Annotated in this window: 57 protein-coding genes (1 of these 57 only partly in view); 26 read left to right on the top strand and 31 right to left on the bottom strand. The window is 62.6% G+C overall.

The features are described 5' to 3' along the window. Positions 1–137 precede the first annotated feature (137 nt). From M1D89_RS22090 to hutU, 3 genes are all read right to left on the bottom strand, one after another. Positions 138–386, bottom strand: coding sequence for a hypothetical protein (locus M1D89_RS22090; RefSeq protein ID WP_498646987.1), 249 nt, complete (start codon positions 384–386; stop codon positions 138–140). 200 nt (positions 387–586) lie between these two features. Further along, positions 587–2,179: a histidine ammonia-lyase gene (gene hutH, locus M1D89_RS22095; protein ID WP_498646989.1), complete on the bottom strand. Its 1,593-nt coding sequence runs from the start codon at positions 2,177–2,179 to the stop codon at positions 587–589. A 4-nt stretch (positions 2,180–2,183) separates the two neighbouring features. Further along, positions 2,184–3,965: a urocanate hydratase gene (gene hutU / locus M1D89_RS22100; protein WP_498646991.1), complete on the bottom strand. Its 1,782-nt coding sequence runs from the start codon at positions 3,963–3,965 to the stop codon at positions 2,184–2,186. 161 nt (positions 3,966–4,126) lie between these two features. Between hutU and M1D89_RS22105 the strand changes: the two genes are divergently transcribed. Then, positions 4,127–4,564 (top strand): SRPBCC family protein, encoded by a 438-nt coding sequence (locus M1D89_RS22105; RefSeq protein WP_498646993.1) that lies wholly within the window; start codon positions 4,127–4,129, stop codon positions 4,562–4,564. On the opposite strand, the gene M1D89_RS22110 is transcribed toward M1D89_RS22105, so the two are convergent. Further along, a complete protein-coding gene (locus M1D89_RS22110) occupies positions 4,561–5,367 on the bottom strand; it encodes an IclR family transcriptional regulator (protein WP_309076427.1) in 807 nt (268 codons plus the stop codon). The genes M1D89_RS22105 and M1D89_RS22110 overlap by 4 nt on opposite strands. A gap of 271 nt (positions 5,368–5,638) precedes the next feature. On the opposite strand from M1D89_RS22110, the gene M1D89_RS22115 reads away from it, so the two are divergent. Continuing rightward, positions 5,639–7,099: an amino acid permease gene (locus M1D89_RS22115; protein ID WP_498646994.1), complete on the top strand. Its 1,461-nt coding sequence runs from the start codon at positions 5,639–5,641 to the stop codon at positions 7,097–7,099. Positions 7,100–7,179: 80 nt separating this feature from the next. Here the strand turns inward: M1D89_RS22115 and M1D89_RS22120 are convergent, their stop codons facing one another. Next, complete coding sequence (locus M1D89_RS22120) at positions 7,180–7,929, bottom strand: 3-hydroxybutyrate dehydrogenase (RefSeq protein WP_091464813.1); 750 nt, start codon at positions 7,927–7,929, stop codon at positions 7,180–7,182. 5 nt (positions 7,930–7,934) lie between these two features. Further along, positions 7,935–9,317 (bottom strand): MFS transporter, encoded by a 1,383-nt coding sequence (locus tag M1D89_RS22125; protein ID WP_498646998.1) that lies wholly within the window; start codon positions 9,315–9,317, stop codon positions 7,935–7,937. Between the two features lie 137 nt (positions 9,318–9,454). Here M1D89_RS22125 and M1D89_RS22130 point away from each other — a divergent pair, with 137 nt between their 5' ends. The 3 genes from M1D89_RS22130 (at position 9,455) to M1D89_RS22140 (ending at position 14,013) form a co-directional block, all read left to right on the top strand. Continuing rightward, a complete protein-coding gene (locus tag M1D89_RS22130) occupies positions 9,455–10,351 on the top strand; it encodes a LysR family transcriptional regulator (RefSeq protein WP_498647000.1) in 897 nt (298 codons plus the stop codon). 141 nt (positions 10,352–10,492) lie between these two features. Beyond that, the gene (locus tag M1D89_RS22135; protein WP_498647002.1) at positions 10,493–12,262 is read left to right on the top strand and encodes an ABC transporter ATP-binding protein; all 1,770 of its coding nucleotides are present in this window, start codon (positions 10,493–10,495) and stop codon (positions 12,260–12,262) included. After that, the gene (locus M1D89_RS22140; RefSeq protein WP_498647004.1) at positions 12,259–14,013 is read left to right on the top strand and encodes an ABC transporter ATP-binding protein; all 1,755 of its coding nucleotides are present in this window, start codon (positions 12,259–12,261) and stop codon (positions 14,011–14,013) included. Before M1D89_RS22135 ends, M1D89_RS22140 begins: the two co-directional genes overlap by 4 nt. On the opposite strand, the gene M1D89_RS22145 is transcribed toward M1D89_RS22140, so the two are convergent. Next, entirely contained in the window at positions 13,996–14,916 is a 921-nt protein-coding gene (locus M1D89_RS22145) for a spermidine synthase (RefSeq protein ID WP_498647007.1), read from the bottom strand. The genes M1D89_RS22140 and M1D89_RS22145 overlap by 18 nt on opposite strands. 118 nt (positions 14,917–15,034) lie before the next feature. Between M1D89_RS22145 and M1D89_RS22150 the strand changes: the two genes are divergently transcribed. Further along, a complete protein-coding gene (locus tag M1D89_RS22150) occupies positions 15,035–15,205 on the top strand; it encodes a hypothetical protein (protein WP_498647009.1) in 171 nt (56 codons plus the stop codon). A gap of 30 nt (positions 15,206–15,235) precedes the next feature. Here M1D89_RS22150 and M1D89_RS22155 read toward each other — a convergent pair whose 3' ends face one another. The 6 genes from M1D89_RS22155 to M1D89_RS22180 all read right to left on the bottom strand — a co-directional run bounded on the left by M1D89_RS22155 (position 15,236) and on the right by M1D89_RS22180 (position 19,442). Beyond that, positions 15,236–16,090 (bottom strand): sucrase ferredoxin, encoded by an 855-nt coding sequence (locus M1D89_RS22155; protein ID WP_498651014.1) that lies wholly within the window; start codon positions 16,088–16,090, stop codon positions 15,236–15,238. A 132-nt stretch (positions 16,091–16,222) separates the two neighbouring features. Continuing rightward, the gene (locus M1D89_RS22160) at positions 16,223–17,428 is read right to left on the bottom strand and encodes a cupin domain-containing protein (protein ID WP_498647011.1); all 1,206 of its coding nucleotides are present in this window, start codon (positions 17,426–17,428) and stop codon (positions 16,223–16,225) included. A gap of 2 nt (positions 17,429–17,430) precedes the next feature. Next, a complete protein-coding gene (locus tag M1D89_RS22165; protein WP_498647013.1) occupies positions 17,431–17,748 on the bottom strand; it encodes a BatC protein in 318 nt (105 codons plus the stop codon). 145 nt (positions 17,749–17,893) lie between these two features. Further along, positions 17,894–18,397, bottom strand: a complete 504-nt coding sequence (locus M1D89_RS22170) for a GNAT family N-acetyltransferase (RefSeq protein WP_498647015.1) — start codon at positions 18,395–18,397, stop codon at positions 17,894–17,896. Continuing rightward, on the bottom strand, positions 18,398–19,069 hold the full coding sequence (locus tag M1D89_RS22175; RefSeq protein ID WP_498647017.1) for an O-methyltransferase: 672 nt from the start codon (positions 19,067–19,069) through the stop codon (positions 18,398–18,400). It abuts the gene before it with no gap. Between the two features lie 40 nt (positions 19,070–19,109). Beyond that, positions 19,110–19,442 carry a thiamine-binding protein gene (locus M1D89_RS22180; protein WP_498647019.1) on the bottom strand — a complete coding sequence of 111 codons (333 nt, stop codon included), beginning with the start codon at positions 19,440–19,442 and terminating at the stop codon, positions 19,110–19,112. 92 nt (positions 19,443–19,534) lie between these two features. Here M1D89_RS22180 and M1D89_RS22185 point away from each other — a divergent pair, with 92 nt between their 5' ends. After that, positions 19,535–20,164 carry a TetR/AcrR family transcriptional regulator gene (locus tag M1D89_RS22185; protein WP_498647021.1) on the top strand — a complete coding sequence of 210 codons (630 nt, stop codon included), beginning with the start codon at positions 19,535–19,537 and terminating at the stop codon, positions 20,162–20,164. Here M1D89_RS22185 and M1D89_RS22190 read toward each other — a convergent pair. The 4 genes from M1D89_RS22190 to M1D89_RS22205 form a co-directional block, all read right to left on the bottom strand. Further along, on the bottom strand, positions 20,161–20,472 hold the full coding sequence (locus tag M1D89_RS22190) for an AzlD domain-containing protein (protein WP_498647023.1): 312 nt from the start codon (positions 20,470–20,472) through the stop codon (positions 20,161–20,163). The genes M1D89_RS22185 and M1D89_RS22190 overlap by 4 nt on opposite strands. Beyond that, on the bottom strand, positions 20,469–21,206 hold the full coding sequence (locus M1D89_RS22195; RefSeq protein ID WP_498651015.1) for an AzlC family ABC transporter permease: 738 nt from the start codon (positions 21,204–21,206) through the stop codon (positions 20,469–20,471). The genes M1D89_RS22190 and M1D89_RS22195 overlap by 4 nt, the downstream gene beginning before the upstream one ends. A 17-nt stretch (positions 21,207–21,223) precedes the next feature. Then, positions 21,224–21,652: a DoxX family protein gene (locus tag M1D89_RS22200; RefSeq protein ID WP_498647025.1), complete on the bottom strand. Its 429-nt coding sequence runs from the start codon at positions 21,650–21,652 to the stop codon at positions 21,224–21,226. Between the two features lie 98 nt (positions 21,653–21,750). Further along, positions 21,751–22,638 (bottom strand): glycerophosphodiester phosphodiesterase family protein, encoded by an 888-nt coding sequence (locus tag M1D89_RS22205; RefSeq protein WP_498647027.1) that lies wholly within the window; start codon positions 22,636–22,638, stop codon positions 21,751–21,753. Between the two features lie 50 nt (positions 22,639–22,688). Between M1D89_RS22205 and M1D89_RS22210 the strand changes: the two genes are divergently transcribed. The 3 genes from M1D89_RS22210 to M1D89_RS22220 are packed head-to-tail and all read left to right on the top strand — an operon-like array spanning position 22,689 to position 25,331. Continuing rightward, a complete protein-coding gene (locus M1D89_RS22210) occupies positions 22,689–24,035 on the top strand; it encodes a DUF445 domain-containing protein (RefSeq protein WP_498647029.1) in 1,347 nt (448 codons plus the stop codon). Positions 24,036–24,080: 45 nt separating this feature from the next. Next, positions 24,081–24,509, top strand: a complete 429-nt coding sequence (locus tag M1D89_RS22215) for a VOC family protein (RefSeq protein ID WP_178992970.1) — start codon at positions 24,081–24,083, stop codon at positions 24,507–24,509. 12 nt (positions 24,510–24,521) lie between these two features. Then, complete coding sequence (locus tag M1D89_RS22220) at positions 24,522–25,331, top strand: MBL fold metallo-hydrolase (protein ID WP_498647031.1); 810 nt, start codon at positions 24,522–24,524, stop codon at positions 25,329–25,331. A 1-nt stretch (position 25,332) separates the two neighbouring features. Here M1D89_RS22220 and M1D89_RS22225 read toward each other — a convergent pair whose 3' ends face one another. From M1D89_RS22225 to M1D89_RS22240, 4 genes are read right to left on the bottom strand one after another with little or no spacing between them, the layout of a single operon-like run. Next, positions 25,333–25,767, bottom strand: a complete 435-nt coding sequence (locus tag M1D89_RS22225) for a hypothetical protein (RefSeq protein WP_498647033.1) — start codon at positions 25,765–25,767, stop codon at positions 25,333–25,335. A 53-nt stretch (positions 25,768–25,820) separates the two neighbouring features. Further along, complete coding sequence (locus M1D89_RS22230) at positions 25,821–26,615, bottom strand: 5-oxoprolinase subunit C family protein (protein WP_498647035.1); 795 nt, start codon at positions 26,613–26,615, stop codon at positions 25,821–25,823. Positions 26,616–26,636: 21 nt separating this feature from the next. Next, a complete protein-coding gene (locus M1D89_RS22235; RefSeq protein WP_498647037.1) occupies positions 26,637–27,386 on the bottom strand; it encodes a LamB/YcsF family protein in 750 nt (249 codons plus the stop codon). Next, complete coding sequence (locus tag M1D89_RS22240; protein ID WP_498647039.1) at positions 27,370–28,188, bottom strand: hypothetical protein; 819 nt, start codon at positions 28,186–28,188, stop codon at positions 27,370–27,372. Before M1D89_RS22240 ends, M1D89_RS22235 begins: the two co-directional genes overlap by 17 nt. A gap of 199 nt (positions 28,189–28,387) precedes the next feature. On the opposite strand from M1D89_RS22240, the gene M1D89_RS22245 reads away from it, so the two are divergent. Together M1D89_RS22245 and M1D89_RS22250 are read left to right on the top strand one after the other, a co-directional pair. Beyond that, positions 28,388–28,552: a hypothetical protein gene (locus M1D89_RS22245; RefSeq protein WP_402936927.1), complete on the top strand. Its 165-nt coding sequence runs from the start codon at positions 28,388–28,390 to the stop codon at positions 28,550–28,552. A gap of 112 nt (positions 28,553–28,664) precedes the next feature. Continuing rightward, positions 28,665–29,969 carry an MFS transporter gene (locus M1D89_RS22250; RefSeq protein WP_498647041.1) on the top strand — a complete coding sequence of 435 codons (1,305 nt, stop codon included), beginning with the start codon at positions 28,665–28,667 and terminating at the stop codon, positions 29,967–29,969. Positions 29,970–30,042: 73 nt separating this feature from the next. On the opposite strand, the gene M1D89_RS22255 is transcribed toward M1D89_RS22250, so the two are convergent. Further along, positions 30,043–30,423: an META domain-containing protein gene (locus M1D89_RS22255; RefSeq protein WP_498647043.1), complete on the bottom strand. Its 381-nt coding sequence runs from the start codon at positions 30,421–30,423 to the stop codon at positions 30,043–30,045. 411 nt (positions 30,424–30,834) lie between these two features. After that, positions 30,835–31,572 (bottom strand): GAF and ANTAR domain-containing protein, encoded by a 738-nt coding sequence (locus tag M1D89_RS22260; RefSeq protein WP_498647045.1) that lies wholly within the window; start codon positions 31,570–31,572, stop codon positions 30,835–30,837. Positions 31,573–31,706: 134 nt separating this feature from the next. Here M1D89_RS22260 and M1D89_RS22265 point away from each other — a divergent pair, with 134 nt between their 5' ends. The 3 genes from M1D89_RS22265 to M1D89_RS22275 all read left to right on the top strand — a co-directional run bounded on the left by M1D89_RS22265 (position 31,707) and on the right by M1D89_RS22275 (position 34,390). Then, positions 31,707–31,916 (top strand): hypothetical protein, encoded by a 210-nt coding sequence (locus tag M1D89_RS22265; RefSeq protein WP_498647047.1) that lies wholly within the window; start codon positions 31,707–31,709, stop codon positions 31,914–31,916. 71 nt (positions 31,917–31,987) lie between these two features. Next, entirely contained in the window at positions 31,988–32,485 is a 498-nt protein-coding gene (locus M1D89_RS22270; RefSeq protein ID WP_498647049.1) for a hypothetical protein, read from the top strand. 87 nt (positions 32,486–32,572) lie between these two features. After that, entirely contained in the window at positions 32,573–34,390 is a 1,818-nt protein-coding gene (locus M1D89_RS22275) for a thiamine pyrophosphate-requiring protein (RefSeq protein WP_498647051.1), read from the top strand. On the opposite strand, the gene ilvD is transcribed toward M1D89_RS22275, so the two are convergent. Continuing rightward, positions 34,387–36,249 (bottom strand): dihydroxy-acid dehydratase, encoded by a 1,863-nt coding sequence (gene ilvD / locus M1D89_RS22280; protein WP_498647052.1) that lies wholly within the window; start codon positions 36,247–36,249, stop codon positions 34,387–34,389. The genes M1D89_RS22275 and ilvD overlap by 4 nt on opposite strands. A gap of 86 nt (positions 36,250–36,335) precedes the next feature. On the opposite strand from ilvD, the gene M1D89_RS22285 reads away from it, so the two are divergent. Beyond that, positions 36,336–37,163 carry a helix-turn-helix transcriptional regulator gene (locus M1D89_RS22285; protein ID WP_498647054.1) on the top strand — a complete coding sequence of 276 codons (828 nt, stop codon included), beginning with the start codon at positions 36,336–36,338 and terminating at the stop codon, positions 37,161–37,163. A 31-nt stretch (positions 37,164–37,194) separates the two neighbouring features. Here the strand turns inward: M1D89_RS22285 and M1D89_RS22290 are convergent, their stop codons facing one another. Then, entirely contained in the window at positions 37,195–38,304 is a 1,110-nt protein-coding gene (locus M1D89_RS22290; protein WP_498647056.1) for a DNA alkylation repair protein, read from the bottom strand. 84 nt (positions 38,305–38,388) lie between these two features. Then, positions 38,389–39,657 carry an MFS transporter gene (locus tag M1D89_RS22295; RefSeq protein WP_498647058.1) on the bottom strand — a complete coding sequence of 423 codons (1,269 nt, stop codon included), beginning with the start codon at positions 39,655–39,657 and terminating at the stop codon, positions 38,389–38,391. A gap of 219 nt (positions 39,658–39,876) precedes the next feature. Here M1D89_RS22295 and M1D89_RS22300 point away from each other — a divergent pair, with 219 nt between their 5' ends. Then, complete coding sequence (locus tag M1D89_RS22300; protein WP_498647060.1) at positions 39,877–40,764, top strand: GDSL-type esterase/lipase family protein; 888 nt, start codon at positions 39,877–39,879, stop codon at positions 40,762–40,764. Positions 40,765–40,938: 174 nt separating this feature from the next. Continuing rightward, positions 40,939–42,537, top strand: a complete 1,599-nt coding sequence (gene mptB, locus M1D89_RS22305; RefSeq protein WP_498647062.1) for a polyprenol phosphomannose-dependent alpha 1,6 mannosyltransferase MptB — start codon at positions 40,939–40,941, stop codon at positions 42,535–42,537. A 35-nt stretch (positions 42,538–42,572) separates the two neighbouring features. Here the strand turns inward: mptB and M1D89_RS22310 are convergent, their stop codons facing one another. The 3 genes from M1D89_RS22310 to M1D89_RS22320 form a co-directional block, all read right to left on the bottom strand. Next, positions 42,573–43,760 carry a glycosyltransferase 87 family protein gene (locus M1D89_RS22310; protein WP_498647064.1) on the bottom strand — a complete coding sequence of 396 codons (1,188 nt, stop codon included), beginning with the start codon at positions 43,758–43,760 and terminating at the stop codon, positions 42,573–42,575. Between the two features lie 109 nt (positions 43,761–43,869). After that, positions 43,870–45,174 (bottom strand): glycosyltransferase 87 family protein, encoded by a 1,305-nt coding sequence (locus M1D89_RS22315; protein WP_498647066.1) that lies wholly within the window; start codon positions 45,172–45,174, stop codon positions 43,870–43,872. 115 nt (positions 45,175–45,289) lie between these two features. Further along, the gene (locus tag M1D89_RS22320) at positions 45,290–46,408 is read right to left on the bottom strand and encodes an EAL domain-containing protein (protein WP_498647068.1); all 1,119 of its coding nucleotides are present in this window, start codon (positions 46,406–46,408) and stop codon (positions 45,290–45,292) included. A gap of 175 nt (positions 46,409–46,583) precedes the next feature. Between M1D89_RS22320 and M1D89_RS22325 the strand changes: the two genes are divergently transcribed. Next, complete coding sequence (locus tag M1D89_RS22325; RefSeq protein ID WP_498647070.1) at positions 46,584–47,402, top strand: CPBP family intramembrane glutamic endopeptidase; 819 nt, start codon at positions 46,584–46,586, stop codon at positions 47,400–47,402. Positions 47,403–47,428: 26 nt separating this feature from the next. Here M1D89_RS22325 and M1D89_RS22330 read toward each other — a convergent pair whose 3' ends face one another. Beyond that, entirely contained in the window at positions 47,429–48,016 is a 588-nt protein-coding gene (locus M1D89_RS22330; RefSeq protein ID WP_498647072.1) for a MarR family winged helix-turn-helix transcriptional regulator, read from the bottom strand. A 103-nt stretch (positions 48,017–48,119) separates the two neighbouring features. Between M1D89_RS22330 and idi the strand changes: the two genes are divergently transcribed. From idi to M1D89_RS22360, 6 genes are read left to right on the top strand one after another with little or no spacing between them, the layout of a single operon-like run. Beyond that, complete coding sequence (gene idi, locus M1D89_RS22335) at positions 48,120–48,674, top strand: isopentenyl-diphosphate Delta-isomerase (RefSeq protein WP_498647074.1); 555 nt, start codon at positions 48,120–48,122, stop codon at positions 48,672–48,674. Then, positions 48,671–49,837, top strand: coding sequence for a polyprenyl synthetase family protein (locus M1D89_RS22340; RefSeq protein WP_498647076.1), 1,167 nt, complete (start codon positions 48,671–48,673; stop codon positions 49,835–49,837). Before idi ends, M1D89_RS22340 begins: the two co-directional genes overlap by 4 nt. After that, positions 49,834–50,757 (top strand): phytoene/squalene synthase family protein, encoded by a 924-nt coding sequence (locus M1D89_RS22345; RefSeq protein ID WP_498647079.1) that lies wholly within the window; start codon positions 49,834–49,836, stop codon positions 50,755–50,757. Before M1D89_RS22340 ends, M1D89_RS22345 begins: the two co-directional genes overlap by 4 nt. Further along, positions 50,754–52,406 (top strand): phytoene desaturase family protein, encoded by a 1,653-nt coding sequence (crtI, locus tag M1D89_RS22350; RefSeq protein WP_498647081.1) that lies wholly within the window; start codon positions 50,754–50,756, stop codon positions 52,404–52,406. Before M1D89_RS22345 ends, crtI begins: the two co-directional genes overlap by 4 nt. Further along, positions 52,406–52,756 (top strand): lycopene cyclase domain-containing protein, encoded by a 351-nt coding sequence (locus M1D89_RS22355; RefSeq protein WP_498647082.1) that lies wholly within the window; start codon positions 52,406–52,408, stop codon positions 52,754–52,756. The genes crtI and M1D89_RS22355 overlap by 1 nt, the downstream gene beginning before the upstream one ends. Then, entirely contained in the window at positions 52,753–53,958 is a 1,206-nt protein-coding gene (locus tag M1D89_RS22360) for a prenyltransferase (protein ID WP_498647084.1), read from the top strand. Before M1D89_RS22355 ends, M1D89_RS22360 begins: the two co-directional genes overlap by 4 nt. On the opposite strand, the gene M1D89_RS22365 is transcribed toward M1D89_RS22360, so the two are convergent. Continuing rightward, complete coding sequence (locus tag M1D89_RS22365; protein WP_498647087.1) at positions 53,953–54,492, bottom strand: MarR family winged helix-turn-helix transcriptional regulator; 540 nt, start codon at positions 54,490–54,492, stop codon at positions 53,953–53,955. The two genes, M1D89_RS22360 and M1D89_RS22365, sit on opposite strands and share 6 nt — an antisense overlap. 111 nt (positions 54,493–54,603) lie before the next feature. On the opposite strand from M1D89_RS22365, the gene M1D89_RS22370 reads away from it, so the two are divergent. Beyond that, positions 54,604–55,280, top strand: partial view of a TspO-related membrane protein gene (locus M1D89_RS22370; protein WP_498647089.1) — the 5' portion only. It continues 115 nt past the right edge of the window; only the first 677 of its 792 coding nucleotides appear in the window; it begins with the start codon at positions 54,604–54,606; its stop codon lies off the right edge, out of view.

Consider the following 55,280-nt stretch of genomic DNA (forward strand, 5'->3'; position numbering starts at 1 on the left):
TCCCTTTCCGCATCTACTACCCGCGGAAAGGGAACGAGCCCCGGTTTCTGTTTTAACAACTATCCCCGCCCAAGTAGGTCGCAGTTAAGGGCGTTTTGAGCGTTCAAAACGCCCTTAAATGCGACTCAGTTGGGTGCCTACGCCCGGCGGAGAGTCACGCCGTCGGATTTCATGAACAGTTCCTTGCCCTCTTCGGTAACGCCCGACCCCAAGTGCTCAAGCCATACGACGTTGCCGCTTCCGGAAACTTCCTCGACCCGGCCGGCGGCGATCACGTGGGCGTATTTGACCACTTCCACCCGCTCGCCAACTTTCAGCGTCTTCCAGTCGGTAACCGTAGCCGTGTGAGCGCTTCGCCTGGACAGGACTGCTCCGCGTGCCTTCATTGAACTTCTACCCCTTTGTGGATGTTCTCTGTTGTGTATTGAGTTGTGTGAAACGGTTGACCGTCAGGCCCACGACATCGTTGGCGTGGACGTGACGTACACCATAAGTTTTACTACATTTGCCACGCCCCGGTGCTTGCGTTGCGAACAAAGACCGGGGCGTGACAAATATGCCCATCAAATGAGCGTTTTATTCGACGTCAGGCCAAAATCCCGACGGCGGATTCGGCGGCCGCGCGGACCGCGCCGGAGCCAACCAAACGGTCAGCTGCTTCCAGTTCCGGCGACAGGAACCTGTCGGTGCCCGGGCCTTGGACCACTTCACGAAGCACCGCAAGCACGGCCGTGCCGGCGGGACCCGGGGTGAGTTCGCCGTCGGACATTTGCGTCCGCATGTCAATAGCGCGGGCGCTGGTGACAAGCTCGACGGCGAGCACGCGGCGGAGGTTCTCCACCGCCTTGCGCAGCTTCCGGGCAGCGTGCCAGCCCATGGACACGTGGTCTTCCTGCATTGCGGAGCTCGGGATGGAGTCCACGGATGCCGGAACGGCGAGGCGCTTGTTGTCCGAAACCAGGCCTGCCTGCGTGTACTGGGCGATCATCAAGCCGGAATCGACGCCGGGGTCTCCGGCAAGGAAAGCCGGAAGTCCGTGCGAGCGGGCCGGATCAAGCATGCGGTCCGTGCGGCGTTCGGCAATGGAGCTGAGGTCCGCCACAGCGATGGCCAGGAAGTCCAGGACGTAGGCCACGGGAGCGCCGTGGAAGTTGCCATTGGACGTGACGCGGCCGTCGGGCAGGACTACCGGGTTGTCGATCGCTGCCGCGAGTTCGCGGGAAGCCACCAGCGCGGCGTGGTCCACGGTGTCGCGGACAGCCCCGGCAACCTGAGGGGCACAACGCAGGGAGTAGGCGTCCTGGACCTTGGTGTCGTTGATCCGGTGGGACGCGACGATGGGCGAGTTGGACAGCACACGCAGCATGTTGTCGGCGCTGGCAGCCTGGCCAGGGTGCGGACGCAGGGCCGCGTGGAGCTCCGGCAGGAACACCTGGTCTGTGCCCAGCAGCGCCTCGACGCTCAACGCCGCAGTGACATCCGCCGTCGCGAGCAGCAAACGGATGTCGGCGATGGCCATCAGCAGCATGCCGAGCATGCCTTCGGTGCCGTTGACGAGGGCCAGGCCCTCCTTCTCTGCCAGCGTGACCGGCTCGATGCCGTGCTGCGCGAGCAGCTCAGCAACTGCAGGCTTGCCAGCGGTTCCGTACAGCTCGCCGTCGGGCCCCGTTGCTTCACCTTCGCCCATGAGGACCAGCGCGCAGTGAGACAGCGGCGCGAGGTCGCCGGAGCAACCCAGCGAACCGAATTCGCGGACCAGCGGTGTGATGCCTGCGTTGAGAACGTCCACCATGGTCTGCAGGACCACGAGTCGAACGCCTGTGCGGCCTGATGCCAGGGTTTTGGCGCGGAGGAACATGATGCCGCGGACCACTTCGCGTTCAACGGCCGGACCCATGCCTGCCGCGTGGCTGCGGATGAGCGACTTCTGCAGCTGCGTGCGGAGGTCCCTGGGGATGTGGCGGTTGGCCAGCGCGCCGAAGCCCGTGGAAATCCCGTATGCAGGGACGTCGCTGGTGGCGAGATCGTCAATGTGGGCGCGGACCTTGGCCACGTTATCCAGGGCGTCCTGGGAAATGGTCACCTTGGCATCATGGCGGGCGACGGCGACGACGTCTTCCGGGGTTACGCCGCTGGAGCCGAGGGTAACGGTGAGCTGTTCGTTGGATGTAATAGTCATGTTCTTACTTCTCTGGGGCCACGCGAGCAGGGTTCCCTGACCGAGCTTGCGAGGTTAGGGTGCTCGGGGGGATGGGGATGCGGACGCCGCGTTCGTTGGCGACCTCGACGGCGCGGGGGTAGCCGGCGTCGACGTGGCGGATGACCCCCATGCCGGGGTCGTTGGTCAGGAGCCGTTCGAGCTTTTCCGCGGCCAAATCGGTGCCGTCAGCGACGGAGACCTGCCCGGCATGCAGGGACCGGCCAATACCGACACCGCCGCCGTGGTGGATCGACACCCAGGTAGCACCCGAAGAGGTATTGAGCAGGGCGTTCAGCAACGGCCAGTCAGCAACAGCGTCGGACCCGTCAGCCATGGACTCGGTCTCCCGGTACGGAGACGCAACCGAGCCGGAGTCCAGGTGGTCACGGCCGATCACGATCGGGGCCTTGACCTTACCCTCTTTCACGAGCTGGTTGAACAACAACCCGGCCTTGGCCCGTTCACCGTACCCGAGCCAGCAAATACGTGCCGGCAGGCCCTCGAACTCCACCCGCTCCGCAGCAGCATCCAACCACTTGTGCAGGTGCTTGTTCTCCGGGAACAACTCCTTGATCGCCTTATCGGTCACGGCGATGTCTTCCGGATCCCCGGAAAGGGCGACCCACCGGAACGGGCCAAGGCCCTCACAGAACAACGGACGAATATACGCCGGAACGAAGCCGGGGAACTCAAACGCCCGCTCGTACCCGCCCGTGCGCGCCTCGTCACGGATCGAGTTACCGTAATCGAACACCTCAGCACCGGCGTCCTGGAGCTCCACCATCGCCTGCACCTGCCGGGCCATGGACGCCTGGGCCTTCTTCGTGAACCCTTCCGGATCCGCCTCGGCCTCGGCGTGCCACTCCGCCACCGTGATGCCCTCCGGCAGGTAGGACAGGGGGTCATGCGCGGAGGTCTGGTCCGTGACCACATCAAAAGTCACTTCGCCGGCCTTATGCCGGGCCAGCAGCTCCGGGAACACCTCCGCGGCGTTACCCACATACCCCACGGACCAGCCGCGGCGCTCAGCTTTGGCCTTCTGGACCTTCGCGATCGCGGCGTCCAGATCGGTTTCAACCTCGTCCAGGTACCGCTTCCCGGCACGACGACGCAGGCGGGACTCGTCGACGTCGACAATCAGGCACGCACCATCATTCAACGTCACCGCCAACGGCTGCGCACCACCCATGCCACCACACCCACCCGTCAGGGTCAGAGTCCCGGCAAGAGGGCCCTCCGTGGAACCCTCAACTGCCGGGGCCGGGTGACGGCCCTCGGCAGCGAGCTTATTCCCCACCGCAGCGAACGTCTCATACGTGCCCTGCAGGATGCCCTGGGTACCGATGTAAATCCAGGACCCGGCCGTCATCTGCCCGTACATCATCAAACCCTCAGCCTCGAGCCGACGGAACTCGGGCCACGTCGCCCAATCCCCCACCAAATTCGAGTTGGCCAGCAGCACCCGGGGAGCCCACTCGTGCGTACGGAACACACCCACCGGCTTACCGGACTGCACCAGGAGCGTCTCGTCCTTCTCCATCGACTCCAAGGTCCGGGTGATCGCATCAAACGCAGCCCACGACCGGACAGCACGGCCCGTGCCGCCGTAGACCACCAAGTCATCCGGACGCTCAGCAACCTCCGGATCCAGGTTATTCATCAACATGCGCAACGGCGCCTCGGTCTGCCATGACTTGGCAGTGAGCTCAGTACCCCGCGCGGCCTTGACCGGGCGGGCTCCTGTAGTGAAATCGGCGGGTGCCATGGTGGCTCCTTCGTCTGTGGGAAGTATGTGCTGGAAAGATCTTCTGCTTCTACTAAAGCCCCTTTATCAAGCGGCCGGAACGGCTTTTGGAGTGGTGCTGTCCGGGATTACAGACCCGCTCAACCCTCGCATTCGCGCGACAAAAAGAGCATGCTGGACCCATGGCAACGCACCGAGTCACCACGCTCGTCGCCGCACCGCCCGAGCGCGTCTTCGCTGCTTGGACGGACCTGGACCGGTTCCCGGAATGGATCGGCGGAGTCACCCGCGTGACCGACCGCGTGGGTTCAATCGACCAAGCAGGTAGCCGTTACACGGTCTGGTTCGGGCGGATGGCAAGCCCCACGGAAATCATCGCCGTCGAGCCCCCCTGGCACATCCGGACGCGGTTCGGCAATGCAATCCTGAAGGGCGAGTCCGATGTGAGATTCGCTGCCGAGAACGGAGGCACGCGCATTCGGCAGGAGTTCGTGACCCGCGGCTTCATCTCAGCGATCTTCGGGCGCCTCTTCGCCATGGGGTCGTACCGCGGTAGCTTCCAGGGCGAGCTGGAGACCTTCCGCAAACTCGTCGAGCGGGATGCCCTAGGGCCGGCTTAGCCGGCCGGACGCCCGTGGATCCGCACGGAAAGTTCGTCCGCTGCCTTACGGATGCGCGCAGCCAGTACCGGCCATTGCTCAGCGGGCACCTTGTCCTCCAAGAAGGTGACGGCGACTGCCGCCGTCGGCCATCCCACATGGTCTGTCACAGCGGCGGCGATGGAACCGAATCCCGGCGTGATTTCGCCGTTTTCCGTGGCGTAGCCGCGTTGCCGAACCTGGTCCAGATGGGATGACAACGCGGAGTACTTCATGATGGGGAACTCCACCTCGTGCCGGGAGGTGAAGGCGGCGGCATTCGGGTAAAGAGCGCGCACTTGGGACTTTGGCAGGGCGGCCAGGATCGCCCGGCCGGAGGCAGTGAGGTGGCTGGGAAGGCGGACCCCGACGTCGGTCACCAGGCTCGGGCGGTTCTTGGCACGTTCCTCCACGATGTAGAGAACGTCGCGCCCGTGCAGCACCGCCAGGTGTGCACTCTCACCGATGACGTCAACCAACGACGCGAGCATCGGCCGGCCTAGGCGCGACAACGGCTCCTGCCGTGAGTACGCCGAGCTGAGCTCGAAGGCGCTGATGCCAAGCCCGTAACGCTGTTCCTCGTGCAGGTGGAGGACAAAGCCGTTCGCCTCCATCACGCCGAGCAGGTGGTACACACTGGATCGCGGCAGGCCGAGCGCGGTTGCAATGTTCGACGCCGCCATAGGCCCGCGGCGCGACGCCAGCAGCTTCAGGATGCGCAGCGTATTTTCGGCGGCCGGGACTTTGGACGTGGCTTTGCCTGGGGCGGTCGGCGTCGTTGTCATGGGTCCTCGCTGCTCGGATTTCGGGATCGTCGAACCTTTGCTGTCCGGTATCCCGTACTCTAGCGTGCACCCTTTGCCGGGCAATGACCACCACGGAGTAGTCATCAGCGTCCGGGATACCGGACACGCGCGGATGATGCTCCCGATGAATGTCCACCGTTGGCCCACTGTCTGCGATCAAAGACACCAAAGCCTCGTGAGTCCGATCACAAGGCGCCCAAAAGAGATCTGCTGGATAGCGATCCCCTCCCAAAGACGAGAAGGTTTTACTATGCAACAAACCAAGCTGGCTGCGGAGAGCTCTGTCCTCCAAGTCGCAGGTACGGCGCTCAGCCGAGGCCTCAACGTCCGTCACATTCGCTTTATGGCGCTCGGATCTGCCATCGGTACCGGCCTTTTCTACGGCTCCGCCTCCGCCATCCAGAAAGCCGGTCCTGCCGTCCTGCTTGCCTACATCATCGGCGGTGCAGCCGTGTTCATGGTGATGCGTGCCCTGGGTGAGATGGCTGTCCGCCACCCTGTTTCCGGCTCGTTCGGCCAGTACGCAAGCAAGTATCTGGGACCGTTCGCCGGGTTCGTGACCGGGTGGACGTACGTGTTCGAGATGGCGATCGTGGCCATAGCCGACGTCACCGCCTTCAGTATCTATATGGGATTCTGGTTCCCACAGGTGGACCGATGGATCTGGGTGCTCGCCATCATCCTGTTCCTGGGCGCCATGAACCTGCTCAGCGTGAAGGTGTTTGGCGAACTCGAGTTCTGGTTCTCGCTCATCAAGGTGGTGGCGATCATCGCCATGATCGTGGGCGGTGCAGCGATCGTTGTGTTCGGCTTCCAAACGGGCGACGGCGGTGGCGTGGCACCGGGGCTTGGGAACCTCGTGAACCACGGCGGTTTGTTCCCCAACGGTTTCGAGGGGCTCCTGGCCGCGTTCGCCGTCGTGATGTTTGCTTTTGGCGGGATCGAAACGATCGGTATCACGGCGGGCGAAGCCACCAACCCCAAGAAGGTCATCCCGCAGGCAGTTAATACTGTGCCCGTCCGCGTTTTGTTGTTCTACGTCCTGACGCTGGGCGTGCTGATGAGCATTTTCCCGTGGAACGAAATTGGAAGCAGCGGCAGTCCGTTTGTGCAGATCTTCGCTGGCCTGGGCATTCCTGCCGCGCCTCACATCCTCAACGCGGTGGTCATTACGGCCGCTCTCTCGGCGATCAACAGCGACATTTTCGGGGCCGGACGGATTCTCTTCGGCCTCGCCCAGCAAGGCCATGCGCCCAAGAGTTTCAGCAAGATTTCCCGGCACGGTGTCCCGTGGATGACCGTGGTGATGATGGGCGGCATCCTGCTGGTGGGCGTCATCCTGAACGCCGTCATACCTGAAGACGTATTCGTGCTCATCGCCTCCATCGCCACCTTCGCCACGGTGTGGGTCTGGGTGATGATCCTCGCTTCGCACGTCGCCATGAAACGGGAGATCAAGCGCAAGGGGCTGCCGGCGTCGGAATTCGCTTCGCCGTTGTGGCCCGTCGCATCCATCCTGACCATGGCGTTCATGGCCATGGTGATCGTGATACTGGGCGTCTTCGAGGACACTCGGGTTGCGCTCTACGTTGGCGGTTCCTGGCTCGTGCTGCTCTTCGTGGCCTATAAACTGTGGGTCCGTGGAGGTGGCCTGCGCCGGGCAGAGTTGGTGGACGAGACGTCGTCGATGCCTGTGGTGAAGGCGCCGTAGTTCCGCGCCGAGACGGCAGATAACCCCCATGTTTTTCGGAAACATGGGGGTCATCTGCCAACTCGCGGGGGCGGGGCCGGTTACCGGGCGGACCACCCACCGTCCATGGTGTAGCTCGCGCCGGTGACCATGCCGGCGTCGTCGGATGCCATCCAAGCCGCCAGCGAAGCAACTTCCTCCACCTCCACGAGCCGCTTCACCGCCGACTCCGTCAGCATCACTTTTGCCAGGACTTCGGCTTCGGGGATGCCGTGGAGCCGGGCTTGGTCGGCAATCTGCTTCTCCACCAAGGGTGTCCGCACGTAACCGGGGTTGATGCAGTTGGACGTGACACCGTGCTCGCCGCCCTCCAAGGCAGTGACCTTGCTCAGCCCTTCGAGCCCATGCTTCGCGGATACGTAAGCGCTCTTGTAAGCGGAGGCACGGAGCCCGTGGACCGACGAGATATTAATGATTCGGCCGAACCCGTTGGCGTACATGTGCGGGAGGGCCGCCCTGATGAGGAGGAACGGCGCCTCCAGCATCAGGGCCAGGATCCGCCGGAACTCCGCGGGTTCGAACTCCTCGATCGGCGCAACTTTTTGGATGCCGGCGTTGTTGACCAGGATGTCGCAGTCGAGGCTGAGGGCGGCCAGGGCGTCGACGTCCAGGAGATCCACTGTCCAGGCTGTGCCGCCCAACTCATCGGCGAGGGCCGCAGCTCCGGAGGCATCGACGTCGGCCACTACTACTTTCGCTCCACGAGCGGCGAGCGCCCGCGCGCAGGCTGCACCGATTCCGCTCGCCCCGCCCGTAACCAGTGCCTTGCGTCCGTTCAGGGAGTTATCCATCAGATTCAGCCTTTCGGGGCAGTGGTCAGACCGTGCCTGATCGCGTCGGCCTGGTCCACTTCTTGGAGCGCGATGCCCTTGGTCTCCTTCAGCGAAACAACTGCGACGACGGTGATGGCGCAAGCAACCACGAGGTAGATCGCCGTCGGAACCCAGGAGCCGGTGTCCTTGAGCCACTGGGTAGCCAGCAACGGTGCGAGCGAGCCGGCGAAAATCGACGTGACCTGCGAGCCGAGCGAAACACCGGAGTAGCGCATCCGGGTGGGGAAGAGCTCGGACATGATGGCCGGCTGGCCTGCGTACATGAACGCGTGCAGGCAGAGGCCGATGGTGACGGCGAGGACGATGATCACGGCGTTCCTGGTGTCGAACATGGGGAAGGCGAAGAACGGCCAGGTTGCGCCGGTGATCGCGCCCACCAGGTACACGGGCTTGCGTCCCCACGAGTCCACCAGGCGCCCGATCTGCGGGATGACCAGGAAGTGGATGACGTGGGCGATCAGGAGTGCCAGGAGGAGCGAGGACGTGTCGTACTTATGGACGCTCTTGAGGTAGACGATCGCGAAGCTCACCACGAGGTAGTACATGATGTTCTCTGCGAAGCGGAGACCCATGGCCTGGAGGATGCCCTTGGGGTACTTCCGGATGACTTCGCCAACGCCGTAGCTGATGGCCTTGGACTCTTCCACCTGCGCCTTGGCTTCGAGGAAGATGGGGGCTTCGGTGACATGGGTGCGGATGTAGTATCCGACGAACACGATCACTGCGGAGAGCCAGAACGCTACGCGCCAGCCCCAGCCGAGGAAGGCTTCGCTGCTGAGCACTGTGGACATGGTGAACAGGACGGCAGTGGCCAGGAGGTTACCCACCGGCACTGCTGCTTGGGGCCACGAGGACCAGAAACCGCGGGATTTGTTGGGGCTATGCTCAGCCACCAGCAGCACAGCACCTCCCCATTCGCCGCCGAGCGCGAAGCCCTGGATGAAGCGGAGCGCCACCAGCATGGCCGGTGCCCAGTAGCCGATCTCCATAAAGCCCGGGAGGCAGCCCATCAGGAAGGTGGAAACGCCCACAATCACGATGGTCAGCTGCAGGGTGGGCTTGCGGCCCAACTTGTCGCCGATCTGGCCGAACACGATGCCGCCGAGCGGACGGGCCACGAAGCCTACCGCGTAGGTGATAAAGGCCTGGATGATGCCGTCCAGCTCGTTGCCGGTACTCGGGAAGAAGTACTTGCCGAAAACCAACGTGGCGGCGGTGGCGTACAGGAAGAACTCGTACCACTCCACCACGGTGCCCACCATCGACGCCGCGACGATCTTCTTGAGCCCGGAACCTTCGCCGGCGCCTTTCCCTGCTCTTGATGCGGAGCGCTGCTCTACGCTCATATCCATCTCCTCAGTGTCCTCTTTGACCCATGTGAACGTGATGTGATCCACAGCACGAAATGCTCCACTGAGTATTGCTGCAGATTCGTTATGCCTCAATGACCAATAAGGCACCCTAGGTGTGCAGAATTGCAGATATGAATCCGAACCCCGACGACCTCCTCATCTTCCTCGCGGTCTCACGTTCAGGAAAATTTACGACGGCGGCCCAAGCCTTGGGGCTCAACCACACCACGGTTTCGCGCAGGATAGCGGCGTTGGAGAAGGCGCTGGGCGGCAGGGTCCTGGCGCGTGCGGCCGGAGGCTGGGAAGTGACGGAGCTGGGCACCGAAGCCGTACTTGTCGCTGAGCGGATTGAAGCTGCGGTAAGTGCCCTGGGACCGAGCGACCGCGCCCCCGACCCCATTACCGGCGTGGTACGCATGACCGCGACTGATGGCTTCAGCGCTTATATCGCTGCACCAGCAGTGGCCCGCTTGCGACGGGAACATCCCGGACTCAGCGTTGAGATCGTGACCGTGACGCGAAGGGCGTTGCAACAGCGCTCGGGGCTGGACATCGAGGTGGTGGTGGGGACGCCGCAGGTTCACCGGGCCGAGGCGATCCAACTGGGCGAGTACCGGCTGGGGATGTATGCTTCGCGCGCTTACCTGGCAGACAACGGGACGCCTTCCAGTATTGAGGAACTGACGCAGCACCAACTGGTCTATTTTGTTGACTCCATGCTGCAAGTGGATGACCTGGATGCTCCCCGCAGACTGGTCCCGACCATGCGTGACGGGCTGAGTTCCACCAACGTTTTCGTGCATGTGGAGGCTACCCGGGCCGGCGCCGGCGTGGGCTTCCTCCCCTGCTTCATGGCCGACAGGCACGCCGACCTGGTGCGCCTCCTACCATCGGACTTCGCGGAGCTTCTCCCCTACTGGATGGTCCTCCGCCCGGACTCCATGCGCCGCCCCGCGGTAGCCGCCGTCGTGCAGGCCTTGCGGGAGGAGACGGAGCAGCGGCGGGAGGAGCTGCTCGGCTCGGAGTAGCGCGCCCAGAGTGACAGGCCCCGCCGAGGTGGCACTTAATGCCGATGTTTGCCGAAAACATGGGCATTATCTGCCATCTCGGCGGGCGGACCAAGGGTCATATGGCCTTCTTGAAGTTAGGCGAGCCTTACTATGGTAAGCATGCCCTCCAGTTCTGCCCTTCCGCCCAGCCCGCCCGGGCGCAAAAAGCAAGCACCATGGAAGGTCTCCCGACTCTTCAGTTTCACGTTGTTCGCCAATGGCCGCTGGAAGCTGCTGTTGGCGGGCTGCGCCGGACTCGCCCTGCATCAGGTCAGCGAGGCTTTGGTGCCGGCTACCATCGGCGCCGCGGTGGACAACGCCATTGAACCGAACGACGCCGGCGCTCTCCTGGGGTGGCTCGGCGCCTTGGCTGTGGTGTTCGTTGTGCTGGCTCTCTCTTGGCGCTTCGGCACCCTGGCCACCGAGCGCTCCTTTAACTACGGCTCGCACGATCTCCGCCAACTGGTGGTGGAACGAACACTTCATCCCCGCGGTATGGCCGCCCAACGAGCACCGGGCGAAATCGTGGCCATCGCTTCTTCCGACGCCGACAGGGTCGCCGGGCTGTCCTGGCTTATCAGCGGGGGCCTTGCTGCAGCCGCCGGTGTCATCACATCGGCCGTCACCCTCCTGCTCATCTCAGTGCCTCTGGGTCTTGCCGTTCTCCTGGCAACACCGGTCATGCTGCTGGTGATGCACCGGCTCACCAAACCGCTTGAAAACCGCAGCGACGTGGAGCAGTCCACGGCCGCCCGCGCCGGCGCTTTGGCCACGGATTTCGTCACCGGTTCCCGCCCGCTCAAAGGGCTCGGTGCAGAGGACGCTGCCATCGCGCGCTATCGCGCCGAAAGCCGGGCGTCACTGACATCCGCCCTGAAGGCCATCCGGGCCAAGTCCGCTTACACCGGTGCGAGCACGGCCCTGTCCGCAGCGTTCCTGGCCGGCATCGCCTTCTTCGCAGCCTGGTTCGCGCTCCAAGGCAGCATCACTGTGGGGCAGCTGGTGGCCGTTGTTGGAGTGGCGCAGTTTGTTCAGGGACCCATGACCGGGCTCGGTTTCGTCAGCGTCGAACTTGCCCGCAAACGCGCCTCAGCCGCCCGCATCGCAGTCCTGCTTGAAGAACCCGAGGCAGTGCCCGCACCCCAGGCAGCGGAACGTTCGACGACGGCAATGGGCTCAGTTTCGACCCCCACTTCACCGGGCGAGCCAGCACCGCTGCTGGAGCTCCGGTCGGGTGCTTGGGGCGTTTCCTTGCCGCCCTTCACGGCATCCGCCGGGGAAATTGTGGGCGTGGTCCTTCCGGACAGCACACAAGCACGGCAGTTGGTGGACACTTTGGGCTTCCGCACCCCCGCACCCCGCGGCCTCGTGTCCATCGATGGCCACGACGCCGCAGACCTCGACCCCCTACACGTACGCTCAAGGGTCTTCGCCGACAACCACGACGGGGTCCTCTTCAGCGGCAGCATCCGCGACAACATGGCAGTATCCGACGCTGAACTGACGGAACGGGCCATGGCGGCTGCCGCCGTCGAGGATTTCGTGTCACAACTGCCCGAAGGCACCGAGACCGTCCTGACCGGGTATGGCCAGAGCCTTTCAGGTGGCCAGCGCCAGCGGCTGGTTCTCGGCCGATCGCTGCACCAGCAGCAACCGGTACTGGTCCTGCACGACCCCACCACCGCCGTCGACACCGCCACCGAAGCCGTCATCGCGGACGGTCTAAGGAACTTCCCGGACAAGGCTCTGGTTCTCGTGACAACAAGTCCCACGCTGCTGGCCATCTGCGATCGGGTGGTGGTGGCCGGCGCCGAGGGGCCACCGGAAACAGGTACGCACCGGGAGCTACTCGCCGCGTCGGCTGGCTACCGTGAGGCGGTGGGCTCATGAGCTCGGAAATCCTGCCTATTGCCACTCCTCGCGAGACCCGAAAAGCCATGTGGCGCCTGTTGGCGCAACGCCCCGGCAGGCTCACCCTGACCATCCTGGTGTTACTGGCGGCATCCTGCTGCGGCCTGGCGGCCCCGGCGATTCTGGGCCTCATGGTCAACATCGCGGCATCCGGAGGGGATGTCATGTCCCTGCTGTGGCTGGCGCTGGGGCTATTGGCGGCCGGTGGACTGGGTGCCCTGCTGGGCATCCTGGGACAGAACCTGCTGGCCCGGATCTGCGAGGAAGCGCTCGCCGGGTTGCGCGAGGAAGTGTTTGCGGCAGCCGTCAGGAAACCGCTGGCACAACTGGAAAAGGCGGGCATCGGGGACGTCGTGGCCCGCGTGTCCGGCGATGTTGAAGCAGTCAGTGAGGCAATCTCCGGCGTGCTGCCCGCGTTCACGAGCGCAGCTTTCACCATCGGCGTGACGTTGTTGGGCTTGGGCGTGATCGACTGGCGCTTCGCGGTGGCGGTGCTGATTGCTGCCCCGTTGCAGATCTTCACCCTGCGCTGGTTCCTCAAACGAACAGCCCCCATCTACCGGACGGTCAGGATCACCGAGGCCAGCCGAACCGAGCAGATCATCGAGACCGTCCATGGCTCCCCGTCTGTTGTGGCCTTGGGCCTCGGGTCACGCCATGCCGATCTTGTGGCCGCGGCCTCGCACGAGAACATCGGCCATTCGCTGCGCGGGGTGGGCTACCTGACCCGGTTCTACAACCGCCTCAACCTTGCGGAACTGATCGGCCTGTCCGCGGTTCTGCTGGTGGGATTCTGGCTGCATGCCGAGGGTGCGGTCACCATCGGCGCAGCGACGGCAGCAGCACTTTACTTCTACCGGCTGTTCGATCCGATCGGGCTGGTTCTGGGGCAGTTCGATGAACTTCAGAAAGCCGCAGCCGGATTGGGCCGCATGTTCGGGCTGACGATGTCCGCGGGGCAAACCCCTGTCCCGGCCTCGCCAGCTGCCTCTGATGCCGGCATCGTTCTGAACGATGTCACCTTTGCTTACCCGGGCCAGCGGCCAGCCCTTAAGGGAGTCTCCCTCACGGTCGGCTCGGGCGAGAGAGTGGCGATTGTCGGTACTTCCGGCGCGGGCAAAACCACCTTGGCCAAAATCATCATGGGCTTGGAGCATCCCGGCAGCGGGACAGCCTGGGTCGGTGGGCTGGACTCAGCCGCCACTGCCCCGGCGGACCTGCATCAGCGCATAGCCATGGTCAGCCAGGAGGTGCACGTTTTCTCGGGCACGCTCGCCGAAGACCTCAGGCTGGCCAAGCCCGGCGCTTCTACAGAGGAACTCACACGTGCCCTGCAGGCTGTTGGGGCTGCTTGGGTTGGAACGCTCGACGACGGCTTGGAGACTTCCGTAGGCGCTGGCGGGCATCAGCTCACACCTGAGCAGGCGCAACAGCTGGCGTTGGCTCGGCTGATGCTTAAGGACCCGCCCATTGCAGTGCTCGACGAAGCCACTGCAGAAGCGGGAACCGGGTCTGCCGCCATGCTGGATCAGGCCGCGGAAGCTGCCTTGGCCGGCCGAACGTCCGTGGTGATCGCGCACCGATTGTCCCAGGCAGCGTCGGCGGACACCGTGGTGGTCATGGAGCAGGGGCGGATTGTCGAGTCGGGTTCGCACCAGGAACTGCTTTCGGGCGGCGGCCGCTACGCCCACCTGTGGGAGGCGTGGAACAGCTCACTCAGCCGGAACTGAGGCTTCAACCAAGGGCTCGGCCGGCGGGTCATGCCGCACCGGAATTCCCTTGGCGAATGCGCGCACTTTGGCGTCATCCCAAATGTGCGCGGGGACACCTCCACCCAGCAGTTTGCGGGCCAACGAGGGGTCATCGCCGAATGGCGCATGGCTGCCCGCCATGATCATGTTGCCGTAACGGCGCCCCTTCAGCATGGCCGGATCGGCGATGATCATGGTGTGCTCGAACGTGTCCGCGATGGTGGCAGCGTCAGCCCGGGCGTTCTTGAGGTCCGGAGCATCGCCCGAATTCACCACGTACAGTCCATCCGGGGCGAGAACCGAGTCCGCGTGCGCTGTGAACTCCCGGGTGGTCAGGGCGCGGGGCGTGAAAGCTCCAGCGAAGACGTCGCGAATGATGAGGTCGCGGCTGTCCGGGCTCAGGGACTCAGTGACTTGCCGGGCTTCGCCCACGCGGATCCGTAGCAAGGGCGCCTTGGGTAAATCGAACCAGCCCCGCACGTAGTCAGCCAGCTTGCCGTCGAGTTCAACAACTACTTGCCGCGCTTCAGGGTAGGCCGCGTGGAAATAGCGGGCCATGGAGCAAGCTCCCCCACCGAGATGAAGGCCACGTAGCTTAGGCTTCTGCTCTGGCGGCCAGCGCGATTCGACCAGGGCAGCGATCCAGCGCATGTACTCAAAATCCAGGAACAGCGGGTCAGCCAGGTCAATGTGCGAGCTCATGACGCCGTTGATTCTCAGAAGCCAGCCATTGGAGTTGTCTTGGTCCTGCAGCAACTCGCAGTCGCCGGTATCGATGTAGTAGACCCCCGCGACCGGACCGTCAGGGCGGGTGCCGGATGGCACCTCGACGACCCCCGCCGTCGACCTCTGGGACCTGTTGGCCTTGCCGCGTTTTGCCACTACTTCCGCCCTGCCTGAGTCATGCCTCAAGCCTAGTGGAGCGCCACATTACCCCGAACGGTCACATCAAAAGTAAGGCTACTTACCGTTTTGCCTTCAGGAGCCCTATGATCTCTACATGGAACTCGGAGCATCGGTGTGGGCGGAGGTTTTGACGGTCGCAGTCGCCTGGCTGACGGTGGTCTGCCTGCTACTCGCTCGCGTCCCCAAGCCACCGAGTCTCCTCGATTCACCGCTGGAGGGTTCGCCGCTGGATATGGACCAGCCTGAAGATCCAGAGTCCCGCTAAAGCCTGGTAACCCGTGCCACGGTCCACGTCTCAGGTTCTGCGGACGGAAGTGGGTTCGTACACTATCACCGAGCCCTCCGTAGGCGCCCGGCAGGTGAGCTGACGCAGTGGGGTGCCGCGGGCCTGCAATTCCACATCGATATGCGCCGGGTGGGGCGGTCTGCCGGTGATGTGGATGCGCCAGTGCTCGCCCTCGCGCAGGGTTTCCGTGACCACATAATCATGCCGGCGGGCAGGTCCGAAACGTTCGAGCACGGCCGCGACGGCGGCCTGCTGTGGTGGGAGGAGGTCCGTATATCCACGCAAGTACTCTGCTCCGATACGGTCGGCGAGGTGGTCCTCAACAGTGGCGACGGAGGACCCGGCGTCGAGTCCTCCGTAATACACGCCGTCGGGGACGATGACAGCGTTGGCCGCGAACCTGTCACCGCCTATGTGGGAGCACTCCCACACCAACTCCGGCCATCGTTCACTGAGCGCACGCCCCACGGGCCGGCCCCGCACTGCGCAGCACGTGTCATGCTGACCATGGGCGCAAACCAGGATGACCGGTGGAAAGCCCTGCTCTCCGGGAGATGCCAACGCTGAAGCAATCTCTGCAAGGTCCTCCTCCCTCTCCCACATTCCCCATAACTGTTGATAGGTGCCGGAGCTGTCATGACGAAGTATGGCCCACCTGGCCGGACCATGGCGCTGACGAGCACCGAGCCGCCGGGGGCCAGGACGCCGCACCAGGAGGATCCGTGCATTCGCAGTCCGCGCGGCAGAGATGACCAGGGCCTTGGTCCCGGCGTCAAGATCAAGGCCCTCGAAACCATTGGGCGGCCAGGCGCCCGGATACTCTATGAGAACCCAAACCAGGCCCGGTGACGCCGTGCCGGCCATCGAGTCGCCACGCAGCCGAGCACTTTCCGCGCAGAAGAAACGGCCCGTCGCGGCCACGGGGGATGTCACCATCTGGTGTCACTGTTCACGCCGGGATCCCCGTTCACACCGATATCACTGTTCACGCCGACATCACTGCTCAACGGGGACGAGAACTCCTGCGCGTAACAGCCTTTCCACAAGTTCAACGCCGAGATCGGCCGCGAGGTGCGCCTCGCCGTCCAGCAGGCGCCGCACGGACGGCAGATCCACCTCCGGGAAGTCGAGCCAGCCGACGCGGGTGGTCAAACGTGAACCCTCAAACCGGGCTTCAAGTGCATCCCGAAGCCGCACCAGTGATTCCGGGCCAAGGTTCTCGACGGCCGCGAGCTGGGCCACCGGGCCAAGCGGGGCCGGGCGTCCCTGTCCCCGCCGTGCGCGCTGGAAGAGGGAAGTGGTGTCAGCTTCCAGGACGGCGGCGGCGAGGCGTTCACGAACCGCGGCAATCTCCCCTTCGGGGCCATCCACGCCCATGGGCAAGGACCGGCGCATCCCGGGATCGTCGCAGAGTGCTTCAAGTGCGGCCTGCGCCAGGTGCTCGGCCAGCGCGTGGCGGGTCCAGCTGTGTATTCCCAGAGTGAGATGGATCGAGACCTTCCCCTGCGCCTGGGCGGCATGCAACCAACCGCGCGGCAGGTAGAGGACATCGCCAGGCTCCAGGACGGTGTCAATATAAGCCTCACCTTGGGCGGCCTCGGCGACGGCGGAGCGGCGATCGGTCCAAGGCTGGGTACGCAGCGGGTCCACGTGGACCGGCTCATGGATGATCCAGCGTTTGGTCCCCTCGATCTGGAGGACGAAGACGTCGTGGACGTCGTAGTGATCGTCGAAACCACGGTTCTGAGGCGGGGTGACGTAAGCATTGGCCTGCACAGGATGTCCCAGCTCGGTGCTCAGCTTGGTGCTGAAGCTCGCCACAGGCTCCCACGTGCGATGTAACGCCTGCAGGACCAGGGTGGCTCCGTCGCCGAACTTGCGCCAAAGCTGAGTATCGTCCAGCTGGTCAGAGATAGTGGCACCAACGCCTGCCGGAGAGGTGTAGGAGGATTCGGGAAGAGTGGAGCCACCCTTGGCCACGCGCAGGAAGGGTGTCCGCAGACCCCGGCGCGAAACCAGCTCGTCAACTGCATTGGCCGAGAACAAATCAGAGAAGTCGCTGACACCACGCGTGAGTAGCGCGGTGCGGCCCCAGACCTCGCTGGCGAACCTCTCCTGGCCGATGTCGATCAGGCGTCTTTCCAGGACCCCGGCCTCCTTCACAGCGCCGGGGTCCTGGAAATCAGTACTGGTAGAGCTCAAACTTAGCTGCCTTGTTGCCCGGCGCCGCCGTCAGCACCGCCATCGGCACCGCCATCAGCGCCGCCGTCGTGGGTGCCTGGGACGCCACCCGCGCCACCGTCGGCAGGGCCTTCGGCACCACCGTCGGCACCACCATCAGCACCGCCGTCGTGGGTGCCTGGGACACCAGCCGCGCCACCGTCGGCAGGGCCTTCGGCGCCGCTGTCGGCACCGCCGTCAGCTCCCCCGTCGGCACCGCCGTCGTGCGTTCCCGGGACACCGGCCGCGCCACCGTCTGCCGGGCCTTCCTGCTCGCTTGGATCCTGCTCTGGAATGGTCATGCTTCCTCCCGAGAATCGAATGGCGTACTCAGGCTCCGGTTATCGACGCCTGATTCCAAACCGGACGATCGTCACCGACACCGCCCGTGATCACCATATCGACATGAGTCAGCTGTGGGAACAGCTCGCGGGCGTTGGGATTTCGCTAAGGCCCGACGGCGGGGCGCACCATACGGTGCTCCGGCAGCGAGTACCAGGATGGGTCGCAGAGCTGACGTTTCCCGTCCGGCACAAAACCGTTGCGACGATAGAAAGCCTGCGCACGGGGATTGTCGTCCAGCACCCACAAGTACGCCGGCCCATCGCCGATCAGTGCTTCCACCAAGGCCTGGCCCACTCCCCTGCCATGGATGCGTTCCAGGGTGTAAAGCATGTAGAGCTCCCGTTCGCAGGGACCGTCCTCGTCCTGTCCGGGACCAGCTGCACCGAGGCCAACCAGGTGACCATCCGGATCGTGGGCCAACATCCGGGTGTTACCTGCAGCAATGAGCGCCCGGTACCGTTCGATGCGGTCGGGTAGCGCCGCTTCCTGTTTCCCGAAGAACTCCGGAGGCAGCAGATGCCCGTAACTCTCCCTCCACGACTGAACATGCATGAGTGCCATGGCCTCGGCATCATCCACCGTTGCGGGGCGAATCGTGAAATCCACTTACCGCACCCTCGCTATCGCAAAACCGTCCCAACCCTTGCTACCCACAGTTTGGATGGCTGTGGCATCGAGTCGCGGATCCTGCCCCATTCTTTCCAGCATGGCCACAATGCCTGGTGCGTTGACCTCGTCCCGCTCGGGCTCCAGAATGGCCCCATCCCAAATCACGTTATCCACCACGATCACCGTTCCCGGGTGACCGAGGCGGATGGCCCAGTCGAGGTAGTTGGCGTCGTTTTCCTTGTCGGCATCAATGAACACGAAGTCGAACGATTCCTGGCCTGCCAAGGTCGGCAGGGTGTCCAACGCAGCACCAACGCGAATATCCACCTTGTGTCCCACGCCGGCAGCATCCAAATTGGCGCGTGCCACGTCGGCATGCTTTTGGAGGAATTCGCACGTAACTATCCGGCCGTCGTCGGGCAGTCCTTGGGCCATCCACATGCTGCTGAACCCCGCAAGGGTTCCGATCTCGAGGACCCGCCTGGCCCCCGACATTTGAACCAGCATTCGCAACAACTTGCCGGCGTTGGGCGCTACTTCAATGGCAGGCATCCCTGCCTCAGCAGCAGAAGTCACGGCGCGCTTATGGGCCGGATCAGGACGCACGACGACGTCAGTCAGGTACTGCTCGACGTCAACCCAACCAGGCTCGGTTCCGTGTTCAATCATGGCCCCCAGTCTGGCACTCACTGCAGCTTGGGGAAAGGATCTAGTCCGTGGCGGAAATGGCTTCTTCCAAGCGCTCCACCTTGCCGGTCAGCTCACCACTGAATCCGGGACGGATGTCCGCCTTGATCACCAGCGAGACGCGGCTGCCGTAACGGCCAACAGCCTCAGTGGCGCGCCTGACGACGTCGAAAACCTCATCCCATTCGCCTTCGATGGTGGTGAACATGGAGTCCGTTTGGTTGGGCAATCCGGACTCGCGGACGATCTTGACGGCGGCAGCGACGGCGTCGTGCACGGAGGCATCCGGGGTGGGTCCGCCGTTGGTAGCGGAAGAGGGCTGGCCAGAAGGGGCGACTGAGAATGCAAGCAACATGAAATCCAGTGTTTCACGTGCCGGTTTGTCACATAACAACCTACTCCCGCGTAACAAGGGGCCGGGAGGCCTCCATTGCTACCCTGACAAGCATGGAACAGCCCTCTGAACGCAAGCCCCTCAGGGCAGACGCCGCACGTAATGTGGACAAAATCATCACCGCCGCCAGGCAGTGCTTCCGGGAACACGGCCCCGACGTGCCCCTTCAGACCATCGCCTCCACCGCTGGAGTTGGCCCCGCAACGCTGTTCCGCAACTTCTCGGACAAAGAACAATTGGTGCTCGCGGCACTGTCACGACAACTCCGGCTGCATGTGGACCCCGTAGCAGAGGCTGCCCTCGACGGAATGGACGCTGCCGAAGGACTCATCAACGTCATCGACGCCGTGATGCAGGTAGCCAGCGAAGACGCGAACCTGCTTGACGCCGTCGCTGGCCGACGCGGCCTCCTGATCGGCATCACCCGGGGCATCATCGGTTCCATGGAGACCCTCCTTGAGCGCGGCCAGGGCCAAGGCTCACTGCGACGCGATATCACCATCGAGGACATGGTCCGGCTCGTGGCCATGCTCATCGGCGCAGTGGACACTATGGAACCGGGCTCTGAGGCTTGGAAGCGTCCCGTGGCCTTGATTGAGGATGCCATCCGGAGCGAACGACCCTCGCGGCCGCTCCCGGATCAGTCGGGCATCCCGGGCGTGACGTTCACTGAGGCTGTCTAGCCCCAACCCAGCAGCCGCAACAACGCTGCGGCTGCGGCGCCCGAAATCACTACGACGAGGAACGGCGCACGCAGCCAAAGGGCGACGGCGGCGGCAACCAAGGCGCCGATGCGGGCATCGAGGACCAGGCCTTGCCCTGAAGCCACTGCATTCACAACCGTCAAGGATGCCAGCAGTCCAATGGTCATGGTTCCGGCAATGTGCATGATGCGCGGGTTTTCCAGCAGTCTGGCGGGGACGAAGTAGCCCACCAACTTGGTCAGATACGCCAGCGCGCAGGCAATGAGGATCCAAAGCCAGAGGTTCATTTCTTGCCTCCGTGTTCGCGCTGGTGCTTCTCTGCGTACGGATCCACATCCGGTTCGAGTCCTTCATCCAAACGTGCGTGGCTGAACCAGCCGATGACGCCCGCCACTACTGCCGCCACGAGGATGGGAACTCCCGAGGGAACCAACGGCACGGCCAAAATGGTGGCCAGCGCACAGGCTGCGGCAATCGCCCAGGGTTCGCGGCCTTTTAGCCTCGGCCACAGCAGAGCCAGGAACGCCGCCACAGCAGCGCCATCCAAGCCCCATTGCTTGGGATCACCCATGGCGTCGCCAGCCAACGCACCAACGGCAGTGAAGATATTCCACAGGATGAATATGCCAATACCGGCTGTCCAGAGGCCGCGGCGTTGCTCGTCGGGATCAGACTGGCCGGACGCCGTCGCCGTGGATTCATCGATTGTCACGTGCGCCGAAACGTAACGCTTCCACCCACCGGGGCGAAGCATGGCGTTGATCTGCATGCCATAGATGCCGTTACGCAAACCCAGCAAAGCGCTGGCCGTCATGGCTGCCACTCCCGAACCGCCGCCAGCGACTACGCCAATGAAGGCAAACTGCGAACCTCCACTGAACAGCAGCAAGCTCAGCACCATTGTCTGCCAGAAGTCGAAACCGGACGCCACGGCCAACGCACCGAACGACACACCATAAAGACCCGTTGCAATGCTGAGGGACAGGGCAATCTTGAATGCCGGAGACTCTCTGAGTTTCATCGGGGCCGAACTCGTGCTCACTTCCGCAGGCTCCAGGACCACAGAACGAGCGGAACCTGAAGCGGCAGGCGAACAGTGTGAATCCGGCGTTCGCCCGCTGTGCCGTCGTAGGCACGTCGGAGGGCATCTATATGCCCAGCAAGGAATGCAATAAACATTGCCGTGGTGGCGTCCGCGGCAACCCTACGGGTGGCCGGGATCAAGAGCCCGACGGCGGCGGCTGCCTCCAGCAGGCCCGACGAGGCAATCCATTCCTCGCGGGACATAACTGCCAGGGGACCGTTCGGACGGCTCCCGGGTTCGTCCTTGCGGCACAGGTAATCCGGAACAACCGGGTGATAGAACTTGGGAGTCCGGAAGTGTTTGGAGGCGCTGGCCAGGAGCAGCGCGCTCAAAGCTACTGCTGACGTGGTTCGGGTTGCTTGTGCTGACCAGCGAAAAGACATGAGACCACTCAATCACAAGCACGGTGGCCTCCAAAGCCGGACCCAAGTAGGTAGCAGATCAGGCCGTTCCCAGCGCCCAGAACGACGTCAACTGCGACCTAGTTGGACACCATCAACTGCGCGAGCACCTGGGCCGGCTTGTTGGTGGTGATTTCGTGGATGCCGAGTCCTTGGCACAGGGCCACGTCCTTCTCCGAGTCAACCGTCCACACCCGGAAGATGCGGCCTGACTCCAACCAGCGCTGAACGTTCCGCGCGTGCTCCCTCACGTAATCGATGCCAGGGCCGGCGATAGCTACTTCGCCTGCGTCCAGGACGCGTTCGGCCTCGAGCTGAGTTGCCCGCATAACGTTCGCTACTGCGCCGCCAGTAAGGAAACCGAGGCCGAGCTCTTGCCGGATCTCTTTCACGGTGAAGTCGTCCACCAACTGGCAGATGTACTCCTTGGGAACGGTCTGCAGCAACCGCTGAACGGAGTCAGTGTCAAAGCTCATGAAGGAGATTCGGATGTTCTCCAATCGGGATTCCTCTGGCGTCCAGCCCTCCTCTTCCAGCAGGGCAAGTACACGATCCTCCAGTTTCAGTCCGTAGGGGCTGGGGTGCTTAAGCTCGATGGCCAACCCAATGTCGCGCCCGGCTGCGCGGAGAATATCCAACAACTCCGGCAAGGTAAGGAACTGGTCAGCTACTCCCCCGTAGGCATCCGGTATGCGGGCGCCCTTCCACGACGAGAAGTCCAAGGCCCGGAGCTGTTCGAGAGTGTGCTCACCAACCGGGCCCGTGCCCGTGGATGTACGGTCCAGGTTCGCATCGTGCAGCAGCACCACCTGCTGGTCCCGGGTCAGGTGGACATCGCATTCCACACCGTCGGCGCCGTCGGCAAGGGCCTTTAGATAGGCAGCGCGGGTGTGCTCGGCGAAGGCGGCACTAGCGCCGCGATGGGCGTAGACCTTGGGCCGGCTCGGGGCGAAGTCGTCGCTAGTCATGCAGACACGTTAGCCCACGCCGCTGGACGCTCGGGGGCTACGCTGGGCTAATGCAGGTGAACTCTGAACAAATCCCAACCGAAGACGTCACCAACCCCGCTCGCACTGCCGGCGCCGCACCCGCACGAGGGGCATCCGCCGTCGTCGCTCCCTCCGCGGGAGATATGGAAAAAGCCGCAGCATTGCTCCGCATGAAACGGTTGGCCCTGGCGCTGCTGATCGCGATGGCGGTGATCTTCACCGTGGCGTTCGCATTCCAGAAGCAGTACCCGTGGCTCGAATACGTCCGGGCTGCAGCCGAAGGCGGCATGGTGGGTGCGCTGGCAGACTGGTTCGCTGTCACCGCGCTGTTCAAGTACCCCATGGGCCTGAAGATCCCGCACACGGCCATCATTCCGCGTCGCAAGGACCAAATCGGGGAATCACTCAGCGACTTCGTTGAGAGCAATTTCCTGTCCCAGGAGGTTGTGCAGGACAAGCTGGCAAGCATTGATATTGCCCGCAAGGCCGGGCGTTGGTTGTCAGCGCCAGGCGGTGCTGAGCGCGTGGCCAAGGAAGGCGGTGCGGTGATTAGAGGCGCCTTCACAGTACTGAACGACGACGACGTCCAGGCAGTGATTGAGGGCATGGTCCGCAAGCACCTCCTCACCCCGCCCTGGGGACCGCCGGTGGGCAGGATGGCCGAACGGATCTTCGCCGACGGTCACCACCACACCTTGGTTGACCTGTTGGTTGATCGGGCAGCCGACTGGGTGGACGCCAACCATGCAACGGTGAACAGGCTCGTTTCGGATCGCTCGCCCCTGTGGGTGCCGACATTCGTTGACGGCCTGGTGGGCGACCGCGTCTACGTGGAACTGTCCAAGTTTGTCCGCGCAGTACAGGCGGACCAGAACCACCAAGTGCGGCAGTCAATCGACGCCTATCTGACTGATCTGGCCCAGGACTTGCAGCACGACCCCGCCATGATCGAGCGCGCGGAATCCATCAAGGCGCAGATCCTCGGTGACCCCGAGGTCCGTGAACTGGCGTCACGCACGTGGGGAACCGTCAAGACTGCGCTGCTGAACGCCGTCGACGATCCGGACAGCGAGCTGAGCCAGCGTTTCAAGAGCGCCGTCCGGGACTTCGGCACTCGCCTGGTCAACGACGACGAACTGGCCGGTAAGGTCAACACCTGGATCGGTGATGCTGCGGGCTATCTGGTGAATACGTACCGCTCGGACATCGCGGGGGTCATCTCAGACACCGTGGCCCGCTGGGATGCCGAGGAAACATCTCAGAAGATTGAGCTTCAGGTGGGTAAAGACCTCCAGTACATCCGCATCAACGGAACAGTGGTGGGTGCATTGGCCGGACTGGCGATTTTCACAGTTGCGCATCTGCTGTTTGGGTAACAGGCAGCACTAGAGCTATCCGATGGGCCTTGGTAGCTTCAACGCATGCCTATCAAACTTGAGAACGTCGGTATAGCTGTTCGCGATCTTGAGGAAGCAATCGCCTTCTTCACGGATCTCGGCCTCACGGTGCTGGGCAGGGACACGGTCAGTGGCGAGTGGGCCGACACTGCCGTTGGGTTGGATGGCAACCACGCCAAAATTGCGGTGCTCCAAACCCCGGACGGCAACGGTCAACTTGAGCTCTTCGAATACCTCCACCCTGACGCGATCGAGACGAATCCGACCCTTCCCAACGAGATCGGAATGCACCGTGTCGCCTTCTCAGTTGACGACATCGACCATGCACTTGAGATCGCTGCAAAGCACGGATGCCACCCGCTGCGTGGTGTGGCGAACTATCAGGACGTTTACAAACTGACGTATCTTCGCGGCCCCAGCGGCATCCTGGTCATGCTGGCGCAGAAGCTTTGAGGGAGGCCGGTCATGCTGAAGCAAGTTGCTGAAGGCGTTCTGGTTCACGAGAGCGAATTCATCCAGAGCAACTGCACTGTGGTGCAGGGCCGGGACGGTGTGCTGCTGATCGATCCAGGCATCACGGTCAACGAAATGGCAGACATCGCAAGCGACCTTCGCGAATTGGGACAACCCGTCGTGGCAGGTTTCTCCACACATCCCGATTGGGACCACGTGCTGTGGCACCCGGACTTCGGCGATCCGCCGCGTTACGGCACAGCCCGCTGCGCGGCTTCCATCCTGGACGTCCTGTCCCAGGCGGAGTGGAGGGACCAAGTGGCTGAGGGTTTGCCGCCGGAGTACGCCGGGGAGATCCCCATGGATTTACTCGGACTCATCACAGGCCTGCCCGCCGGGGCTGCGGAAATTCCATGGGATGGGCCCACCGTCCGCATTCTGGAACACCAAGCCCATGCTCAAGGCCATCCAGCTCTCTTGCTTGGAGATTCCAGCGTCCTCGTCGCGGGCGACATGCTTTCTGACATCCTCATGCCGTTCCTCGACTTGGAAGCAGCAGATCCGCTCAATGACTATCTTGAAGCGTTGGAGCAGTTCGAGACCCTGGCTGGCGACGTTGTTGCTGTGGTCCCCGGCCATGGTTCCGTGGGTGACGTTGCGCAGTTGCGGGAACGTATTGCCATGGATCGCGCGTACGTTCAGGCACTTCAGGACGGCCGTGACCCCGAGGACCCGCGCGTTGGCCCGTCGGTTCCCTTGGACTGGCTGGCGGACGTGCATTCATGGCAACTCCAGCGTCTGGCTGAAAGAGGAACGAAGTAGTTCAGGGGCGGATCCGGGTGTACACCATGTCAAAGTCGTGTTCCAAGGGACCACCAGGGTAGCTTCCCCGTTCCAAGCGTGCATGGATGACGTTGCCGTCCGTACTGAAGCGGCCAACGAACCGTTGGGGCCAGTCAGGTCCATCCCGAAAAAGGGTCCACACGTTGTCCCTGAGCGTCATGTCGTAGATCCGTGCGACGCCACGGGAGTCGAAGTAGTGCTGCTGGAAGGCACCATCCGAGCCGGTGGCACCGATGATGCTGACCGCATTGGGGTACTCGGGCCGCTCGACTGTGGAGCGCTGGATAAGGAAGCCTCCGGTTTCCAGCCATTCAAAGGAGGTCCGGCCGGGGACGTCCAATCCCGCGACCGACGTTTCCCATTCGCCAATGAGGATGTTCAGTTGCTCTAACGTGGGTTTTGGATCCTGTGCCATGGCAGCCTCTCTTCGAGGGTGTGAACAGGTACAGCGTAGAACTCTTCTCCCGTTCAGCCCAGTAAGTGCACCATCTGGCCAGGCCTTGCTTGTCCCACCAGGTCCAGGTCCTCGTCCCGGACCACTGCTATCACCGGTGACTCTGCAGTATCCGGGTGGCCGGCCAAGGCGATCACGGGAAGGCCCGACGGCGGCAACAGGACAGCGCCTGAAACCAGAGGCTGGAGCTGGGGTGCTTTCCGAGCGGCATTCTCAGAGGCCACTGCACCGTCCAGCGGCCTGCCCGCCAAACGCGCACCTACCCGGTCCGACTCCGGCGAGAGAATCCACAGTTCGGTGGTCAACCGAAGCCACGCACCGGCGTCGTAATTCCGGGCCTGCGGTCCGCGCGAAACCCTGGCAACCACAGGACGTTCAGGGTCCAAAGCACGCCGGGCAGGGTACGTCACCTCGGGGAAACCGTGCCCGTGCGGCCGACCAAATGTCAGCGTCGCGCCGGCTCTCAGCGGCTCCGCCTGGGCCGAAATTCCACCCTGAACCCCCACGTAATATCGGAGACCAAACAGGGCAGGGCCGAACTCAAGGACTGCGCCGGGCGCCACCCGCACAGCCTTGTTGAGTGGCAGTTCGCTGCCGTTGAGTGTCACCATGCCCTCGGCCCCGGTGACTGCCACGGCCGACCCCGTGACAAACCTCAACTTCAGCCCACCCAACAGCACCTCAAGTCCGGCTGCGGAGTCCGGGTTACCCAGTAGGGCATTGGCCATGTGCATGGACGCGCGATCCAGTACTTGCTCCGGGCCGAGAACCAACGTGGCAGATCCCGGCTCCACCACTACCGCACCCATAGGGCCTCCCCAGCCACAGCTTTAGGCGAACGCGTCGATCTGAACGCCGGCCTGCTCAAGGCCCTCCCGGACTGCAGCAGCCATGTTCACCGCACCGGGCGTGTCGCCATGGATGCACAGCGAATCGGCCAGCACAGGCACCACGGTTCCGTCGATGGCCAGCACTTCCTTGCGCGTTGCGAGACGCACGGCCTGGGCCACCACGGCGTCTGGATCATGAAGCACGGCACCTTCCTGAGTGCGAGGTACCAGTGTTCCGTCGGGCAGGTAGGCACGGTCCACGAATGCTTCACGGAACACCGGGTGCCCGGATTCCTCAGCAAGCGTCAGCCACGCCGAGCCCGGCAAACCCAAGACCGGGAGCCCGGGATCATAAGCGTGGACGGCAGCCACTACGGCTTCGGCCTGCTCAGCGTCCCGAACGATCCTGTTGTAGAGCGCACCGTGAGGCTTCACGTAATCCACTGAAGCTCCCACCGCGTGGGCCATGCCGTCGAGGGCGCCAAGTTGGTACAGAACGTCACCGAACAACTCGTCAAAGGTCATGTCCAGGGAGCGCCGGCCGAAGCCCGCCAAGTCCCTGTACCCCACATGGGCGCCGACACGGACATCCAGTTCGAATGCCGCACGGCAGCTGTCCAGCATGGTGAGGGGATCACCAGCGTGGAAGCCGCAGGCCACGTTGGCGCTGCTCACGATGCGGAACATCGAGGCGTCGTCTCCCATGGTCCAGGAACCGAAAGACTCCCCCAGGTCAGCGTTCAAATCCACCGTTACCGCCTTCCAGCGTCGTGTTGTTCAAAACGTTCTTTGATGCGTTCGGGAGCAATTCGCCAGGAATAGTGTCCGGCAGCGGGCCGAAAGCTTCCTTCGCGGTGGACACCACGGCACGGCCCATCATCAGGTTGCCCGCACCACCCACCACAGCGCCGACGCCGAACGGCAGGGCACGGCCGAGGAACGCGGTACCTTGGCGTTTCAGGAGGTTCTTCAGGAATGCGCGCTGGATGGAATCGCGGATGACCCCGAAGCCACTTCCGGGAATTTTCTTGGTAAGCGTCCGGCCCCATGCGTTGGTCACGCCCTTACCGCGTCCTAGCGACTGTCCGCTCAGGGCGCCCAGCATGGACGTGCCTTCCTCTCCCAGCATGATGGCCATGACCATGGTTTGGGCACGCACAGGGTCAGTCAGACGGATGCCGTGGAGCTCGGCCAGTGACGACGCATACAGCGCGGTGGTCTCCAGGAAGCCCACGGTTGCGAGCGCGGAAAGTCCCAGCGATGCCGCGGTTCCAATTCCAGGCACGACGGCAGTAGCGCCCACCGCTGCGCCCCCGCCGGAGATGGCCAGTAGGTAGTGGCGCTCGAGTTTGGCGGCAAGCTGCGCGGGTGAATCATTGGGGTGCCTTCGTTGGAGCCTCCGAAGGTTGGCCAGGACCAAGGGTCGCTGGACTTCGACAGCCTTCAGCAGCACATTATGCACGCCTGGCTTGGCGTTGCCTTCGGCGTCAAACACTGCGTTGTGGGCTGTTTCCTGGGCGATCTTCACCGCCGGGTTGGGGCGCTTGGGCATCTTCACCTCTCCTTGGCAGTTAGTCGTTTCACGGGGAACTGCTGGCTTCAGCCTATGCCACGCCCCCGCCTTGCCAGACCCGTTAAAGGCCTTATGTGGACAGTTTTCCGCGCAGAGCTGACCCCAAAACGGGGGTCCTGCGGCGTAGACTGGGATGCATTCACGGAAGCAGTCCAAGCTAGGACAGGGAGTATCCGTAATGAAGGCGACAGACAAGACCGAGCATGTCATCCGGCACCACACCGACGCTCCGGCGGAGGGTGAAACGGAAGGTTGGGTTTCGCACGATACCGGCATTCACAGCCAGGACGCAGCGGAAGGTCCGGACATCGACGACGACGCCCCGCCGTCGGGCGCTTCATAACTCAGCTTCCTCCCGGACTTCGTTACGGTCGCCGGGACCCCTGCCGACGGGACGCCAGCCACGGCTCCAACGCGCCTTTCACAGCGTCATTGCGCAGGTCTAGGCTAGTGGGATGGCCGCGTTGAGAGCGCTGCGTCCTTTTGCGCACCGGGAGTTCCGGGTGCTCATTTCTGCGCTGTCCATCTCCATCTTCGGATCCGGCATGTGGGCAGTGGCAATGGTCTATGAGGTGATCCACCTTGGTGGCGGCCCGCTGGAACTGTCCTTGGTTGCCACCGCGGCCAGCATCGGACTGGTGGGTTTCGTGCTGGCGGGCGGCATCGCGGCAGACAGGCTCCCGCAGAGACTCCTGATCATCGCCGTGGAAGGCGCCAATCTGGCTGTCATTGCCACGATCACAGGACTTGCCATGTTCAATGTCCTTCAACTGTGGCACCTCGCTATCGGTGCCTTCGTCTTGGGAGTGGGCCAGGCGTTCTTCTTTCCTGCGTACTCGGCCATCCTGCCGCGCATCCTGCCTGCGGACGATCTCCTGGCAGCGAACGGCTTGGAAGGCACGGTGCGCCCGGTTTTGCAGCAGGCGGCCGGTCCTGCCCTTGCGGGAATTCTTGTGGCAGCGCTGTCCCCGGCCCATGCTGTCGCAGGGGTCGCGGTCTGCCATTTGCTGGCGTTCGGGATTGTGAACCTCCTAAGCCGCCGGACGCTGGGGCCGAACACCCCCGGGACGGTTGAGGCCCCGGCAAAATCCTCCCTTTTTAAGGACCTCCGGGAAGGATTCAGCTACACCATCCGGACACCGTGGCTTCTCTGGACGCTGATCTGGGCTTGCCTGTCCGTACTGTTCCTTATCGGGCCCATTGAGGTTTTGCTTCCTTTCGTTGTCCAGGACCAACTGGGCGGCGACTCCAGGATGTTCGGCTTTCTCCTGGCCATCATGGGCGTCGGCAGTGCCATAGCTGCACTGGCAACGGCGTCCTTGCGCCTTCCCCGCCGCTACCTGACCGTGATGGTGATGACATGGGGTTTGGGGAGCCTGCCGGTGGCTGCCATTGGTTTCATGGACAGCTTCTGGATGCTCGGCGTTGCCATGCTCATCTTCGGAGTCACAGAGGGGATCGGAACAGTCATTTGGGGCACGTTGCTGCAACGGCGCGTGCCACGGCATCTGTTGGGCCGGATTTCCAGTTTGGACTTCTTCGTTTCGCTGGCCCTGATGCCGGTGTCCATGGCTCTCGCCGGCCCGATCGCCGAGGTTGTCCCCATCTGGGTCATCTTCTTCATTGGTGGTCTGGCGTGCCCCATCATGGCCTTCGTGGCACTGTTCGCCGCACGCATGATGACCGATGAAATTGAGAACCCCTTGAGTTCGGACGCGCCCCATCCGGAATCTGCAGACACACAGCCTGACTCTGTGTAGCGTGTGCACAATCTCAGGATGCTGCCCTTGGAACAGTAGAGGCTTGGGGTCGCAGCGAGGAATCACCAAGTAGCTACTTGCCGGCAGCGAGCGTGCCGATCTCATCCCCGCCTTGGCCGAATACCGCTAGCTTGCCGTCTTCCTGAATCCTTGCCGTGGAGGCGTTGGACAGCCACGTATCGACGCCTTCGCAGGCCATGCGGGTGGAGGCGAGCCCCCCGAACGCGATGGTTTTGCCGTCCTCTTTCCAAGAACCCATGAGCCTGTTGCAGCCATCGGTTCCGGTCGCATTACCATCCGACTTCAGCTCAAGGGAGGGTTGCTTGGGGTCGCTGGTGTCACCCCAGACACCGACGAAAGGACTCGTGCCGCTTCCCATGCAGCCTGCCAACAAGGCCGCCGCAACAAAGGCAAGGGAAACAACGCGGACAGTGCGAGTCTGGGTCTGCGCCATGCGGTCAGTCTAGGTTCACTTCTCCGGCATTCACCAGAGTCAGGACGAACTGGCCACAAACATCTGAAGGCCCATACCCCGGATCGTGCGGTCGGTCGCGACTCAGACGACCGACCGCACTAGCCCGGTTTACGCAGTGATGGCGCCCCGGGCGGGCCCCAGAACCCGCCACACCCACCACTGCTAACTCCGTCGATGAACCGCAACGCGGCCGAAAAGGGCAACGGCGCAGTACGCGGTTCAAACGACATGGGCACTGGATATGTGCTTTGACCTGCGGAAACGTGACGCGACGTTTCGAAAATTATTTGTGTTGCACAGAAGGGGCCCGACGGCGGCGCGTCACCACCGCCGTCGGCGTACCTCCGCGGCGACGAGGCAGCCTAAGGTCCGGGACCTTCGGGACTAGGCTCAGTCGTCAAAGCGCAGCTGGTTGTCGCTGCTTCCACTAAGGTTTGCGATAATCTCTGACGCGACCGCATGAAGTTTTTGATTTCGATGGCTTGAAGCTTTGGTCAACACACTGAACGCCTCGTCCTGGCCGCAACGGTTCTGGGCCATGATGACGCCGCAGGCAAGATCAATGACTGTCCTGGAGGACATCGCCGTCTTCAGATCAGCATTGAGCTGCTCCACGGTTTCGATCCTGATGGCCAGGCGCAACGTACTGCCAGCCACGTCAGCGAAGGCGGCGGCTTCAGCTATCACGACGTCCGTGAAGGTCCCCGCGGTAGGGGCGAAAAAGTTGATAACCGCTTCAGATGTCTCCCCAAGGTCCATAGGCACGCCCAAAGCACTGTGGACGCCTTCAGCTTCCAAGGCCCTGCTGTACAAAGGCCAGTTAGTGTCGGTGGCAACGTCTGCCAGCAGCACCGGTCGGCCAAGGTCCAGGGCTTCCAGGCAGGGGCCCTGCCGAAGTTGCTGTTCAATTTTGTCCAGATACACGGCCCTCTCACTGCTGCCTGCAACGGTGGCGGTCCGCTTGCGCCGACGCAACGTCAGGGCGCAGTCGATGTTTTCACCGGCCACCTTGCTCATCGCATCGCAGGCGAAGCTGGTCACGCCGTTGAGAATCCCGTGGATGTCGGAACTACCAACCACCAGCTCGTGCAGGCTTCTGATGTGTTCGGCATTTCCGGTGGGTTCCATGAGCCTAATCGTAGGAACACTTCGGCTTCCCGTCACCCATTGCCCCGGAAACAGAGCAGAAGGTACAGTTCAAAAGTAAGTAACCTGATTAGTTCACTTGAGAGCGAGCCGCCGCTTGCAGCGGGATATCTGCCATGGAAGATCCACGTCGAACAGCGCGAAACCTCATACGAAGCCGGACCATTGACTTTGAAGACCTCTGGATCAAGTACTGGGCCCACGGGGGAAATGCTCCCATCTTTGAACTCGATGCCTACGTCTTTGAAATCCAAGAAGGGCACCCCTTCGAGCTGCGGATCTTGTCATGGGCCCTTGAGGACCTGGGCGTCGACGCCGCCCTTTGAGAGGACAACAGCCAACGCGAATGGTCCGGTAAACCTTCCACGCACGGCCACGACATCGCTACCCTGAGCCCATGGAATCCGGATTGGAATCGTGGGGCGAGTTCAACGTGGCGATCGCGGGTGCCGGTGCAGCCCTCGGAGGGCTGCTCATCGTTGCATTGTCCGTGAACATCAAACAGATTGCCGAGTCGCGGGGCCTTGCCGCGCGGGCAGGCGCTGCCATTTCCGCGCTCATTCTCGGCGTAGTCCTGGCATGCGCGGCCCTCATCCCAAGGCAGGAGCTATGGGCCTTCGGCGTCGAAGTTCTACTTGGAACCCTCGCAGGCGGCGTGATCGCTTTCCTGGCCGCCCGCGCCATCCTGGATGATGACACCGCCGTGCACCCTCACCGCTGGGACGCCCAGCACATTGCGTCGTTCGTTTTTCCTTTGGTCGTTTACGCGGTGGGCGGCGTGCTCACCGTGTTATCACTGCCGGCGGGCTTGGTGGTTGTGGCGCTTGGGACCATCATCGCCCTGATCGGCGCAGTGGTTTTTTCGTGGGTGGCCTTGGTGGAGATACTGCGCTGAAGCAGCCCTGAACACCCCGCGTGCCGCAGAGCCAAGCATGCTTACTATGGTTCCAGGCAGTGACCAATAACTGACGAGGAGCCCAGCATGACTCAACGAACCGTTTCGGACCTCATGGTGGAGCGCCTCCAATCGTGGGGCGTGGACAGGGTTTTCGGATACAGCGGCGATGGCATCAACGGCTTCATGGGCGCTCTCCGCCGTTCCGAGGAAAAGATCGAATTTATCCAGGCGAGGCACGAAGAAGCAGCGGCCTTCATGGCCGTGGGGCATGGCAAGTACACGGGCGGCGTCGGCGTCGTGACCTCCACGCAAGGTCCCGGTGCCGTCCATCTTTTGAACGGTCTCTACGATGCCAAGATGGACAGCGTCCCAGTGGTCGCGATCATCGGACAGCAGAGCACCACAGTTTTGGGCTCGGCCTATATGCAGGAAATTGATCTACTGACGCTCTTCAAGGACGTCGCAGCCCAGTTCGCCCAGCTGGCCAGCTCACCCGAGCAGGTCCCCATGCTCATTGACCGCGCATTCCGTACTGCCCTGGAGACGAGATCGCCCTGCGTGGTGATTGTCCCCCACGACATCCAAACCGCCGAAGCGCCAGAGCTTGAGCATGAACACGGAGTCGTGGTCACTGCTCCGGTCTGGCATCCGGCACGCGTCATGCCCCTGGACGAACAACTCGACGCCGCCGCGGACATTCTCTCCAAGGGTGAACGGATCGCGTTATTCGTTGGACAGGGTGCCAAGGGGGCCCAAAAAGAAGTTGTAGCGCTCGCAGAAAAACTCGACGCCGGCATCACCACCAGCCTGCTCGGCAAGCCTTACGTTGACGAGACACTGCCCTATGCCGTGGGCACCATGGGCCACCTTGGCACCACTGCCAGCGCCTTTCTTCTCGAAAACTGCGACACCCTGCTCATCATCGGATCAAACGATCCTTGGACCGAGTTCTACCCCAAACCTGGCACCGCCAAGGCTGTGCAAATCGACAATGACGGGCGCAAGATCGCCAACCGCTACCCCGTTGAGGTGGGCCTGGTAGGAGACGCGGCAGAAACGGTGAGCGCGCTGATCCAACGCGTCGAGAATCAACACCAGCCATCACGCAGCGCGTGGCGTGCCGACGTCGAAGATCAGGTCCGCGCGTGGCGGCAGCTTTCAGAAGAACGCGCCAACGTTCCTGCGGAGCCGGTGAACCCGGAGCTCGTCGTCCGCGAGCTCAACGGCAGGCTCCCGGACAACGCTCAGCTGAGTATCGACGTCGGCAGTTGCGTTTACTGGTACGCGCGCCAACTGATCCTTCCGCCCGGCGTGCCTGCTCACCTGAGCGGCACGCTCGCCAGCATGGGGTGTTCCATCCCCTACGGATTAGCGGCGAAACTGGCCCACCCGGACCGTCCCCTTGTGGCGCTGGCCGGGGATGGTGGCATGCAAATGCTTGGTGTCGCCGAACTGATCACGGTGGCCCATCGGTGGCGCGATTGGGCGGATCCTCGCTTTGTGGTCTGCGTTTTCAACAACCGCGACCTCGCCGAGGTTTCCTGGGAGCAGCGTGAAACCGAGGCAGAGCCGAGGTTCGCCGCCAGCCAGGAAATCCCGGACTTCCCCTACGCGGCTTATGCGGAACTGCTGGGCTTGGCGGGAATCCGCGTGGAAGATCCCGCCAAGCTCGGCGACGCGTGGGACTACGCGCTGTCCGTAGATCGTCCCGCCGTCATCGAAGTCCTCACGGATCCGGACATCCCGCTACTCCCACCATTCCCTGCCGGAGCAGAGAAATTGGCGGGCATGCGCTCGGCACTGGCGGAAGAAGGCCCAGACGGTGAGCACGCACGAAGCTTGCTGGACACGTACGCGGAGGGCGAGTCCCGTCTGCGTGACTCACCGCCGAACGAAGCCTAGAGGTTCTCCACCAGCGAGACGTCACGGACGGCGCCCTTGTCCGCAGAGAGTGCCATGGCCGCATACGCACGCAGTGCGGGTGAAACGTGGCGCTCGCGATCCTTCGGCCTGTAACCGCCGTTGACTTCGAGCTTTTCGCGGCGTTCGGCGAGAATCTCGTCCGAGACCTGCAACTGGAGGGAGCGCTGCGTGATATCGATGCTGATCATGTCACCGTCCTCCACCAGGGCGATGGCGCCGCCGGAGGCAGCCTCCGGCGAAATGTGCCCGATCGACAGTCCGGAGGTGCCGCCTGAGAAGCGGCCGTCCGTGATGAGGGCGCACTTCTTGCCCAGGCCGCGGCCCTTGAGGAACGAAGTGGGGTAGAGCATTTCCTGCATTCCCGGACCGCCCCTGGGGCCTTCGTAGCGGATGACCACCACGTCGCCTTCCTTGATGGTCTTGTTCAGGATCTTTTCCACTGCCTCGTCCTGTGACTCGCACACTACCGCGGGGCCTTCGAAGGTCCAGATGGACTCGTCCACGCCTGCGGTCTTCACCACGGCGCCGTCCACTGCGACGTTGCCGCGCAGCACAGCCAGGCCGCCGTCCTTGGAGTAAGCGTGCTCCACGGAGCGGATGCAACCACCCTCTGCGTCGGTGTCCAGGGAGGTCCACTGGTTCGACTGCGAGAAAGCTGTGGAGGAGCGGACGCCACCGGGAGCAGCGTGCCATAGGGCCTGAGCTTCCTCAGTGGCCTTGCCACCGCGGATGTCCCAGTCGTCCAGCCAGCCGTCCAGATCGTTGGAGTGCACGGAGTGGACGTTCTTGTGCAGGAGGCCACCGCGGTTCAGCTCACCCAGCAGTGCGGGGATACCCCCGGCCCGGTGCACATCTTCCATGTAATAGGTCTTGTCTCCGGCGACGTTCGGGGCCACCTTCGCCAGACAGGGCACCTGACGGGACTTGGCGTCCATCTCGGCCAGGCCATATTCCACGCCCGCCTCCTGGGCCGCGGCCAGCAGGTGCAGGATCGTGTTGGTGGAGCCGCCCATGGAGATGTCCAGGGCCATGGCGTTGTCAAAAGCCTCGGCAGTGGCGATGGACCGCGGAAGCACGGAGTCGTCGTCGCCGTCGTAATAGCGCTTCACAAGCTCGACGACGGTGGAACCGGCCTTCTCGTACAGCGCCTTGCGGGCGGTGTGGGTCGCGAGCACGGAGCCGTTGCCCGGCAGTGCCAGGCCAATGGCCTCGGCGAGGCAGTTCATGGAGTTGGCCGTGAACATGCCGGAGCACGAGCCACAGGTGGGGCAAGCGTTCTCTTCGATGAGGTTGATGTCTTCATCGGAGATGGATTCGTCCACGGCGTCGGCAATCGCGTTCACCAGGTCGAGGGAGCGTACTGAGCCGTCGGTCAGGGTCACGCGGCCGGCCTCCATGGGACCGCCGGAGACGAACACTACCGGGATGTTCAAGCGCAGCGCGGCCATGAGCATGCCCGGGGTGATCTTGTCGCAGTTGGAGATACAGACCAAGGCGTCGGCACAGTGTGCGTTGACCATGTACTCGACGGAGTCGGCGATCAGGTCGCGGGATGGCAGCGAGTAGAGCATGCCGGAGTGGCCCATGGCGATGCCGTCGTCCACGGCGATGGTGTTGAATTCGCGCGGTACGGCGCCGGCGGCGAGGATCGCGTCGGAGACGATCCGGCCCACGGGAGCCAGATGGGTGTGGCCGGGGACGAATTCGGTGAAGGAGTTGGCCACGGCAATGATCGGCTTGCCGATGTCCGAGTTGGCAACACCGGAGGCACGCAGCAGTGCGCGGGCTCCGGCCATGTTGCGGCCGTGGGTAACTGTTCTGGAGCGAAGTGCAGGCATGTTTACCATCCTGCTGTTGTTCTACAGCTGGCGGAAGACGGTGCTGCTACTAGTAGTGAAAGTACCAGAGTAATAGTGTTGACTCCGTGAAAGATGAGAGACGTAAAGAACTGGGACTCTTCCTCCGGACACGGCGAAACCAAGCCCTGCGCTCGGACTACGGCCTGCCACCTGTGGGGCGTTCCCGCGAGCGCGGCCTCCGCCGGGAAGAGATCGCGTTCCTCTCAGGGGTCAGTGTTACTTGGTACACCTGGCTGGAGCAGGGCCGTGACATCAGCCCCTCGCGCCAAGTCCTGGAAGCCGTGGCCCGCACGCTGCATCTTTCGGACACGGGGTTGAGTTACGTGCTCTCCCTGGGCGGGTACTCGTCGGCGCCGCCCAAAGGACCCGTAGCGGCCGATGCTCCCGCCCATGTGCAGCGGCTCTTGGAGGCGTTGGACCCCAACCCCTCCTACGCCTTGTCCCCGGATTGGGGCATTGCCGGGTGGAATCGCGCTTATGAAGCCCTGTATCCAAAAATCGGAACGTTCGATGCCTCGGACCGGAACCTGCTGTGGCTGGTCTTCACTGACCCCTACATTCGCGACCTTCTGCCCGACTGGGACGTCACCAGCAAGCGCTTCCTGGCTGAGTTCAGGGCAGAAACCGGGCAGCGCCTGGGCGACCCCGATGTGGAGTACCAAGTAGGCCGGCTTAAGGACGCCAGCCCGGAGTTCCAGGAAAGCTGGGACCGGTACGACATCCTCGGCTTCGAATCCCGCGAGCGGCAGTTCCACCACCCCGCAGTTGGCGTCCTGCACATGGAGCACCATCAGGTCTCACCCTCTGACCGGCCCGACCTTCACATCGTCGTCTACACGCCCGCTCCGGGGAGTGACGCGGGCGAGCAGATGCAACGACTGATGGGGATCTGATGTACCCCACGGCACCCGGCGGGGCCCGCCTTTAGCTGGGCTCCCTCTGGTTCAGGTCAAAATTCGCCGGCACCGACGCGACGCCGTTTGCCTGGACTACTACGTAGTGCTTCCCGGGGTAATAGGACCGGGTTGTTATTGGGCGGAAGGAATGTGTTTTTGTGACAGTGACTGTCTCTCCGGGCCCAATCCGGCGGGACGTGAGCTTGAAAGTTTTAGCGCTTACCGTACCGTTGGCCCGCTGGAAACCGATGGAGTAGTCAATGGCCGCTTTAGCGGGCTGGGAGCCTTCATTCACCACCTCGGCTGAAAATTCCACGGTTCCGTCCCATGTCACTGAAGTGTGGAGGATTCGAGGCTCCGTAACCACGAGCTGGCCACCCGAGTAACCCAAAAGGCCGAGTGCTTCCGGATTGCCTTGCTTGACCAGGGTCCTGAGTCCATGGCGGATCACCTTGGGAGTGGTGTCATCAGGTTTTCCTGACCAACGGCGCGCAGTGGCTATCACCAACTGCGGATCGATGCGGCTCAGATCATTGAGATGGTTCGCCACAGAACGTCGAACGTATTCGGCAGAATCCTGATAGGTGGCATCCAGGATCCCTTGCGTTGCTGCTGGATTGGCCACCAGCCAAGGAACTCTTTTGGCCCACGGCAGGTAGGCGCGAGAGCCCTCGGTGGCGAGGCGGCGGACGTTTTCGTCGCCGTGATTCGTCCACGTTTGCATGATCGCGATAGCTCGTTTCGGCCGGGCAGCTATGAGGTCACGGATGGCGAACTCTCCCGTTAGCCTCTCGGTCAGGCGGGACAGGACCGTAAGAGCGGCGTCGAAGTCCGCGAGCGACCCCGATTGCAGTGCCCTACCGGTCACGACTTCGGTGACCGGCCACACCATCCATCCTGTAAACCGAGGGTCATCGAGAGCATCGAGCATGATCCCCTGAACAGCGGAGTAGCCTGCCGGCAAATCCTCAAGGAGCGCGTCCCGGACGATATCAACCCGCTGCCGGAGGCGTTGCCCGCTAAAGGAGTTACGTGAGCGCTCCAATGTTGGCAGCTCATTGTTGGGTTCGGCGCTCATGAGTATGGATTGCAGTTCAGCTACAACATTGGAATTGATCAGCTCATCCATGGCACCCATACGTTTTCTCCTTCGCCGGTGTTGCCATGGTAGGCGATGGGGGTGACAACGAAAGCGGGCTGGCAACCCACGTTGTACTAGCCCTTAGGCGAGCGGTTGCTTGTCGAGCTGCGACGATTCAGGAGCTGTAGTCCTTTCGGCTGTAATCCGCCCTAGGATCAGCATCAACATCAGGGCCACAATGACAGGGATGCACACAGAGAGAACTATGGTGCCCGTATCCACGCCAAGGCCGATGAGAACGCCGCCGAATATGGGGCCCACCACCGATCCGAGTCGCCCCAATGAAGCTGCCCACCCTACCCCCGCGGTCACGGTTGCTTGAGGATACAGAGTCACCGCCACCGCCGCCTGGCCGATCATGCCAGCTTGGAGCCCAAGACCGACGCCACCGAAGACAATCAGCAACAGCGCCTTGTCCGGACCGAGGAATGCGGAAATGACGAGGAACGCGACAGCTGCTGCTGAGGTCCAGGCCAAGACTGTGGTCATCCGGCGTCGACGTGATCCCAGAATCAGCACACAGGCGCCAACGATGCTTCCTATGCCCAACGCCGCCGATCCTAAAGGTGCCAGACCAAGGCCGAAACCGTAGCTCGTAAGCAGGGTGGGCAGCCACGAGGAAAACACGTAGTAAACGGCGAAAATAAGAAATGAGAAAGACCACAGCAGAAGCGTCCTGCTCCGTACAGGTCCATCGAAAAGGCGGGCAACCGCGGCGTGGTGCTTGGCCACTGAAGGATCCATGGGAGTGATCGAGGGGTGTTTGCCCGATAGGCCGATCCACAGGAACGGTAAGAGCACGCCTGAGGCGATGGCTCCGAGGATGAAAACCCATTCCCACCCGAGCGCATTTGTCACAATGCCCCCGCCGAGTCCAGCGATGAGGGCCCCGAATGAAATGCCTGTCATCACTACTACTGCAATCGACTGGCGCAAACGCGCCGGATTGACAGCGGTCGCATGTGAGACAGCCGCAGGCAGCACGGCCCCTAACCCCAGCCCGGTCACGAAGCGAAGGAGGGTCAGCTCCACTATTGAACCTGACCACGCCGTCAGCAGTGAGCCAATCGTGAAGAGCACAACGGCGGAAAAGATGACATTCCTTGTGCCCATTTTTGCAACTAAGCGTCCTACCGCCATGTAACCGAGAGCCACCCCAGCGCTCGTAAATGCAAGGGCCGGGGTGAAATGGGCGGGCTCAACTCCCCATTCCTTTGATATCGACGGAATGGACACTCCTAGTGCGACCGTGTCGTATCCATCAAGCACTACAGCGGCAAATGCAAGGCAGAGCACCCACCAGTCCGGTTTGATCTCATCTTGTAATTTGGGTTCGCTCATCGTCTCCATCGGACATCCTTAAAGTTGTGAGGGCTTCAACGTCGAAGCAGGGCATGCCGTCCGGGAACCATAGAAGTGCGAAAGTACTCACTTTCTTGAAGTAATGTATCTTAGCCTTGGGATTCTGCAAAGCGACCTATTCCACTCGTTAGTCGCTTGGTAGAAGCAGATAGCCTCGAGAGGGCGGTAGCTGTACAAAAAATCGACATTTCGGCGCACTATGGAGGCATGAACACTCCCGGTGCCAGCGGTTTGGCGCAGGGTGGTTCCGGTAGCTTCGGGGCTGGCCTGCACCCGTGGAGCCGTTATGTGGCTCTGGGCGACTCGTTCACTGAAGGTTTGGGCGATCCTGAACCGCGGAGCCCCGGCGGCCTACGCGGCTGGGCGGACAGGGTCGCGGAAGAATTGAGCACCGGTCACGAGGATTTCGCCTATGCGAACCTTGCCATCAGCGGACGGCTGCTTCACCAGATTCTCGAAGAGCAGGTAGGGCCAGCGATCGAACTGCAACCTGATTTGATCACCCTTAACGGCGGCGGCAATGACCTCCTCTTCCATAGAAGCGATCCGGACAAGCTTGCCCTTGAGCTGGACGCGGGTGTGCAAAGACTGGCATCCACCGGTGCCACGATCGTGCTCTTTACGGGCCCGGATTGGGGTGCAACCCCGGTGCTGGGCCGGACTCGCGGCAAGGTGGCCATCTACAACGAGAACATCCGGGTAGTCGCCGCCCGCCATGACGCCGTGATCGCCGACCTCTGGGCCCTGCGCCGGCTTACGGATCCTCGGATGTGGGATCCGGACAGGCTACATTTCTCCCCACTCGGTCAACACACCATCGCCATCATGGTGCTCAATACCCTCAACGTTCCGCACTCCTTGGAGCCTTTGACCCCCAAACCCCTACCCGAGCGGAGCTGGCGTGAGGCGCGGGTAGGAGACATTGTCTGGGCTCGGGAACATCTGTTTCCCTGGGTGGTTCGTCGACTGACGCAGCGAAACGGCGACGACGGGCACCAAGCCAAACGACCGGAGCCTGGCCCCGTATTCGGAGCGGGTATGCCTCCCGGGGCATATATAGGCACCGATCCGAGGCACATCCCGGATCAGGCGTGAACCAAGCGACTATCCGATGGCCTAGCTATGGAGTCCGTCACCCTTTGCCGCGCCTGTAGAGGTGTTGGCTGGATCGACGCTAAAATTTCACTTGCCGCAAGTACAAGCTCTTCGGCATCAATCCGCGTTTAGATTCTAGGAGCGCCATACCGTGAGTGGGGGAACCGACCAGTCATGACGGCAGGCAGTACCCCCAGCCCGCATCCCGGGACTTCAGCGATCACAAACCCCGTCGCCACCAAGGCACCGAAGGCAGCAGCTCCGGGGACAAAGCCAGTAGCGTATCCCGCCATCTTGCAGGGCTTCCTCGGATCCCTGTTCATGTTCGCAGGTTCCATTGGCATCGGGTGGATTGCCAATGGATCCCCGATGATCCGCCACCCCATAGTCATCGCACTCCGCACTGAAGGCTGGGGTGTGACTGTCTCCGCCGTCCTCCTGACCGTGGGTGCTATGTTGCTGGTTCGGTCCTGGCTGAGATTGGGCCAGCGAATGGGCAGTTGGGAAGGGAATTCGCTCAAACCGATCGTTGCGGCGATCGGAGCATGGTCCCTTCCTTTGCTGTTCGCCGTGCCCGTCTATTCGCGTGACGTCTACGCGTATATAGGCCAGGGCCGGCTCATGATGGAAGGCCAAGACCCTTACGACGTCGGCATCTCGGCTTTGAACAACTGGTTCGCCTTGGGCGCGGACCCGGCTTGGGCGGAAGCGCGTACTCCATACGGGCCGTACTTCTTGTGGATGGCCCACGCCGTGGTTGCCATTACGGGCGCCCAGCCGGACGTATCAGTCCTGCTGTTCCGGCTCTTGGCCGCCGGCGGGGTGCTGTTGTGCGTTGTGTACGTCCCCAAACTCGCGGAGCTTCACGGGATTAATGGTGCCCGTGCGCTCTGGATTGCGGTGGCCAACCCACTCTTCCTCATCAGTTTCGTCGCCAGCGCCCACAACGACGCCATCATGGTGGGCTTCGCCGTAGCGGGAACCTACTTCGCAGCCACCAAGCGGCCGTTACTGGGCATTTTGCTGGTCACACTTTCCATCGGAATCAAACCGGCCACCGTTTTGCTGCTGCCCTTCATTGGGCTGATGTGGGCCGGCGCCGGGGCGTCCTGGCCGCGCAAGTTTGGAATCTGGGCCGCGACAGCGAGCATCAGTTTCGCGATTCTGGTGATCAGCGGCATCCCTTATGGCTTGGGCTTGGGCTGGGCGTGGGCCATCACGGACCCCACTCCCGGGTTCACCGGCTACTCACCGTCCGGATTCCTGGGCCAGCAAATCGAGTTCCTCGGCAACGCCTTGGGCCTGCCCGGCAATGCCATGGCGGACATCCTCCGAGCGGCCATGAAGTGGGGTGCGGTTGCCCTGGTCCTCGTCTTGATGTTCCGCGGAGACCACTCCCGCGTGGTGCGGCGTATGGCCCTCGCCTTCGCGGCCATCGTGCTGCTCTCCCCCATCATCCAGCCTTGGTACATCCTCTGGTTCGTCCCCTTCCTGGCCGTGACGGGGATCAGGGATGACTGGCAGATGCGGTGCCTCTACGTCGGCGTGACATTCTTTGTAGTCTTCGGAGCGCAGGACCAGTTGTCAGTGTGGTCCTTTGTGGAAGTCTCGGTGGACCTGTCCTCGTTGGCCTTCGCCATCGCCCTGCTGTTCGCGTTCTACCTGGTGTTCCTGGACATCCATACCCGCAGGCTCCTGGTCCAAGGCAAGCTTTCGCGCTGGGTGGGGCAGACTGACCGTCGCCTGCTCCACCGCCCTCCGACTATCCGCTAAGGCGCTAATTCGGGCCTGAACCGCTGGGTTGGACTCTAAAGCGTTTTCGGGACCACTGGAGCGCCATCCCGGTTCACCCGCCGCCCCAGTTCAACCGTCCGCTGCACCGACCACCACAGCAGTACCACCAGCAGGACATTCCGGGTGGTGAGCACAGCGGCCATGATCGGGTGGGCGTGGATGAGCGGGGTGTAAAACAGCGGATAAATCACGAACGTGGTCATGGCAATCCCCATCAGCAGGGCGGCCGGCACCTTCCAACGGTTCCAGTCGTGCGTCAGGCCGGCAATAATCACAGGTGCCAGCCAGATGATGAACTGGGGAGAGCCCACCTTGTTGAACACGATGAACGCCGTTGTCATCATCAAGGCGCCTTCGAGGAACAATTCCTCTCGCTCCGCTCCGCGTTTGAGTGCACGGATCAGGAGGATGGCGGCCGCAATCGCGGCAACTATCAGCAGCGGCTGCATCAGGAACGCCGCAACCTCGGCACCGGGTCCGTAGACCTCCGTGGAGTTAATGGCTGTGTTATCGGCCATTTTGGATCCGGCAATGTTGAAGACGCTCAGCCACACCCAAGGTGTGGAGAAGGTGGCTTCCAGCTGCATGCCGCGCTCGCCCTGGTTGATCAGGAAGTCCAGGATGTGGCTGAAGCCCCCAGCAAGGTAGGTTCCGAAACCTACGACGGCGGTGACGCCCACCCCGGCAGCGATCATCTGCAGCCGATTGCGGGACGCGATGATGATGGGTACCAGCACCGCTGCGGGCCACACTTTGATCCACGTTGCGATGCTCAACACGACGGACGCAACAACGGGCCGTTGGGCGGCACAGATCAAGGCAATCAAAACAAGGGATGTGGTGATGCCTTCTACCCGGGCAAAGCTGAGATACCCCATGAATACCGTGAAGAACAGCCACCACCATGCTGGCGCGATCCCGGTGACCCGTCGTGGGCCACGCGTCAGGTACCAGAGACCCAGGGCGTTGAGGGCCGTGATCAGCAGGGTCCACATCAATAAGTAGAGGTCCGGACCGGCAATCCCCGCCAGGAAAATGGGGATCTGGGCCAGCACGGGATAAACCCAGGGGCTGATCTTCCCGTTGAGGTCCTCCGGGTTGTAGCCATCCATCGCCCACTGGCGGTATTGCTCAGTGTCGCTGAAGGTATTGCCGCTGAGGAAGAAGGATGCCATCCAGCACAGGAAGTAGAAATGCACCACGGCGAATCCCCACCACACGCTGGAGGGGCGGGCGAACCACGCTACAACTGCGGGAGGCAGGAAACGGCTTCGGATACGGACCAGCTGGTCGAAGAACGTCGCGGAAATCTTAGTGCTCCTTGCCCGCTGGTGCGGTGACCACGGATGGCTTACGGCCCAGTGAATACAGGCGACGCGCCGACCAGAAGAAGAGGACCACCAGCAGGACGTTGCGGATAGTCAGAACCAGGGCCATCCAAGGATTGTTGTGGCTCAGTGCATCGTAGAAGAGCGGGTAGATGAAGTAGGTGGCAACTGCAATCACAATCAGCATGGTGGCGGGCACGCGCCACTCTTTCCAGTTGTGTGCCAGACCCACAGCTACCGCCGGAGCGAGCCACACCATGAACTGGGGTGAACCCACCTTGTTGAAAACGATGAAGGCGGTCACCAACGTGAGCGCTCCCGAAAGCAGGAGTTCCGTCCGGTCCACTCCGCCGTTGAGCTTGCCTTGGTGCAGGGCCCAGAAGGTCAGACCGGCGACGGCGGCCGCCGCCAGGAGGAGGAGCGGCTGCATCAGCACGGACATGAGTGCAGTGCCGGGTCCGTCCACCTGCATGGAGTTGATGTCAGTGTTCATGTACATGCGGGAATCCCCGACGCCGAGGACAGACAACCACAACCAGGGGGTGGTGAAGGTCGCTTCGAGCTGCATGCCGCGATCTCCCTGTTGTGTCAGGAAGTTCAGCAACTTGGGAACGGCACCAACTGCTGCGGCAAGCGCAACTACAACCGCCGTCGTCGCGATTCCTGCCGCCACAACGTGCAGGCGTTTCCTGACCACTGCGAACAGGGCCAGCATCACAGCGGCGGGCCACACCTTCACCCAGGTGGCGACGCTCAGGAGGACCGACGCGACGAAGGGCCGCGTGACCCCGTAAACAAGGGCCACGAGGACTATGGGGGCAGTTAGTCCGTCAACGCGGGCGAAGCCCAACCAGCCCATGAGGAAGACGAATACCAGCCACCACCAGGCAGCCGGGATTGCTTCCTGCCGGCGGCCGCGGTCGGTGAGTTTGAGCACCGCCCAACCGTTCAGCAGTGTGGTGAGCAGGACCCAAAGGAAGAAGAAAGGGCCAGGACCGGCTACAGCTGCCAAGCCCATGGGAATCAGCGCCAGGATGGGATAGACCCACGGGCTGGGTCCCCCGGTGAGGTTTGCTTCATCGAATCCGGCCAGCGCCCATTCACGGTAGATAAAGGTGTCGCTGAACGCTTCGCCGCGCAACGAGAGCACGGCCCCAAAGACCAGGAACACCAGGTGAATCACTACGAAGCCCCACAGCAGGCCCCGCGGGGAGTTCATGCGTGCCGCCAACCTCGCTGGGATTGTTTTACCGCGGATTTCCGCGAGCTTACTGAAAAAACTGTCCATCAACGAAGAACTTCCTGGCTAGGTGGGTCCTTGCCTCAGCAATCCCCGATTTTCTTGGGACCGAAAAACCCCCGCATGCTACTTTACGCGAGACACCCAAACGCCCGGCAGTTGCTTACCCTGCGGGCTGGGCTTCCGTCTGCGCGCGTATGCTCCATGCGGACCAATCCAACGGGTGAACGGAGGGGCGACCCAAGAGGTAACCTTGCGCTGCTGTGACCTTCAGCGCGGCGACTTCATCAAGTTCGGCTGCTGTTTCGATGCCTTCCGCAATGATGTCCGCGCCGATCTCCCGCGCAAGTTCCACGATGGCCCTGGCACGGATTTTCTGACCGTCGCTGCTTTCTATTCCTTCAATCAAATGGCGGTCCAGCTTGATGATGTCGGGGCGCAACTGTTCAATCCGTTCCATGGAAACCAAAGCGGCACCGGACGCACTGATGGCCAGCCGCAGGCCCAGGGTTCGCAATGGCCCCAGGCCGTCGTCGCCGGTTTGCCCTTCCACGGATTCCAAGCTGCCCGTCAGTTCAACGATGATCCTGTCCGGGGCGAGTGCTGCTGCCGCCAGAAGGTTCCGCACTCGGGGGTCGTTGGACGTTGCAGGGGTGAGGTTCAGCGCCACGGACATGTTGTCCGGGACGTCGTGCGCTGCCGTCAGGGCGCAGTGCAGCGCGGCAATTTCAAGTTCCGTGCCCAATCCGGCTGCCGCAGCCTCGTTGAACCAGACATCGGCTCCGGCTCCATCCTCTCCGACGAACCTGGTGAGCGCCTCTACGCCCACAACCTCGCCGCCGGGCAGTGCATGGACGGGCTGGAAAGCTGTCAGCAAGAGCTTGTCTGCCAGGATCGACTGGATGCCTTCGCGGACTTCGTGGCTAACCGGGACCGAGACTGTCCGGGCTGTGTCCGAGGACTCCAAGTGCAGGCTGGCAACTTCACGCTGAACCGGGACCTTGGCCGCTGAACCTGGCGTCTTACGGGTCTCGAGCAAGTGCTCCAACAAGGCACGCTCAGGATCGTCGGGTCGTGCCTCAATCAAGGAGCGAAGGTTGTTCCTTGCTCCTTCGCTCCGGGCATCACTGTCGGCAAGGATGGATTCAATGATGTCGAGCACTTGTTCGCGCATGGTCATGTCTTCGCTTGCCGGCGCCGTAACAGCGTCATCGGCGGCAGCAGCGTCATCCTTCGGTGAGCTGCCGCTTTCCGGTTTAAGAGAGCCCGCGTCTTGAGCCATTAATTATTCCTTTGTGTGTCCCCCACTGGCTAAGCCAGCCATGACTTGGCTCCACCAACAAACATGTGGGCCTTGTCACGAATCTTACAGAGGAATCAGAGCATCTGAGACACCGAGATGACTCCTGACGAGGGAAAACGTGTTATCGGACGGCAAGCCCTGACATGCTGGAGGGGTGACATCCATTTCAACGGAATCACCCCGCACCGCACTTAGTTGGAAGCTGTTGCCGGCGGCGTTGCTTTCCTTGTCCGGCGTGCCGCTCTTTGCGATGGGCAACGAGCTGCTCGGCTATGGCCTGTTGATGGCAAGCGTGGCCACCGCGGCTTTCATCGACCATCGACTGATGAGACACCTCGCGTTGATCGCGGCAGGTATGACCATCTTCAGCTTGGTACCGCTCAACGCCGACCTCAGCACAGAGCACATGGCCCTCATGGGCGGCGCCCTGGCATTGGCTGTGCTGGTGCCATGGCTGGTGTCCCGGTTCGTCTACCGCGAAGACATCATCAAGTTTCCCGTCAACACCGGCCGCAAGTGGCCCCTGGCAGCGAAGCTGTACTTGATAGGCGTGGTGGCGCTCGGATACTTCATCCTGCCGGTGTACTTGATCAGGACCGGTGTTTACCAAAACTGGCCGGACGCTTCGGATCCCGATATCTTCTGGCGGCTCTTCCTGGGCGTCAACGCTGTGGGTATCTGGGATGAACTGTTCTTCATTTGCACCACCTTCACCCTGCTGCGGCAACATTTCCCGGACTGGTTGGCCAACCTCCTGCAAGCCGTGGTGTTCTCGTCATTCCTGTGGGAGATCGGCTACCAGTCGTGGGGTCCGCTCCTGACGTTCCCGTTCGCACTGCTGCAGGGCTACACGTTCAAGCTCACCAAGTCATTCACGTACGTGGTGTCGGTGCACCTGCTCTTCGACTTCGTCTTGTTCCTGGCATTGGTCCACGCGCACAACCGCGACTGGCTGCCGATTTTCCTGTACTAGTCCGGCCTTCTGGACCGGCGGCGGGCTTACGTCCCCGAACCTGCCCACGCTTCATCTGAAACTTCGATCTCCTGCGCCATGTCATCAAGGAATCGAATCACCGATTCCCGCTCGGCAGGGCTCAGCCTGGCCGCCGCCAGGAACCGTTTGGCCTGCTGCCGCCCAACGGTCCTCATGGCGGCCTCGTGCGTTTCAGGTGTGATGGCGATGGCGAGGGCGCGGCGGTCGGAGGGGTGCGCGCGTCGCGTGACGTGGCCGGCGCGTTCCAACCGGTCGAGCAGCTTGGTGGTTGACGCCGTCGAGATATTGAGACGGGAGGCTATTGCACCGGGCGTAGCGATCACGCCATGGTTGGCACAGACAATCAGGTAGTGCAGTGCGCGCATGTCGGACTGGTTCAGTTTCATGTACCGAAGCGAGGCGTCGGAGAGCCGTTGTTCAGCCTCGCGCAGTCTTCCCAGCGCTGCCATGAGGTGGCTGATTTGCTGGACATCCGCTTCCGAGAGGTTTGAGCGATCCACCAGTTCCTGATGAGGATCGTTGGCGTCCACATCATAGATACCAGCGGAAACCGGGGTCCCGGCTTCTTCAGGTATCTCTTCAGGACTGGACATGTTTGGTATGTTACACCTAACTTCCTACATGGTAGCCTTTCTTCTAGCTTGTCTAGCAATATTCGGGTTTCGGGCAGAAACAGAGTGTGGAGGAAGGCGCAACATGAACGCGACAGAGATGGTGGTCCTCCTTGACGACGCCGGGGCGCCCATTGGCGAGGCTCCCAAGGCAGGAGTTCACACACTGGATACGCCCCTCCACCTCGCCTTTTCCTGCTACCTGCTCAACGACGCCGGAGAACTTCTCCTGACCCGCCGTTCACCCGAGAAGAAGACGTGGCCCGGAGTGTGGACCAACAGCTTCTGCGGGCACCCCGGTCCGGGTGAAGAGTTCGAGGATGCTGTCCTGAGGCGTGCCCAGTTCGAACTCGGGGTGGACGCCACCAGGATCGAACTGGTCCTCCCCCACTTCCGATACAGGGCAGTAGATCCAACGGGCATAGTGGAAAACGAAATTTGCCCTGTCTACATAGCCCGCATCACCGGGGCGTTGAAGCCGAATCCCGCCGAGGTAGCGGACTGGGCCTGGATCGCACCCGCGCTGCTGGCCGATGCTTTGGAACACACGCCGTCCGCTTTCAGCCCGTGGCTCGGGCTTCAATTTCCGGAGCTCCTCAAGGCGAACGCTTTGCCACTGCAAGCTGGAGCTGAAGCATGACCATCACCTCGAGTGGCGTTCGCGGGCGCACCGACCTTTGCACGGCGATCGAGAACGAGCTGAGCGGACTCATCGGCAAGCGGGCAAGTGCGGCAACTGCCTATGGCCCGGACTTCGCCAGGCTGTGGGCGCTCGCAGGCCAGAACGTCCTGGGCGGCAAGTTCGTCCGGCCACTGCTGCTCATGGAAACGTACGACGCGCTCTGCCAGCGGCATCAACAGTACGACTCTGCAGACTCACGTCAGCGCGAGACCGCCATCAGTATCGCCGCCGCCATTGAACTCCTGCACTACGCCTTCCTGCTGCATGATGACGTGATCGACGGCGACCTCGTCCGACGCGGGCACCCCAACCTGATCGGTTCCCTCCTCGCGGAAGCCTCCGCAACCGCCCGCACGGATGGATGTGAGGGCGTGGATGGACGTGAGGGCGCTGACGGCGCGGACGGCGCTCGTGGAACCCGCGCCGGGAGCAGCTTCCACTGGGCCCAAACCGGCGGGATACTCATGGGCGACATGCTCTTGGCGGCTACGCACCAGTCCTTCGCCCGGGCGGATCTCCCACATGAGATCCGCCTGCGGCTCCTCGACCTCCTGGAACACACCATCAATGAGACAGTGGCCGGCGAACAACTGGATGTGGGCCTCGGTGACGGCGTCATAGCCCCGGACCTCCAGACCATCCTGGTGATGTGCGGCTACAAAACCGCCACTTACACCTTCGAGCTCCCGCTGCGTGCCGCCGCTACGCTGGCCGGTGCCGACTTCGCCGTCGAGAATTCGCTCGCAACAGCCGGCAGGCACCTTGGGCTCGCCTTCCAACTCCAGGACGACCTCCTGTCAACTTTCGGGGATCCTCGCCGCCACGGCAAGGATCCCTTTTCGGACCTCCGCGAGGGCAAGGAGACGGCCATCATCGCCCATGCACGGACCACACATGCATGGCCGGACATCGAACCCTTCTTCGGCATGCCTGAGCTCAGCGTCGGCGAAGGCGAGCACGTCCGCCTGCACCTTAGCGATTGCGGCGCAGAGGCATTCGTCCAAGGTCTCATCGAGGAACAAATGCAGGCATTCAACAGTCAGCTGACCACCACCATCCCGGCAAGCGTACGCAATGTCCTGCTTGACCTCGCGGGACAGCTTGAAGGGCGGCAATCATGAGCGTGGCCACGGATACCTCATTGACGCATTTCACCCGGACCGCGGAGCGCGCCGCCAATCAGGTCATCTCCGCATACTCCACCTCGTTCGGCTTGGCGTGCAGGCTGCTGGGATCCAGGCACCGCCAGCACGTCCGCAACATCTACGCCCTGGTAAGGGTGGCCGACGAACTCGTGGACGGTGTGACGGCGGAGGCCGGCCTGAGCTATCAGGAGCAGTGCGACGCCCTCACCCACTTCGTCGACGAGACGCACCGGGCAGTCATGCTCGGCTACAGCAGCGACCTCATCATCCATGCCTTCGCCCAGACAGCCCGAACCGCCGGGATCGACGACTCGCTCATCGACCCGTTCTTTGACTCCATGCGTATGGACCTCGGCGAGCGCACTGACTTCCTGGAGCGAAATGCCGCCCCACCCGCGCCCCTCCGTTTCGACGCGGATGCCCACGACGGCTACGTCCACGGTTCCGCCGAGGTAGTGGGGCTGATGTGCCTGCGCGTCTTCATGCGGGATGAGAACATCGACGACGGCGACGCTGCAGCTTTGGAGCATGGAGCCAGCAGGTTGGGTGCTGCTTTCCAAAACATCAACTTCCTCCGGGACCTTGCGGACGACACCACCCGGCTGGGACGCAGCTACCTTGGCACCTCGGACCACCTCGAGGACCGCGACCGCATGGGTTGGGTCAGCACCATCCGGGCGCAGTTGGCTGATGCCAACGCCGTCATCCCCATGCTGCCGCGCGATGCCCGCGCCGCTGTCCGGAGCGCGCTGGCACTATTCCAAGCGCTCACGGACAGAATCGAACAGGCCACGGTGGACGAGCTCTACCGTTCCCGGGTCCGTGTACCGGATCCCGTGAAAGCCGGGCTCGCCGCCCGCGCCGTCGCCTCAACCTGGATGGAGCTGCACCGATGACCCGGACAGTAGTGATCGGCGGTGGCATTGCTGGGCTTGCCACCGCCGCACTCCTCGCCCACGAAGGACACGAGGTCCAGCTCCTCGAACAACGTGATCAGGTGGGCGGCCGTGCCGGCAGCCTCGAGCGGGATGGCTTCCGGTGGGACACCGGCCCTTCCTGGTATCTGATGCCCGGCGTCTTCGACCACTTCTTCGATCTGCTCGGCACCAGCACCGCTGAACAGTTGGATCTCCGCACGCTCAACCCTGCGTACCGCATCTTCAGCGAACCAAATCACGACGGCGTGCGGCCCGAGCCGCTGACCGTCCCGCTTGGCAGCGAGAAGGTTTTGGCGACCTTTGAACGCGTGGAGCCCGGGAGCTCCAAACAGCTCAAGTCCTATCTCGCTTCCGCGCGGCACACTACGGAAATGGCCGAAAGGTTCTTCCTTTACAACCCGTTCACCAAGCTTCAGGCGCTACTTCATCCAGAAGTTGTGCGCAGCCTTCCCAAACTCGCGCAGCTGCTCCTGACGCCCCTCGATAGATACGTGTCCCAACGGTTCCAACATCCAGTGCTCCGGCAGGTTCTTGGCTACCCGGCAGTTTTCCTGGGCACCAACCCTTCCGATGCGCCGGCCATGTACCACCTGATGAGTGCTTTGGACCTAGGGGACGGCGTGCAGTACCCAATGGGCGGCTTTTGGGCCCTCGTGGAGCGCCTCGAAGCACTGGCGCTCGACGCCGGGGTCAGGATCCATACAGGGGCAGAAGCCCTCAAGATCACCACCCGCGAAGCCACCCACACCAAGAAACTGGGGCGCTTTGACGGCCTGAACCTCCCCGCCGGCCTCACAGGCAAGGACAGCCGGGAAGTCACCGGCGTCAAGTGGCGCGATCGCTCAGGAGCAGAGCACTACAGCGTTGCCGACCAAGTGGTCTCCGGCGCCGACCTGCACCACACCGAAACCCAGCTCCTGGGCGTCAGGGACCGGAGCTACAACAAAAAGTACTGGCAGAGCCGCACCAGTGGGCCCGGAGCAGTGCTGGTGATGCTGGGGGTGAAGGGTTCGCTGCCGGACCTTCCCCACCACTCCTTGTTCTTCACCCGCGATTGGGCGGCAAACTTCGCCTCAATCTTTGGTGAAGCACCGAGCATCCCTGATCCTGCCTCTATTTACGTCTGCAAACCCAGTGCTACCGACGCCGGTGTCGCGCCACAGGACCACGAGAACCTTTTTGTCCTGGTTCCCATCCCTGCCGACCCATCCCTGGGAGCGGGTGGGCCTGACGGCAACGGCGATGTGCTGATCGAGCGGACTGCCGACGCCGCAATCGACCAGATCGCCCAATGGGCCAACATTCCGGATCTCCGCGAACGTATGGTGGTCCGCCACACCATCGGCCCGGCCGACTTCGCACGCGATTACAACTCGTGGCGCGGCGGCATGCTTGGCCCCGCACACACCCTCCGGCAAAGCGCGATGTTCCGGGCCCAGAACTCGTCCAAACGTGTTCGCGGCCTGTACTACGCGGGCGCCACCACTGCACCGGGTGTCGGTGTGCCCATGTGCCTCATCAGCGCCGAGCTGGTGTTGAAGCGAATCCGCGGCGATCACAGCTCTGGCCCTACCACTGTGAGGCCTGTAGCTAGCAGGATTGGCTGATGGGTGCTCTCTACTTGGTCTCGTTGCTGCTGGGCATTAGTTGCATGCTCCTGCTCGACCACCGCTTCCGTCTGTTCTTCTGGCGGGACGCAAAAGCAGCGGCAATCGTGACCGCCGTCGGGCTCTTGTTCCTTCTAGCGTGGGACCTGGCCGGAATCGGATTGGGGATCTTCCTGCGAGGGGAAGGCACCATCGCCACCGGGTTACTGCTCGCGCCGGAGCTGCCCATTGAAGAACCTGTGTTCCTGGTCTTCCTGGTGCTGTGCACGATGGTCCTTTACACGGGCGCGCGGCGGCTGCTTGACCGGAAGCCGGTCACGCACAGCGAGAAAGAGCGGGAGACCGTATGACGTATCTCTGGCTCGCGCTCGCCTTCATCTCCACGGCAGCCGTTGCCGGCGTGATCTTTGCTCGTCGAGGTGCCATGCGCGGCGAGGCCGGCAAGCATTGGAAGGCAGTGGGCCTCGCGTTCGCTGCGCTGGCCGTCCTGACAGCCGTTTTCGATTCCGTCATGATCGGGATGGAACTCTTCCACTACGACGCGGCGCACATCCTCGGCGTAAAAATTGGCCTGGCCCCTATCGAGGATTTCGCTTATCCGCTGGCGGGTGTTGTGGCGTTGCCCGGCTTGTGGATGTGGCTGACGCGGAAGCGTAAAGGGTCCAGTTCCGGTTCATCCAATCTCAAAGGCCTCGTCCCCCAGGCCCTGCTCGCGTCCCGGCCCGTCAGTTGGATCAACACCGCCTACCCTTTTGCCGCGGCCATGCTCTTGACCACCCGGGAGATCGACTGGGTTCTGATCATTGGCACGTTTTACTTCCTGATTCCGTACAACCTGGCCATGTACGGCATCAATGACGTCTTTGATTATGACTCGGATCTCAAGAATCCACGCAAAGGCGGCATCGAAGGCGCGCTCCTCCAACCGCACCTTCACAGGCCCATGCTGTGGCTCGCGGCGATCACCAACGTTCCGTTCCTGCTGGTGTTGGCGTTGGCGGGCGGGCCTGCCGCATGGATCAGCCTGGCCGTAAGTACATTCGCAGTGGTGGCATACTCGGTGGCCGGACTTCGCTTCAAGGAACGGCCCGTCTTGGACTCGCTGACGTCGAGCACGCACTTCGTGAGTCCCGCCGTCGTCGGGTTGGCGCTGGCTGGCGCTGACGTGACGCCGGGGCTGCTGATCCTGCTGGCCGCGTTTTTCCTGTGGGGAATGGCCGCACACGCCTTCGGCGCCGTTCAGGACATTGAACCCGACCGGCAAGCCGGTATTGGCTCCATAGCAACCGTCATCGGTGCCCGCCGGACGGTGAGGCTCGCCGTCGGACTCTGGCTTGTTGCCGGCCTCGCGATGCTGGCCACGCCATGGCCCGGCCCGCTGGCAGCGATCATCGCCATCCCCTACATCGTCAACTGCGCGCCTTACTGGAACGTCACGGATACGACGGCGGCACGCACCAATGTGGCATGGCGGCGGTTCATCTGGCTCAACTACTTTTCAGGATTCCTGGTGACTCTCATATTTATCCTGCAGTGGAGCCTCACGTCATGAAGGCGGCGTGTGTTCGGGGGCCTCAGGTTTCGCAGGATCTTCATCGATGGTGTCCAATGCTTCGCGCATGTGCTGCAGGAAGTTCACCACCACCTGCGACTCGTCAGGGCTCAAGGCGCACGCTGCGTCCAGCATTCGGCGGTGCATTCCGCCCAAGGTGTGCCGCACTTCCTGGTCCGAGCCCGGAGTGGCCTTCAGGATCAATGCCCGACGATCAGTGGGGTGGGGTTCGCGGCGAATGTGGCCGGACTCCACCAAACGGTCGATCAGCGTGGTCATGGATGCCGACGTTATGCCGAGTTTGTCGCCCAAGTCCTTCGGCTTCATCACTTTGCCCGCGGCCTCGGCTTCGAAGAGATAGCGCAGGGCCAGCAAATCCTTCTCGCCCATCCCCATGGACGAGCGGGTCCTGCGACGCATCGCTTGCTCGGAGGCGCGGTAATCCCGCAAGGCGTTCAGGACATCAATGGCTATGGCCTTCTGACCTGGGTCTTTCCCGTACCAATAGCCCTTTGCGTGGCCTTCCGAGTCCATCCCATATTCCTTCGATAAGCGTAAAGCTCGTGTCACTAGCATTTTGATACTAGGTCACGTACCTCGTGAATGCATGACACCGAACATCCCACACGGAAAGAGGCTCGGCAAATGGCAATCCAAAGCTCAGATCTTTTGCGGCAGATCACGGTCACCGTGAGCCTGGTGGTCTGCATCGTTGGTTCGATGATCGGCGTTGGCGTCTTCGGTGGGACACCAATTGCGCAGGCAGCTGGTGGCGCTTTGGCCGCCGATTCAACCCTTTTGGCTCCCGCGACTCCCGCTTTCTCCATCTGGTCTGTGGTTTACGCCGGACTTGCCGCTTTCACGGTATGGCAATGGCTGCCGTCCCAGCGTTCCAGCATGCGGCAACGGTCGCTTGGATGGATCGTCGCCGTGTCCATGATCCTCAATGCGGTGTGGATTTTGTCCGTGCAGGCTGGCTGGCTCTTGCTCAGCGTCCTGGTGATCCTGGCATTGCTGGTGACCCTTGTGCTGGCTTTCCTGCGCTACAGCCAGAGCCGGGCCGGGTCCTGGGTTGAGGCGGTGGTTGTTGATGGGACCTTGGGCTTGTACTTGGGCTGGACCAGTGTGGCCGTGTGCGCCAACATCGCCGCTGCTTTGAAAGCATCTGGCTTTGGGGGCTTCGGGCTGCGTCCGGAAGTCTGGTCCGTCGCCGTTCTGGTGGTGGTCGCTGTGGTGGGCATTGCCTTGGCGATCAAGGGCCACGGGCGGCTCGCCCTGGCTGCCGCCATCGCGTGGGGCCTCGTGTGGATTACGGTCGGCCG

Source organism: Arthrobacter sp. D3-18, from assembly GCF_054408525.1.

Coding starts and splice junctions, on each gene's coding strand:
- M1D89_RS22090 (WP_498646987.1), bottom strand. CDS start 386: ATGAAGGCACGCGGAGCAGTCCTGTCCAGGCGAAGCGCTCACACGGCT.
- hutH (WP_498646989.1), bottom strand. CDS start 2,179: ATGACTATTACATCCAACGAACAGCTCACCGTTACCCTCGGCTCCAGC.
- hutU (WP_498646991.1), bottom strand. CDS start 3,965: ATGGCACCCGCCGATTTCACTACAGGAGCCCGCCCGGTCAAGGCCGCG.
- M1D89_RS22105 (WP_498646993.1), top strand. CDS start 4,127: ATGGCAACGCACCGAGTCACCACGCTCGTCGCCGCACCGCCCGAGCGC.
- M1D89_RS22110 (WP_309076427.1), bottom strand. CDS start 5,367: ATGACAACGACGCCGACCGCCCCAGGCAAAGCCACGTCCAAAGTCCCG.
- M1D89_RS22115 (WP_498646994.1), top strand. CDS start 5,639: ATGCAACAAACCAAGCTGGCTGCGGAGAGCTCTGTCCTCCAAGTCGCA.
- M1D89_RS22120 (WP_091464813.1), bottom strand. CDS start 7,929: ATGGATAACTCCCTGAACGGACGCAAGGCACTGGTTACGGGCGGGGCG.
- M1D89_RS22125 (WP_498646998.1), bottom strand. CDS start 9,317: ATGAGCGTAGAGCAGCGCTCCGCATCAAGAGCAGGGAAAGGCGCCGGC.
- M1D89_RS22130 (WP_498647000.1), top strand. CDS start 9,455: ATGAATCCGAACCCCGACGACCTCCTCATCTTCCTCGCGGTCTCACGT.
- M1D89_RS22135 (WP_498647002.1), top strand. CDS start 10,493: ATGCCCTCCAGTTCTGCCCTTCCGCCCAGCCCGCCCGGGCGCAAAAAG.
- M1D89_RS22140 (WP_498647004.1), top strand. CDS start 12,259: ATGAGCTCGGAAATCCTGCCTATTGCCACTCCTCGCGAGACCCGAAAA.
- M1D89_RS22150 (WP_498647009.1), top strand. CDS start 15,035: ATGGAACTCGGAGCATCGGTGTGGGCGGAGGTTTTGACGGTCGCAGTC.
- M1D89_RS22155 (WP_498651014.1), bottom strand. CDS start 16,090: ATGGCCGGCACGGCGTCACCGGGCCTGGTTTGGGTTCTCATAGAGTAT.
- M1D89_RS22165 (WP_498647013.1), bottom strand. CDS start 17,748: ATGACCATTCCAGAGCAGGATCCAAGCGAGCAGGAAGGCCCGGCAGAC.
- M1D89_RS22175 (WP_498647017.1), bottom strand. CDS start 19,069: ATGATTGAACACGGAACCGAGCCTGGTTGGGTTGACGTCGAGCAGTAC.
- M1D89_RS22180 (WP_498647019.1), bottom strand. CDS start 19,442: ATGTTGCTTGCATTCTCAGTCGCCCCTTCTGGCCAGCCCTCTTCCGCT.
- M1D89_RS22185 (WP_498647021.1), top strand. CDS start 19,535: ATGGAACAGCCCTCTGAACGCAAGCCCCTCAGGGCAGACGCCGCACGT.
- M1D89_RS22190 (WP_498647023.1), bottom strand. CDS start 20,472: ATGAACCTCTGGCTTTGGATCCTCATTGCCTGCGCGCTGGCGTATCTG.
- M1D89_RS22195 (WP_498651015.1), bottom strand. CDS start 21,206: ATGAAACTCAGAGAGTCTCCGGCATTCAAGATTGCCCTGTCCCTCAGC.
- M1D89_RS22200 (WP_498647025.1), bottom strand. CDS start 21,652: ATGTCTTTTCGCTGGTCAGCACAAGCAACCCGAACCACGTCAGCAGTA.
- M1D89_RS22205 (WP_498647027.1), bottom strand. CDS start 22,638: ATGACTAGCGACGACTTCGCCCCGAGCCGGCCCAAGGTCTACGCCCAT.
- M1D89_RS22210 (WP_498647029.1), top strand. CDS start 22,689: ATGCAGGTGAACTCTGAACAAATCCCAACCGAAGACGTCACCAACCCC.
- M1D89_RS22215 (WP_178992970.1), top strand. CDS start 24,081: ATGCCTATCAAACTTGAGAACGTCGGTATAGCTGTTCGCGATCTTGAG.
- M1D89_RS22220 (WP_498647031.1), top strand. CDS start 24,522: ATGCTGAAGCAAGTTGCTGAAGGCGTTCTGGTTCACGAGAGCGAATTC.
- M1D89_RS22225 (WP_498647033.1), bottom strand. CDS start 25,767: ATGGCACAGGATCCAAAACCCACGTTAGAGCAACTGAACATCCTCATT.
- M1D89_RS22230 (WP_498647035.1), bottom strand. CDS start 26,615: ATGGGTGCGGTAGTGGTGGAGCCGGGATCTGCCACGTTGGTTCTCGGC.
- M1D89_RS22240 (WP_498647039.1), bottom strand. CDS start 28,188: ATGCCCAAGCGCCCCAACCCGGCGGTGAAGATCGCCCAGGAAACAGCC.
- M1D89_RS22245 (WP_402936927.1), top strand. CDS start 28,388: ATGAAGGCGACAGACAAGACCGAGCATGTCATCCGGCACCACACCGAC.
- M1D89_RS22250 (WP_498647041.1), top strand. CDS start 28,665: ATGGCCGCGTTGAGAGCGCTGCGTCCTTTTGCGCACCGGGAGTTCCGG.
- M1D89_RS22255 (WP_498647043.1), bottom strand. CDS start 30,423: ATGGCGCAGACCCAGACTCGCACTGTCCGCGTTGTTTCCCTTGCCTTT.
- M1D89_RS22260 (WP_498647045.1), bottom strand. CDS start 31,572: ATGGAACCCACCGGAAATGCCGAACACATCAGAAGCCTGCACGAGCTG.
- M1D89_RS22265 (WP_498647047.1), top strand. CDS start 31,707: ATGGAAGATCCACGTCGAACAGCGCGAAACCTCATACGAAGCCGGACC.
- M1D89_RS22270 (WP_498647049.1), top strand. CDS start 31,988: ATGGAATCCGGATTGGAATCGTGGGGCGAGTTCAACGTGGCGATCGCG.
- M1D89_RS22275 (WP_498647051.1), top strand. CDS start 32,573: ATGACTCAACGAACCGTTTCGGACCTCATGGTGGAGCGCCTCCAATCG.
- ilvD (WP_498647052.1), bottom strand. CDS start 36,249: ATGCCTGCACTTCGCTCCAGAACAGTTACCCACGGCCGCAACATGGCC.
- M1D89_RS22290 (WP_498647056.1), bottom strand. CDS start 38,304: ATGGGTGCCATGGATGAGCTGATCAATTCCAATGTTGTAGCTGAACTG.
- M1D89_RS22295 (WP_498647058.1), bottom strand. CDS start 39,657: ATGGAGACGATGAGCGAACCCAAATTACAAGATGAGATCAAACCGGAC.
- M1D89_RS22300 (WP_498647060.1), top strand. CDS start 39,877: ATGAACACTCCCGGTGCCAGCGGTTTGGCGCAGGGTGGTTCCGGTAGC.
- mptB (WP_498647062.1), top strand. CDS start 40,939: ATGACGGCAGGCAGTACCCCCAGCCCGCATCCCGGGACTTCAGCGATC.
- M1D89_RS22315 (WP_498647066.1), bottom strand. CDS start 45,174: ATGGACAGTTTTTTCAGTAAGCTCGCGGAAATCCGCGGTAAAACAATC.
- M1D89_RS22320 (WP_498647068.1), bottom strand. CDS start 46,408: ATGGCTCAAGACGCGGGCTCTCTTAAACCGGAAAGCGGCAGCTCACCG.
- M1D89_RS22330 (WP_498647072.1), bottom strand. CDS start 48,016: ATGTCCAGTCCTGAAGAGATACCTGAAGAAGCCGGGACCCCGGTTTCC.
- idi (WP_498647074.1), top strand. CDS start 48,120: ATGAACGCGACAGAGATGGTGGTCCTCCTTGACGACGCCGGGGCGCCC.
- M1D89_RS22340 (WP_498647076.1), top strand. CDS start 48,671: ATGACCATCACCTCGAGTGGCGTTCGCGGGCGCACCGACCTTTGCACG.
- M1D89_RS22345 (WP_498647079.1), top strand. CDS start 49,834: ATGAGCGTGGCCACGGATACCTCATTGACGCATTTCACCCGGACCGCG.
- crtI (WP_498647081.1), top strand. CDS start 50,754: ATGACCCGGACAGTAGTGATCGGCGGTGGCATTGCTGGGCTTGCCACC.
- M1D89_RS22355 (WP_498647082.1), top strand. CDS start 52,406: ATGGGTGCTCTCTACTTGGTCTCGTTGCTGCTGGGCATTAGTTGCATG.
- M1D89_RS22360 (WP_498647084.1), top strand. CDS start 52,753: ATGACGTATCTCTGGCTCGCGCTCGCCTTCATCTCCACGGCAGCCGTT.
- M1D89_RS22365 (WP_498647087.1), bottom strand. CDS start 54,492: ATGGACTCGGAAGGCCACGCAAAGGGCTATTGGTACGGGAAAGACCCA.